Genomic DNA, 55492 nt, shown 5'->3' on the forward strand with positions numbered 1-55492 from the left:
TTCGGCCTTCCGGAGACCCTCCCGCCGCGCCGCCGTCACCGAGGCGGTGCGGCGGCGACTGTGCACTGGTACGGCCGGCTGTTCCGCGACCGTGCCTTCGTCGCTCTGGTATTCGTCGTCGGGCTGTACTCCGCCGCCCAGTTCGCCTACGTGGCGGGCTCGTCCTTCGTCCTGCAACAGCAGTACGGTCTCGACGAGCAGGAGTTCGGCCTTGTTTTTGCGGCCAGTGTGGCCGGACTCATCGGCGCCATCCAGTTCAACGTGCTACTGCTGCGCCGGTACACGCCGCTGCAGATCCTGCGCGCCGCCCTGATCGCCGGCACCGCCGCCGGGCTCATCGTGCTGTTCTTCGCCGTGACCGGCCTCGGTGGCCTGGTCACACTGCTGGTGTCACTGTTCCTTGTGCTCGCCGCGATCGGGCTCGCCTTCCCCAACGCCCCGACCCTGGCAATGACCCGGCATGGCGAGGCGGCCGGGACCGCCGCGGCGCTGCTCGGCGCTGTCCAGTTCGGCGGGGGTGCGCTGGGCGCCCCCCTGGTCGGCGCGCTCGGCGGCAGCAGCGTCGCCATGGCGCTGGTGGTCGCCGGCGGGATGACCGCGGCGACCGCCGTGATGCTGCTCGTCGCGCCGCGCGTCGGCCTCGCCGGGGCCGAACCGGGTGCGTAGGCGCTCGCCCCGCACTGACCGAGCACGGCCGGACCGCCGTCGCGTCCCTCCGACCTCACGAACGACCGGATCAGGTCCAGACTTGAAAGGCAAGACAACTCCCATGAGCAAGATTGTCCGATTTCACGCCACCGGTGGCCCCGAGGTCCTGACCTTGGACGACGTCGAAATCCGCGAACCCGGCCAGGGCGAGATCCGCATCCGCACCTGGGCTCTCGGGTTGAACCGAGCGGATGCCATGCTCCGCAGCGGCCACCTCATGGAGCTCCCCTCCGGTATCGGATGGGAGGCCTCCGGTGAGGTCGACGCCATCGGCCCAGGCGTCGAAGGTTTCACCGTCGGGGATGCCGTCAGCCTGATCCCCTGCTTCAGGGCCACCGACTACCCCATCCACGGCGAGCTGGCCATCGCGCCCGCCACCGCGGTGGTCAAGCACCCCGACACGCTGTCCTGGGAAGAGGCCGCGGCCCTGTGGGGGCAGTACCTGACCGCCTACGGCGCCCTCATCGAGACCGCAGGCCTGCAGGCCGGTGACACGCTGCTCATCCCGGCCGCCTCCAGCAGCGTCGGGCTGGCCGCGATCCAGATCGCCCGCAGCGTGGGGGCCCGGCCCGTGGCACTGACCCGCACCAGCGCGAAGCGTCAGCAGCTCCTGGACGCCGGCGCCGAGGCGGTCATCGCCACGACCGAGGAAGACGTTGTCACCCGAGTGAACGAACTCACCGACGGGCAGGGCGCGCGTGTGATGTTCGACCCCGTGGGCGGACCGGCTCTGGCGCGTCTTATCGGCGCCGCCGCGCCCGGCGGGACCGTGATCGTCTACGGCGCGTTGAGCACCGAGGCCGCGACCGTGCCCGCGTTGGAGTTGATCATCAAGAGCCTGACCATCCGCGGGTACAAAGTCTTCGAGCTCACCACTGACCTCGAACGCCGCAAGGTCGCCGTTGACTGGATTCTCGACGGTGTCGCCCGCAAGGTCCTGCGGCCGGTCATCGACGCCACCTTCCCGCTGGAGAACATCGTCGAGGCCCACCGTCGTCTCGAGTCAGGATCCCAGGTCGGCAAGATCGTCGTGACCGTCCCCCGCTGACCCGACACACCTTACCGGCGCCAAGAACCGCCTCCACGCTTGCACAACGCAAGTTGCTCGTCTTACTCGTCTTAGGGAGATGTCCACCCATGCGATACACCACCTTCGGGCGCAACAACGGCCTGCGCGTGTCCGAGTACGGCCTCGGCACCGCCAATTTCGGCACCGGCTGGCGCGCCGGTGGCGGCTGGGGCCCCGGTGCCGAGCCCGCCGAGGCCCGCAAGATCTTCGAGCGGTTCGCCGAAGCCGGCGGCACGCTCATCGACACCGCCGAGAACTACCAGGCCGGCGAATCCGAGCAGCTGCTCGGCGAGTTCCTGGGCGCCGACCGGGACCACTTCGTGCTGACGGGCAAGTACAGCATGAACGGGGTCGGACCGCAGACGGTCTCCAACACCGGCAACAGCCGCCGGTACATGGTCCAGGCCCTCGAGGCCAGCCTGCGCCGCCTGAACACCGATCACCTGGACATGTACTGGGTGCACGCCCCTGACGGCCTGACCCCGATGGAGGAGATCCTGCGCGGCCTGGACGACCTGGTCAGCGCCGGAAAGATCCGCTATTTCGGGCTGTCGAACTTCCCGGCCTGGCGGGTGTCGCGCGCTGCCGCCATCGCCGAGCTGCGCGGCTGGTCCCCGGTCGCCGGTATCCAGGTCGAGTACAGCCTGGTCGACCGCACCGCCGAGCGGGAGCTGCTGCCCATGGCGCAGGCGCTTGGCCTGGGCGCGGCGCTGTGGAGCCCGCTCGGCGGTGGTCTGCTGACCGGCAAGTACCGCCAGGGCGCCACCGGCCGGATCAGCGACCTCAAGGCCGTCGGGTTCTTCGAGGACACCGCGCAGAAGACGGCGATCGTCGACGCCGTCCTCGACGTCGCGGCCGAGCTCGGCGTGCCGGCCTCCCATGTCGCCATCGCCTGGATGCGGCAGCAGGGCGCGCGGGCGGCCACGGCGTACGTGCCGATCATCGGCCCGCGCAGCGTCGCGCAGCTCGACGACTACCTGGGCGCGCTGGACGTGACCCTGACCCCGGCGCAGTTCGCCCGGCTCGACGAGGTGAGCGCGATCAGGCTCGGCACCCCGCACGAGCTGAACGCGTGGAGCGTGGGCCCCATCCGCGGCGGCGACGCAAGCGTGATCGACGAGCCCGCGGTCCCGGTAGCGTGACCGCAGGCGGCGGACCAGTTTCGAGGACATGGAGTGGCCCGATCGAGCGCAGCCTCGGCATCGCCCCGAACATGCTGACCGCCGCCTGAAGTCCCTGGTGGACGCCGGCCCGCTGGAGTGCCGGCGCTACCAAGACCGGCCGCCGCGCTACGAGTACGTTCAGGATCACCGGGCGCGAAGGCACTTCGCGTTACCGATACCCCTCTGCGGTCGCCCGTACTGAAGGGCTCAGGCTAGTAGCCGATCGCGAGCCAGGTGCGGTGGGTACGCGGGTTCTCGAGTTCGTCGGCGAACGCGATCGCGTAGTCGGCCACTCCGAGCAGCGAGCGGCCCTCCTCGTTGGTGACCTGGGCGATGCTGCTGGTGCGGTACGACCCGGTGCGGGTGCCGGGATTGTAGGCGCCGAACTCCCCCGCCGGGATGAGGTAGAACCAGTCGACGTTCTCAGGTGCCGAGTTCAAAATGTCCAGCGCCTGCTGGTGGGCGTCGACGACCGGGGCGAATCGGGCGGGGAAGTCGGGGGTGTCCGCCTGGCGGGGACCGCCCAGCACGGTGGGGATGATCGCGGCGCCGCCGACGACCCCGAGTCGCGCCCCGCTTTCCTGCGCGGCCTGGAGCAGGGCGCTGACGGCCGCGCCGAGGCTGCCTTCGGGGCTGAGGGCGGGCAGGGCGGCCACGATGGCATCCGCCCCGGCGGTTACCGAGCTGAGGAACTCGGGGTCGTGGACGCTCCCGGTGACGGCGGCGACCTGCGCCGGCAGGTCGGCTTTCCCGGATCGGGAGACCGCGATGACCTCGTGCCCGCGGCCGGCGAGTTCGCTCACCAGGACGCCGCCGACGTAACCGGTACCGAAGACGACGATCTTCATGGTGGTTGCTCCTGCTTGTTGCGGTTCCTGAGATTACAGTCCCGGATGTTGCGGTTCCTGTTGTTGTATTTCCTGCGGTTCGTGCTCGGTGGCGGTTCCCACCGTGGTCGTTGCTGCGGTTTGCGCTACGGGTCTCGCTCGTCATCCCCGGGGTAGCCCGACTGGGTGAACTGCGCTCAGGCGCGGCCCGACTGCGCTGGGGCAAGGCATTCTGCGATCGGTGACGCTGGCGCGTGCGGAGTAGGCCGGGACGTGTGTGGACCACCGGCTGCGGGCGATGCATCGGTCGGGGCCTCCGCAGGAACCTCCCGACCTTGACGGCGGCGGGAGCGCCAAGCCGGGAGGGCGACGTACTGGCGGCCATCGCGCGGCGGGCCGGGCGTCCGGGAGCAGCAGGGCGGAGAGGAATTCCCTATGGTCGACGAGGATGTGCCCGAGCGCATGCAGGCCGTGGCCTTCGACGAGTTCGGCGGTCCGGAGGTGATCACACCGCGTATCCTCCCGGTGCCGGAGATCGCCGACGACGAGGTGCTGCTCAAGGTGTGGAGCGCCGGCGTGGGGGTGTGGGATGCCCTTGAGCGGGAGGGCGCGCTGGTGCCCGAGGGCGCCGCATTTCCCATCGTGCCCGGCGCCGAAGGGGCGGGCACCGTCGCCGCGGTCGGCGGGCAGGTGACCGACGTCGCGGTGGGCGACCTGGTCTACGTGTATGGCCGGAGACGGCCGAAAGGCGGCTTCTACGCCGAGTACGCGGCGACGAAGGCGCAGTACGTCGCGAAGCTGCCAGCGGGTGTGTCGGTGAACCATGCGGGAGCCATGCCAGCCGACGCGCTGACCGCGTTGTCGGGCCTGGACGTCCTCGGCCTGCCGGCCGGGGAGTGGGTCCTGATCTTCGGCGCGAGCGGCGGTCAGGGGCATCTGGCCGTGCAATTGGCCAAGCGGCAGGGGCTCAGCGTGATCGCTGTTGCCTCGGGGGCGGAGGGCGTGGCGCTGGTGACCCGGCTCGGTGCCGACCTGTCCGTTGACGGTCACGGCGACGTCGTGGAGGTGCTCGCCCGGATCCGGGAGGTGGCGCCGAACGGCGTCGGCGGCATCATGGCCATGGCCGGTGGGGAGACGCTGAACAGGCTCACCGAAGCGCTACGCGACGGTGGCGTGATCGCGTACCCCAACGGCGTTCAACCGGTACCGCGCGAGCGAGCCGGCGTGACGGTCCGGGCCTACAACGGCGAGACGGGTCCCGAGCGGTTGCAGCGCCTCAATGAGCTTATCGAGGCTGGACCGTTCGAGGTGCATGTTGCCGAGACGTTCCCGCTGGGGCGCGCGGCGGAGGCGCATCGACGTCTGCAGACTTCGTACCCGGGCAGGTTGCTGCTGACGGTGACGTGAGGCGTGTTTCCGGGCCCCTGGCGGGCTGCCCACGCCCAGAGGACATCCGGGCCACGCCTCGGGCTGTCCTGAAGTCGTGGGCTGCGGGCCGAGAGCATAGCCCGGCCAGGGCATGGGCCGCGCCGGGTCGAGGCGTCTGACCGCAGTGGCCAACAACCGATCCGGGTTGCAGCGACAAGCCAGCGAAGCCCCAAGCGACAGGCGCAACATGGGCTGCCCATGGCGACAGCATGACGACAGGTGATGACGGATGGGTGAGCCGGGCGGTGAGCGGCTCATGCGCGAGGAAGCCGGCTGGATGCGGGCGAGCTTTCTGGAGCTGCTCTTCGATCTTGTCTTCGTGTTCGCGCTCAATCAGGTCAGCGTGCGGCTGATCAACGACTTCAGCACCGGGCACGAGCTCCTGATCGGCGAGGCTGCCCCGACCTTGCTGCTGTTCCTGGCGCTCTGGGTCACGTGGCTGACGACGGTCGCATTGACCAGCCGACGACGTCCGGAGTCAATGCTGGTCCAGATCGTGGTGTTCATGTCGATGGCCGGCGCCGTGGTGATGGCCGTCGTGGTACCGCAGGGGTTCGAGCAGCGGGCTCTCGTCTTCGCCGGCGCTTATACGGCGGTCCGGATAAGCCGCCTGCTGCTCCTCCTGGTCGTCCGCCGTCAAACGGACCCCGGGGCGATCGCCGTGAGCGCGGTGCTGTGGATCGTGGGCGCGCTGGTGCACAACCAGGGTCTCCGCGCCGTGCTCTGGGCCCTCGCGCTGGCCATCGGCTACTTCAGGTTCACGGCCGCTTATCAGCGATTCTCTGGCGTACCGATCGCGGGCGAGCACCTGGCCGAGCGGTTGCAGCAGTTCTATCTGATCACGTTAGGTGAGGCGATCTTCGTGTCCGGCAAGGCGTTCAGCGCCACCGACCTGGGCACCCCGCATGGGGCCGGGTTCGGGCTGGCGTTCGTCGCCATCGTGCTGCTCTGGCGGGTCTATTTCTACCGGGCCGGCACGACCCTGCCGCTGGCCATCACGGGCGCTCGGAACCCGCTCCGGCAGTCCGTGGCGGTAGCCGGGACTCACCTCCTCATGATCGGCGGTGTCTTCCTGGCCGGTGTCAGTTTCGAGTTGTACATCGTGGAGCCGCTCGGCCGGCCGGAACCGAACTGGCTCATCGCCATCCTCGGCGGGCCCGCGCTGTTCCTGGCCGGCCGGTCACTTCTCGAACTGCGGGTCTTCAGCCGAATCTCCCGATCGCGGCTGGCCGGCCTGCTCGTCCTGGGCCTCCTGATCCCGGCCACCTGGCACCTGCCACCCCTGGCCGCCGCTGGCGCCGCCGCTGCGGTACTGGCCGGAGTCGCCGGCTCGGACGCTTGGCGCGCCCGGGGCCGCGCACCCGAACTACCAGCCCCACGGATCTGACCCACCCAGGAATCCCGGCCTTCGCGGAGCGAATTCCCTCGGCTCGCACCGTCAAGGATCCTCTTGATGCTTCCATCGCTTCGGTCAGGACAAGAGTTCGCGCGGCAGGATCTGACGGCCGACCGGCGTGCTGTCGAGCCAACGGAACGCGCTATTTAAGGGTCGCTGGTGCCTCGCGGCCGAGGCGGGCCCGGGCTCGGGCCATACGAATGGCGGCGGTCAAGGTCGCGACGTCGTAGGCGCCGTAGTGGCGGCGGCCGTTGATGAAGAACGTCGGGGTGCCGGACACTCCGCTGTTGTCGGCCGAGTCGATGTCGCTTTCGATGCGGCCGGCATGGGCGTGGCTTATCAGATCGTCGTGGAAGCGTTTCTGATCCAGACCGAGGTCGCCGGCGTATTTGAGAAGATCAGTGATGTGCAGCTTGTCCTGATGGTCGAGCAGCAGGTCGTGCATCTGCCAGAACTTGCCCTGAGCGGCCGCTGCTTCGGCGGCCTCGGCTGCTAGCCGGGCTTCCGGGTGCACGTCTGACAGAGGCAGGTGACGCCACACGAAACGCAGGTCGGCGTGGCCCAGCAACTGCCGGACGGCCGGCTCGGCCTTCCCGCAGTACGGGCACTGGAAGTCGCCGTACTGCACCAGCGTTACCGACGCACCGGCTGGGCCGCGGACGTGGTCCTGCTTCTCGTCGACCTCTGGGATGAGGTCGATCAGCTCCGTCATGTCGCCGAAGAGCGCCCGGGTGCGCTTGTCCTTGGGCAGCATGTTGGTGACGCGGAACGCGGTCCAGGTCAGCGCTGAGGATACGATCGCGGCGCTGAGCACCCCGACTTTGGCCTCGGCCAGTTGGTCGCCGGTGAAGGCCAGGCTGGCGATCAGCAGCGACACCGTGAAGCTGACACCGGCGATCGTGCCGCTGCCGAGCACGCCCGCCCGCCCCACGGCCGGACGGATGCGGCCGTGTGAGATCCAGGTGAGCCCGGCCGAGGTGCCGATCACGGCGAGCGGCTTGCCGACGACATACCCGAGCAGCACGCCCCAGGTGACAGGCGACGTGAACGCTTGGGCCAGGAACGGACCGTCGATGCTGATGCCAGCGTTGGCCAGGCCGAACAGCGGCACGATGACGTAGCTGGACCAAGGGTGGTAGATGCGTTGAAGGCGGTCGTTGGGCGATAGCGTATTCGCGAGACCGATCGAAGCCGTACGCGCGAGCTTGGGCGTCGGCTGCTCACGGAACGACCGGAACAGCCCGCTGACCTGCTCGAGCTCAGCTCGGCCGGGAGAGTAAGCAAACGCGGTCAACCCGATGGCCAGTCCGGCCACCACCGGGTCGACTCCGCTGACCAGCAGCGCGCCCCATATCACGATGGCGACCGGCACGTACGCCGAGCCACGTCGGACGCCGGCTGCGCGGATGGCCAGCATGACCGCGAACGCCGCTACGGCCACCACGATGGGCATCATCTTGATGTCGTCGCTGTAGACCAGGGCGATGACGATGAGTGCGATCAAGTCGTCGACCACGAACACGGTGAGCAGGAAGATCCGGACCCGGTCGGGCACGCCGCGACCGAGTAGTGCCAGCAGGCCCAACGCGAGGGCGGTGTCGGTCGACATGGCCACGCCCCAGCCATGCGCGCCCGGCCCGCCATGGTTGATCACCAGGAAGATCAGCACCGGGATAAGCATGCCGATCACGCCGGCCACGCTGGGCAGCACGAAACGTCGCCGGTCGCGCAGGTCGCCGAGGTCGAACTCGCGCCGCGCCTCAAGGCCGACGACCAGGAAGAACAGCGTCATCAAGCCGCTGTTGATCCAGGTGTGCAGGTCGCGGGAGAGCTCGAGGTGCCCGAGGCGTAGGGACAGTTGGGTGCGCCAGACGGCTTCGTAGGAGCCGCGGTCGATGTTGGCCCAGAGCAGTGCGGCGACGATGGCGGCCACGAGCACGCCGGCGCTGCCGGACTCAGTTCGCAGAAAGGCTCGCAGCGGTGCCGCCAGATTCCGCTTCGAGATCGTTCGGCCGCTTGTCTTGGTTTCGGTCACACGTCACCTTCCGACGCGCTGGCCGGGCCAGCATGGATAGCTAAATCACGTGCCGCAGATGCCCTGCAGGATGCGGGCGACTATCCGTGAGCTCATGGTCGGGACGACCGCGCACATGATCGACGCGATGGTGAACCCGGCGATAACCCACGAGGAAGATTCGCCTGCGGCCGTAGTGGTCGCCGGGCACGCCGGCCAGCAGGGTCAGCGCGGCCAGGCCGCGACCTGGATCAGCTCGCTGTCGCAGCTCAGCGCGTCAACGTCGAGCTCGGCATGTCCATCGCCTTCCTCGACGGGGAACTGCAACGCTCGCTCGAACCCGGCGCACCGTCCACCGTGGCCCGGCTGATCACACTGCGAGCCATGCGCGATGCCGGCCTCACCCCCACCGTGTTCGTCGCGCCGATCCTGCCCGAACCGACGGACAGCACCGAGCAGATCGACGTGTTGATCGGCGCCCTGGCCGACGCAGGGGCAGGCAACATTCTCCCGACACCGCTGTACCTGATGCGCGGCGTCAGAGACCTGTTCTTCGCCTGGCTCGCCGCCAGCATCCCGAACAGCTCTCCACGTACGCCGACAGCTACGCGCACGGCTCGCGCACGCCCCGTCATTACCGCGACCTCGTCCGGGCACGGATGAACCAGGCATCGCAGCGCCACGGGCTGCCGATCCCCGACGACACAATCTCCGACAAGTTCGCCCTGCTCGGCAGACGCTCCACCGTCACCGAGCCGACCGCACCGACACTGTTCGGAGCTGCCGGCACGAGTCACCGGCCATCCGGCAGGACCAGGACCTGCGCCGCATGCAAGGCGCCGCATCGCGTTCAAGCTGTCGCGGTCGACGGAAACACTGCCGCCGCCTGGGGCGGAACGACAACCGCTTGCCGCTCGGCCGTGATCGCCGAGCAGCGAGCGGCCTGATTTCAGCGCGGCCCGACGAACTCGGTCCTCACGCTCCAGGCGAACTGAATCAGCAGGGTCACCGGGGACTTCTCGGCAATGTCATGCATCACCTTCAAGTCGTCGGGGTCAGGTTCTTCGCTCAGCGTGATCGTGCGCTGCAGGTAACGCTCTGCGCCTTCCTGCTCGGGTTCGTGGTAGTCGATCTCGACGGTGATATCACCGGCGGTGTCGTACTTGTAGTCGACGTACTGCCGCAGCGTCTGCGCAGTGCACGACGCGAGCGCCATCAACAGGTACTCCGTCGGCGTCGGGCCTTCGCCGAGTGCGCCGTTGTGCGGTTCATCGGCGACGAACGTGAAGCCGCGGGTGGACATGTCCGTGCGCCGGCGCTCAGTGGCCGGAAGGACAGCTCGGGCGGATGCGACGACACGATCCTGATCGGTTTTCATCAGCCGCGCCTTCCTGTAGATCCTGGTAGTGACGGTCCAGATACTCGGATCCAGCAGCAGGCGAGCCGCAGTCTGAGCGGGGGCTGCGGCCGGGCGTATCACCCCATGACCGAGTACCCCCGCAGGCTAGCCTTCACGGACTGGATAGTCCAGTTGACCCCTCGTTGCCAGAACCGCTCGACCCTCACGAACCATCACCTCCGGGTGGTTTAAGCTGAGATGAGAGGCGGTTAGGACCCAGGCGCACCGAGCTGAACTCGCTCAACGCCAAACCCCCGGCTTGGACTATATAGTCCGTTAAAGCTAGGGTGGCGATCGTCGTCGCCTCCCGAGACTCGGGCGGACTCAAATCCGGACAATATGGGAGGAACAACGACTGATTACAGAGAGGCGTCCAAATGAAAGCGATTGTTGTGACGGACGAGGCCGCAGGAACGGCCGGGATGACGCTGGCGGAACGACCGGAGCCGGAGGCGACGGCAAACGACGTCCTCGTTGAGGTACATGCGTCGGGATTCACCCCGGGCGAGCTGACGTGGCCCGGGACCTGGACCGATCGACTCGGGCGGGACCGCACGCCGTCGATCCCCGGCCATGAGGTGGCTGGCGTGGTCAGCGCGCTCGGCTATGGCACGAGGGGTCTGTCGGTGGGACAGCGCGTGTTCGGCCTCGCGGACTGGAGTCGCGACGGCACCCTGGCCGAGTACGTGGCCATCGAGGCGCGAAACCTTGCGCCGCTGCCGGGCGATGTCGATTTCACGGTAGGGGCGAGCCTGCCGATCTCGGGCCTGACCGCGTGGCAGGGACTGTTCGTGCACGGCCGTTTCCAGGCGGGGCAGAGCGTCCTCGTACATGGTGCGGCCGGTGGAGTCGGCTCGATGGTGACCCAGCTCGCCAAAGAGGCCGGCGCCTACGTCATCGGCACTGGACGTGCCGCCGACCGCCAGACCGCGCTCGACTTCGGCGCGCAGGAGTTCGTCGACCTCGGCAAAGACGCCCTGGAAGACGTCGCCGGCGTCGATCTGGTTTTCGACGTGATCGGTGGCGACATCCAGAAGCGTTCTGCGGGTCTGGTCCGAGCCGGAGGAATGCTGGTGACCATTGCCGGCCCGCCCGAAGCACAGCCGGCGGACGGCCTGACGGTTGATTTCGTTGTCGAGGCCGATCGCGCGCAACTGGGTGAGGTCGTCCAGCGGATCAGGGATGGTCGGCTGCGGACGAACATCGGCAAGGTCGCGACCCTCGACGACGCCGTCGCCGCCTTCAACCCGACCGACCGGATCAAGGGAAAGACGGTCATCCGCGTTCGCTCGTAAGGACTCGGCACACCCAAGCACGAGAACGACCCCCACAGGAGCGAGAAGTACGTCGATGGCTGGGCCTTCACCTCCCGTCGACGACATGCGCCTGGGCGAGTACGACTACCGCCACGATCCGGGAGTGATCTGATGACCATCAACGAAGGCGCACCCCCAATGACCGACCCAACCGAGCCGACCCACTACGCCTTCGAGTACCCCGACGAAGCCGGATACCCCGACGAGAAAGGCATCCTCAGCCAGGACCAGGCCGTCCTCATCGACGAGGTAATCGACGATCCCCACGCCGCTGCGTTCGACTTCCAAGTCGTCAACGACGAGAAACTCGGCATCTACGACGCCATCGTCGGGGACCGAGAGGTGGCCGGGCTGACCTACAACGTCGCCGGAGACGACCGACTCGTGCTGCTGGCCACCTCGGTGTTCCCCGAGTTCCGCAAACAGGGCATCGCCACCGAGCTGATCCGACGCGTCCTGGACGACGTGCGCGGGCAAGGCAAGACGGTCACCGTCATGTGCCCGATCGTGCGCACCTTCATCGAGCACAACCCCGAGTACGCCGATCTCATCGACCCCGAGCACCCGGGAGTTACCGAGGGTCACACCCATTTGTCCTAACCCACCTATCAGCTCCCCCGACAGGATGTGTGGCGATGACGATCGATATCGAGGCCGAGGCGGCCACCCGGGAAGAGAACAACGCGGCGCTCATCGCTGCGCTGAACGAGGCAAGTCTCAGCGAGGTGGAATCCAGCTGGGAGCTCGATGTCATCAACGACGCGGAGCACGGTCGCTGGATCGCCGCCCTCGGCGCCGAAGCGATCGCCGAGCTCCCGTACCGGTTCGTGGGCGGCCGTGTCGTGCTGCTGACGACCTGGGTCGACCCCGCCTACCGACGCAATCGGGTGGCCACGGAGCTCGTCGCTCGCGTGCTGGACGAGGTCCGCGAGAGCGGGAAGAAGATCACCGTCATCTGCCCGGTCGTGGGTGAGTTCATTGCCCGCCACCCGGCATACCTCGATCTCATCGACAAGGTTCATCCCGGTGCCGGCGCCTACCCCCAGCACGAGCCCGCGGGGGCCCAGGACGACGAGCAGCTCACCGCATTCGAGCAGGACATGACGTAGCCGTCCGGCGTTCAGACATGGTTCGAGGCGTCCAGCGGGTCCGGGATCGTCGGCTGCGGACGGACATCGGCAACGTCGCGGCCCTCGACGATGTCGTCGCCGCCTTCAACCCGACCGAAAGGGCCAAGGGCAAGAAGATCATCCGGGTTCGCCTGTAAGGACCTGGAGACACCGGAGAACCCCTTACGTCGTGACGGGGGTAGACGAGGACTGTTACTGAGAGAGGTAGTCAGATGAAAGCGATCGTGGTGACGGACCGGGCCGCGGGAACGACGGGGATGAGGCTGGCGGAGCGGCCCGAGCCGGACGTGGCGAGGCTCGCCAGCCTTGAGGGCGCGAACTACGGCGATGTCGTCGTTGAAGTTCAGGCGTCGGGATTCACCGGGAATGAGCTGGAGTGGCCCTCGACCTGGATCGATCGCCTCGGCCGTGACCGGACGCCATCGATCCCCGGCCATGAGGTGGCCGGTGTGGTCACCGCCCTCAGCTATGGCACAACGGGGTTGTCGGTGGGACAGCGGGTGTTCGGCCTTACGGACTGGACTCGCGACGGCACACTGGCGGAGTATGTCGTCGTCGAGGCGCGCAACCTTGCGCCGCTGCCGGGTGACGTTGACTTCACGGTGGGCGCTGGCGTCGCGATGGCGGGCCTGACCGCGTGGCAGGGACTGTTCGATCACGGCCACCTGCTGGAGGGGCAGAGCGTCCTGGTGCACGGCGCGGCCGGCGCAGTCGGTTCGATGGCGACGCAGCTCGCCCGTCAGGCCGGCGCCTACGTCATCGGCACCGGACGCGCCAGCGGCCGGCAGACCGCAGTCGACTTCGGCGCGCACGAGTTCGTCGACCTCGACAACGACACCTTGGAAGATGTCGGCGGAGTCGATCTGGTCTTCGATGTCATCGGCGGCGACATCCAGAAGCGGTCCGCGGGTCTGGTTCGAGCCGGAGGAACGCTGGTGACCGTCACCGGGCCGCCGGAGGCGCGGCCCGCTGACGGCGTGGCGATCGACTTCGTTGTCGTGTCCGACCGAGCCCAGCTGGGTGAGATCGTCCGGCGGGTCCGGGACGGACGCGTGCGGACGAACATCGGCACCGTCGCGGCCCTCGATGACGCCGTCGCCGCCCTCAACCCGACCGAGCGGACCACGGGGAAGACGATCATCCGAGTTCGTCCATAAGGGCTCGGAGGCAGCAACCGGGCTTTCGTGGATCAGCGTCAGCGACGTGGTCAGGGTTGGACGACTCGTAGGGAACACCTCAGCGGACTGGTCGAGTGTCTGGTGCGCACCCATCCGAAGCCTCCAGAAACTCCGGGGCGGTTCAGAATAAGAGAAAGGCACACATCGATGCAAAGCATCGCACCAGCGACCAACCAGGCTCGCCGGGGCAGAACGCTCCGGCTGGCATTCTTATCCGCGGTGGTCTCCCTGGTGGCCTCGTTTGCCGCGTCGGCCGCGCCGATCCCCCTGTTCAACATCTACCGGGCCGAGGACGGGTTCACCAACGCCGGCATCTCGATGGCCGTTGTGACCACTTCCGTCGGCACTATCGCCGCACTGTTGGTGCTGGGGCGACTGTCCAATCATCTGGGCCGACGGCTCACCGCGATCGCCAGCCTCGGCCTGCTCCTGCTGGGCTGTCTGCTGCTGCTGGACGTGCATGACATCGGCACCCTGCTGGCCGGTCGGCTACTGATGGGCGTCGGCACCGGGTTGGCCAGCAGCAGCCTCACCTCCTACATCGTCGACGCCGCACCCACCAGGCCGGAGTGGTTGGCCTCCGTCGCCTCCAGCCAGGGACCCATGCTCGGCCTCACCCTCGGCGCCATCGCCTCCGGCGCCCTGGTCCAGTTCGGCCCCTGGCCACGCGACCTCATCTACCTGGTTTGCGCCGGTCTCCTCGTACTATCTGCCGCACTCATCGTCATCAGCCCGGAAACCGCAAAGCCGACGCCGGGCGCTTGGCGATCACTGTTACCCCGGGTCCGCGTACCGGCCCGGGTCAGGCATTTGCTCCCTGTCGCGGCAGCGGTGTTCCTGGCCACCTGGCCGACCGGGGCCTTCTACCAGGCCCTCGTGCCCGCGCTGGTCGAAGATCAGCTCCACACCCACAGCCCGCTCATCCTCGGACTGTCGTTCGCCGCCTACATGGCCCCCAGCGTTCTCGGCGCTCCCCTCGGCGGCCGGTTCACCTCCGCGGCGGCCCAACGCATCGGCATGATCATCTTCCTGACCGGATGGATCGGCATCATCACAGCGATCGCCATCGGCACGCTGGCGTTGTTCATCGCTGCAACCATCGTCGCCGGCGCCGGTCAAGGCATCGCCATCAGCGGCGCCACCCGGGGCCTGCTGCACGGCAGCACCCTGGCCGACCGGGCACCGATCTTCAGCGCGATCTACCTCCTCTGCTACAGCGGCGCCGCCTTCCTTAGCCTCATCTCCGGGGAACTCTCGAACACCTTCTCGCTACCGCAGATCGCCCTCGGATACGGCGGACTTGCCATAGTCGCCACCCTGTTCACTGTCTTCGCTGCACGCGACCCGTACACCGACACGACCAGGGACAGCCAACACGGTGAGTTGATCAAAATGATCGATAGGAACACCGGAGGTCCGGTCAAGCCAGGTCAACGCAGGCCACTCCCTGCCATGCTGAGGCAAGGTGCAGGTCGCTAAGGGACGGCTCGCCGTGACCAGCCTGATCACGATGAAAGGGCTCAATTAACGGGTCGGCTCGCCGGACGGCTCCGAGAGGAACGACTTGATGTGTTCCAGCGCCATGTCCAGCGCAACTTCCATGGGTGCGACGTTGTGCGCGGCGTTCGCCAGCAAGTAGCCGCCTTGCAAAGCTGCCATCAACCCCGTGGCCAGCTTCTCCGGGTCGGCGTCCTGGCGCAGTGCACCGCTGTCCCGCATCCGGTGCAGGCCATCACTGATCAGCTTTTCCCATGCCGCGAACGTCTCCAACAGCGTCGATCGAGCCTGCTCATCTTGATCGGACAGCTCGACAGCCATCGACCCGAGGCCGCACCCGTATTTGCCGTTGTTCAGCGAGTTGGCCTGGACCAGCGCGTTACGCCACCGGACCAGCCCTGAGAACGACCTCAGTCGTTCGAGCCCTCCGCGCTCGCGCTGAAGCACAAGGGCGCCTCGATATTTGACCAACGCGCGCACGAGCTCCTGCTTGTCGGCGAAGTGGTGGTAAAGCTGAGACTTGCTCGTCTGGCTTGCCTCGCGGACGTCGTCAAGGGTCGTCGCGTTAACGCCGCGCACGAACATCAGCCGGTTCGCCGCCTCGAGGATCCGCTCTCGTGTCGCGATGCCCCGTTGACTGATCCTCCGCTGCTTCGTCGGCGCAGCCACCTGCTCTTCGCCCATCGGTCAAGTGTATCGGCGCGCCAGATGATCCACGGAGGATGGGACCTTGGAGTCCTTCCGGCGTTATGTCGCATTCGCGTGATGGTGATTCTGCGGAGAAGGGGCAAGGGTTACAGAAGTCCGACAGGCGCACTGCCGAACCGCCAGATAAATGCGGGAGTTACCTGCGGTTTATCCCCAGGGGCGGCCGGCGGCTGATCGAAATGCGGTCGGGAGGGAACAGCAGTCGGATGAGCACGATGCACGCCGTGAGAGCTCACAAGCTTGGCTGCACGAATGGCTGTACAGCCATTTGCTGGTCCGAACGCCGGGGCGCGCTCTCGCGTCATTGCGGTCGAGATTCTTGGGTGGGCCGCCGTGCGGCCGCGCGGTGTGGCTCGAACCGGCTGGTGAGGAAGGCGGTGGTGGTCCGCAGGTACAACACCGCTATGAACAGCAACACCGTCCGGCCGGCATTTCCCCACCGCCGCGCCGGGTCGTCGTTGAGGAAGCCGGGCAACGACCCCGCGACTACACGGTCGAGCGCGAACACCACCGCCAGATCGAAGAACAGCTCCACGAACGTCGCCTGCTGCGAGCTGCCGCTCCGCCGCAGCAGACCCACCGCCCGACCCGAGGCCCGCCGCCGCCCCGCAAACCGGCTGCCCATTTGACCCATTCAACTGCCCGGCAGGCCCGAACACACCCGATACCGCCAAGGCACCGCGGCGGCCCGCGGCTCCGCTCGTGGCCGGCTGCCGCCCTTCTCCTTCATCGGCCCGCACGGTTCCTCCCCCATGGCATCACCGCATGCACGAGGTCGTTAGGCGCCCGTTCCCGACAGGCTGACTGATCGTCACCCCATCGGTACGTTTCCGGTTGCCGACAACGGGTAGCACGCCCCATGCCTGGCCTGTCACTGGTGACCCTCGGCGCCAGCCTCGTACGCGCCGATCCGGCGCAGCTGCTGCCGGCGCGCGAGCAGATGGCCTTCACCCTCGGCTTCCACATCATCCTGGTGCCGTTCGGGGTGGCCTTCACCTTCCTGATGCTGATCGCGAACGCCCGCGGGATTCGCCGGAACGACGAGACTGCGCTGCTGCTGGCCCGGCGCTGGTCACAGGTGGCGGCGGTGCTGTTCGCCGTCGGCGCGGTGTCCGGCACGGTGCTGTCGTTCGAGCTCGGGCTGCTGTGGCCGCGACTGATGGGCACCTACGGCGCGGCGTTCGGCATCCCGTTCGCGGTCGAGGGTCTGTTCTTCTTCCTGGAGGCGGTCTTCGTCGCCATCTACGTGTACGGGTGGCGGCGGATGCGCCCGTGGCCGCACTTCTGGACCGGGGTGCCGGTGGTGTTGTCCGGGATCGGCGGCACGCTGTCGGTGGTCGCGGCGAACGCCTGGATGAACCGGCCGGGCGGGTTCACCATGCGGGACGGCAAGATCGTGGAGGTCCGCCCGCTGGAGGTGATCTTCAACGGCGCGTTCTGGTACGAGGCCATCCACATGCTGCTGGCCGCGTACATGGTCGCCGGGTTCGTCGTCGCCGGCGTGTACGCGGCCGGGATGCTACGCGGCCGCCGCGATCGGTACCACCGGCTCGGCCTGGTGATACCGCTGACCGTCGCGGCGCTGGCCACCCCGGTGCAGATCTTCGTCGGCGACCTCGCCGCGCGCGAGGTCTTCCGGAACGAGCCGGCGAAGTTCGCCGCGATCGAGGCCGTCCCGACCACGGGCACCCATGTGCCGGAGGTGCTGGGCGGCTACTACGCGAACGGGGAGGTGCACGGCGGCATCAGGATTCCGTCGGGGGCCTCGCTGTTGTCCGGCTACTCACCTTCGACCCGCATCCAGGGTTTGGACGCCATCCCCGCCGAGGTGCGGCCGCCGGACCGGCTGGTCGCGATCGTCCACCTGAGCTTCGACGTCATGGTCGGTATCGGCACGGCGCTGCTGGCCCTCTCCGCCTGGTACGCCCTGGCCTGGTGGCGCCGCCGCGATCTGCCGCGCAGCAGATGGTTCCTGCGGGCGACGACGATCAGTGGCGTACTCGCGGTGGTGGCGCTGGAGGCGGGCTGGGTGGTCACCGAGGTCGGCCGGCAGCCGTGGACGGTCGTCGGTCACCTCCTCACCCGCGACGCGGTCGCCACGTCCGGCAACCTGTGGCTGTTCTTCGCCGCCATCGTCGCGCTGTATGCCGCGGTCGGCGCCGCCACCGTGTACGTCCTGCGACTGCTGCGCCGCCGCTGGCGCGATCAGGGCGGGGCTACCGAGACGGACGTGCCCTACGGCCCGCCCCGGCCCTCGGAGTCCACGCCCGCCGGAGGGCAGGCGTGAGTACGTTTGCCGCCGTCGTGTTGTTCATCGGCGTCACCGCCTACGCCGTGCTCGGCGGCGCGGACTACGGTGCCGGCTTCTGGGACCTCACCGCCGGTGGCGCGCGACGTGGGCAGGCCCCTCGGCACCTGATCGACCACACGTTGGCACCGGTGTGGGAGGCCAACCACGTGTGGCTGATCTTCTGCCTGGTGATGCTCTGGACCGGCTTCCCGTCCGCGTTCGCCGCGATCATGACCACGCTCTACATCCCGCTGGGCCTCGCCGCGCTGGGCATCGTGGTCCGCGGCAGCGGGTTCGCGTTCCGGAAGGTGGTGGTAAAGACCGACCAACAGCGGGCGACCGGGGCGGCTTTCGCCACCTCGTCGGTGCTCACGCCGTTCTTCCTCGGCACGGTGGCCGGCGGGATCGCCTCCGGGCGGGTGCCCGCCGGCGGACACGGCAATGCCGTGACCAGCTGGGTCAACCCGACGTCGCTGCTCGGCGGGGTGCTCGCGGTTGGGGTGTGCGCGTTCGTCGCCGCGGTGTTCCTCACCGCCGAGGCCCGTGCCTACGCCGACGCCGGCCTGGAGCGCTGGTTCCGCCGCCGGGCCCAGGCCAGCGCCGTGGCGACCGGCGCCGTAGCGCTGGCGGGCATCGCCATCCTGCACGCCGACGCCGGGCGCCTGTTCTCCGGGCTGATCGGCCGCGGCCTGCCGCTGGTGCTGGTCTCCGCGGCATGCGGGCTGGCCAGCATCGCCCTGCTGCACCGGGCGGCACCCCGGTTGCTGCAGGCGCTCGCCGTCAGCGCGGCCGGCACGGTGGTGGTCGGCTGGGGCGTCGCGCAGTATCCGTACCTGCTGGGCACCCACCTCCGCATCGACGAGGCCGCCGCTCCCGACGCCACCCTGGCGTCGCTCACCGTGGTCGCCGCCGCGGCGCTCCTGCTCGTCGTGCCGGCCATGGCGCTGTTGTTCGTCCTGCACCAGCGCGGCCGCCTGGACACCGCCTGACTCGGTTCACGCTGGCGCCGTGCCGGACCGCGGCCGACCGTCCAGCCCACCCGTCGGTCAACCGCGCGCCCTACGCCCCGCCCCGTGGCGGCGTGAACCTCTTGGCCACATCGACGGCCACTGAACCGCCCCGGATCTTGTAGAGACTTCCCGGCTTGGGACTGGTGTTCTCTTCGTCGCGGAGACTTACTGTGTCGATCGCTCGTTTCCACTCGCGCTGTCGGTCGCCGAAATCTTCTGACCGGTCCCGCGGAACCTTTCTCCCCGCTTGTGAGTGGAAGTGATGGAGAAGGGAGGTGACGGTGTCCGACGGTGATCTGATCTCCGAGTTGTACGCAGGCTGTTTCCGGCGGCTGGTCGTCCAGCTCTATGCGGTGACCGGGGACCTGAACGAGGCGCAGGAGGCGGTCCAGGAGGCCTTTACGAGGGCGCTGGCCGCGCCCCGGCGGTTCGCCCGGCTCGACAACCCGGAGGCATGGCTGCGCCGGGTGGCGGTGAACGTCGCTCGCAGCCGGCACCGCCGGCGCCGGGTGCTCGACGGACTGCTGCGCCGGATCGGCCCGCCGCTGGCCGTCGCCGACCGCTCACCGGAACACCTCGCCCTGCTGGCCGCGCTGCGGGACCTGCCCGAGGGGCAACGGCACGCCCTGGCCCTGCACTACCTCGTCGACCTGCCCGTGGATGAGGTCGCGGCCACCCTCGGCGTCTCGGCTGGCACGGTCAAGTCCCGCCTGTCCCGCGGCCGGCAGGCCCTCGCGGCGCTACTGGCCGACTCCGACATCACCGACAGCACGAGCACCGGGAGGATCGATGTCCGATCGTGAGTTCACCGGCTTCGACGTCGACACCGTTGCCGACGCAGTCCGGCAGCCGCCCCTCGATGACCTCCGCTCGGCGGTAAGGGCCCGCCTTCGGCGCCGCACCAGCGGGGTAGCGCTGGCCCTCGTGGTGGTCTTCGCCGGCATGGCGGTCCTGCCCCTGGCCGCCGGCACGCGCGGGGTCGACTGGGCCGACCCGACCCCGCTCCCGCAGGTACGGGACCGCGCCACCCAGCTCTTCATGACCGGTCCGGACTCCGGCGTCGGCGTCGAACAGGTCGACTTCGGCTGCACGGTGCGCTTCACGCACACCGAGGACGGCGGGCGGAGCTGGGCCGACTGGGACGCGGCCCAGTACCGGGCCACGACCTGCCGGGTCGATGGCTCCGGGAACAAGGACGCCGACCTGGAGTTCTCCGTGCTCGGAGAGCGCTCCTACCTGGTCCGCGACGGCGACCAGTCCCGCCTCTCCACCGACTACGGCCGGACCTGGCGGGACGCGGAGCAGGCAATGGTGACGGTGTCCGCATTCCCAGCGAAGGCCCGTCCCGTCTTCTGCCAGGAGGGCTGCGGGGCACTCCGCCAGCCGCTCGCCGTGGACCCGGCGACCGGGACGGTGTACCGGCTCAGCGGGGAACCGACCTCGCTCTACCCGCCGTTCAGCATCTACCCGAGTGCGGACGGGACGATCTGGGTGACCTACTGGCCGGGTGACCCCGACGTCATGGTGGTTGCCCGCAGCGTCGACCGCGGCGCCACCTGGAACAGCTGGCGGCCGGCCAAGGGGGCGAACGTGATCGCGGTGGCCGGGGTCAGCGAGCGGGAGGCCTACCTGCTGATCGAGCCCCCGCCGCTGCCCGGCGCCCAGCCGATGCAGGTCAAGGGTCCCTCCCAGCTGCTGCGCACCACGGACGGCGGAGCGACCTGGAAGGATGTCAGCACCGACCTGCCCGGGTCGCCGGTCAACAGGCCCTTCACCATCGGCTCGGACGGCTCCCTGCTGGTCGCCCAGTCGGGCAACATGAGGCCCGACCTCGTCTCCTCCCTGCTCGTAAGCCGGGACGGGGGCCGGCACTTCACCAAGGGGCGCGAGTACCGCGGAGACGACGGATCCGTGGGGGTCGCTCCCGGCTACGCCTGGCTTTACGGCCGGGACGACGTGTCGGCGCTCGGCGCGGACCACGTCCTGATCACCCGGGACGGTTCCTCCTGGACCCAATTCGCCCTCCCCGACTGAGCCTGGTGCGTCGGCGCGGCTGGCTGGCCGCGCCGACCCTTGCATCACGTCACTGCAGCCCGACAAGACAGGGTGTGCGGAGGCGGAGCCTGGCCCGAAGGACGCACCGGCTCTTCGCATCACTAGCAGTCGAGCCGTGGGGGTTCGTGTCGGAGGGGAATTGAGCACTCACGCGTAGCATCCGTTATACAAACGAGTGTTCCTGCCCGATGCTGGTCTGGCCAGAGTCGGAGGATCCTGCGGAGGAGCCGCTCCCTGCGGAGCAGTCGGCGAGGACGAGGGCGAGAGCCGCGGCGACGCCGACAATGCTGAGCTTCTTCATGGTTGTCCCTGCTTGGTTTGTGCGGTGGAGGCGACTGCCGCGGTGAAGGCCGTCATCAGCGTGGCGAGTTGCTCAGGGTCGGCGTCGGGGTCTTCGGGGTGCCACTGGACGCCGAGCACCCAGCCTTCAGTGCCCTCGATGGCCTCGATGACCCCGTCGGACGCGGTCGCGGAGGCCCGAAGGCCGGCGCCGACGGCATCGACGGCCTGGTGGTGGCCGGAGCGGATGTCAAGCTGCGCGCGTCCGTAGATGCCGGCCAGCAGCGTGCCGGGGATGATCTCGATGGCGTGGGCGGTCATCGTTGAGTTATCAGATTCGATGTTGTGTATCGTTCCGGGGCCTAGATCCTGTATCAGTGACCCGCCGGCGGCGACGTTGAGTGCTTGCATGCCGCGGCAGATGCCGAGGAGCGGTAGACGGGCGTCGAGCGCGGCGCGGGCCAACCCGAGTTCGAAGGCGTCGGCGGTGGCGTCGATGCCATACAGGTTCTTCACCTGGCACTGCTGCCCATAGGTGGCGGGATCCAGGTCAGCGCCACCGAGGATGAGCACGCCGTCTGCGTCGCCCACCAGCTCCGCCGGATCGTCGACGGGGCGGGCGGCGTCGACCAGCAGGACCTCTGCCCCGGCCGCTTCTGCCGCTGCTGCCGCATTCTTCGCCAGGGTGTGGAGGAACTGCCGGAGCCAGTCGGAGCTCTGCTCCGCATCCATCGAATAGGACGCGACCAGCCGCCCCCGACGCCTCGCGGCGCTTGCAGAAGAGAGCTCAGATTGAGGCATGATTCTCCTTCGGCACACGGCCTCACGGCCTCACGGCCTGAGAGCCGGAACCTACAACATCGTGCAAGAAGCTCGGGACATGGTCCTTGCCCCGGTCACCGGCCGCGGCACCGCTGAGGTGATCTTCCGCCGCTTGACGGAGGGCATCGCGTCAGGCGCTCTGCAGCCCGGCGACTGCCTGCCCCGGGAAGAAGAGATCGCGCGCATCTTTGGCGTGGCACCGATGCCCCTCCGCCAGGGGCTGCCGGCGCTCCGGAACCTGGAGTACGTGGAGACCCTGCGGGTACCGAAAACCTCGTCCGTCCTGGTCACAATCCTCTTGATCACTGAGATCAGAACGCCGGTGCAGCCTCAAGGCCGCTTGGCCCGGTTGCGACAGTGATCGACGTTGAGCGCTGCACGAGGATGATATCGACCGCCAGGACGAGACGACCGTCAGCCGCCCGGGGCAACGGCACCGCCGCGAGGGCGGTGCGCAACCGATCGATGTCCAGTCGTCCGCAGGCGAGGGCGTCATACAACGCCCCGTGACCGCGGCGGTGCTCACCCACCAGCGACAACTCCACCAACGACCGGACCGGCCCGTCGGCGCACAACACCGCATCCGTCAGCTCGAACAACGCGTCAGCCCGCGCCGTCAGACAGCCGTAGAACTCGCGCCGGAACCCCGTCAACTCCCCGACGGCATCAGCCGGACGACGGTCATGCACTCTGGTCACCGGAACAGCCCTTGGTTATTGATGTTCTTCCCTAGACAAGAAGATCATCGGCCAAGGGCTGTTTCCGTCGCTCCTCGGGGTCCACCCGGGGCCCTCGGAGGTTAAAGATCAAGTTAGCTGCGGCCGCGTTCCGGCGCCTATTATCGCCGCCGCACAGCTTCGAGACAGGAGTCGGCAGTGACGCAGTTGTGGATCGCGGGCCAGCACGTGGCGGGGACCGGAACCTCGGTTACGGTGATCAACCCGGCGACCGAGGAGGTCGTCGCCGCCGTCGGATCCGCGGTTCTTGAGCAGGTCGACAGCGCGGTCCGTGCTGCCCGCGACGCCGCCGACGGCTGGCGGCGTACCCCCGCGGCCGAGCGGGCCGACCTTCTGCACGGGATCGCCACCTGGCTGCGTGAACACTCCGACGCCCTTGCATGGCAGATGTCGATCGAGGGCGGCAAGCCACTGATCGAGAACTCCGACGAGGTCGGCTGGTCGGCGGCCTGCTTCGACTACTACGCGGAGCTGGGCCGGCACGAGCGGGGCCGGGTGCTGCCGCCGGTGGAGGACGGGCAGCTGGCGCTGGTCATCAAGGAGCCACTCGGCGTGGTCGCCGCGATCGTGCCGTGGAACTATCCGCTGCTGCTGCTCGCGTGGAAGCTCGCTCCGGCGCTTGCTGCGGGGAACACGGTCGTGGCGAAGCCCTCGCCCTACACGCCATTGTCGACGCTGATGCTTGCCGGGGCCTTTGCCGAGCTGCCGCCGGGCGTGGTGAATCTGGTGACGGGCGGTGCCGAGGTCGGGGAGGCCCTGGTGGTGCACCCCGGTACGGATCTGGTCGCCTTCACCGGTTCCACGGCCGCCGGGCAGCGCATCGGCGAGCTGTGCGCGCGTCAGGTCAAACGCACGCACCTGGAGTTGGGTGGCAAGGACGCCTTCATCGTCTGCGAGGACGCCGACCTCTCGGTCGCGGCACCAGGTGCCGCGTGGGCCGCGTACCTCAACGCCGGGCAGGTCTGCACCTCGGCCGAGCGGTTCTATGTCATGGACTCCGTCTACGACGAATTCGTCGAGCGGATGATCGCCGAGGCGGCCGCGGTCCGGCTCGGCGATCCGTTGACGGCCGGGACCGACATGGGCCCGATGATCGCCGAAGTGCAGCGGGCGAAGGTGGAGGGCCAGCTCGCCTCGGCCCGTGACGGTGGCGCCCGCATCCTGGTCGGCGGCGATCGGGGCGGGTTCGAGCGCGGCTGGTTCCTCTCCCCGTCCGTCGTCGTGGACGCCACCGACGACCTGCCGCTTATGCGGGAGGAGACATTCGGGCCGGTCGCACCGATCGTGCGGGTCTCCTCGCTGGACGAGGCAATCGCCCGCGCCAACGCGCTGCCCTACGGTCTGGGCGCCAACGTCTACACCAATCGCACCGACTACGCGTATCGCTGCCTGGACGAGCTGAAAGCAGGCACGGTCTGGATCAACGATCCGCTCACCGACAACGATGCCGGGCCCTTCGGCGGCATGAAGGCGTCGGGCAACTCCCGTGAGCTGGGCCCGGAGGGTCTGGAGGCGTTCCGGGAAACCAAGCACGTGCATTGGGACACCCGCGCCGAGCGCAAGCCCTGGTGGTACCCCTACGCGTAGGGAACTGGAGGTCACCGTCGCCACGGGGCGCTGCGCGGCGATCGCCGCCGCCACCTCCGGCAGGTCCGGGAAGCGGTCCGGGTCGATCCGCTCGACGTACACCTCGATGACGCCGCCACAGGTCAGCCCGACGCCGAACGCGTCGTCGTCGCTGACGCCGTACCGCGCCAGGCGTGGCTCCCCGGACCGGACCGCCTCCTGGCACAGTTCGTAGACGGCGGCCTCCACGCAACCTCCGGAGACGCTGCCGACGGCGATGCCGTCCGCGACCAGCATCGTCGCGCCGGGCGGCCGCGGCGCGCTGCGCCAGGTACCGGTCACGATGGCCATCCCCACCGGCTGCCCGGCGCGCCACCAGCGCAGCAACTCGTCCAGCACGTCACGCATGGGGGGCCAGATCCAGGTCCTCGTCGTCGGCCACGTCGGCGCAGGGCACCACCCGGACGGCGCCGGCGTGCGCCCGCAGGTACGGCCGGGCGCCGACATCACCCACGGCCAGGGCCGCCACGCCGGCCCAGTGGTCGCGTCCGAGCAGCACCGGATGGCCGGACCGGCCGTTGTCGTAGCCGGCCATGACCAGGTCCGCGGGGCCGGCGCCTGCGGCGACCCGCCGGACCGCCGCGGCCGTCACGCCGGGCATGTCGACCAGGATCACCACGGCCGCGGCGGCATCGGTGTCCGCGAGCGCGGCCAGCCCGGCCTGCAGGGACGAGCCCATGCCGGTGGTCCAGTCAGGATTGCCGACGACCGCGACCCCCTCGAGGGCGGCCCGGGCCCGGACGTCGTCGGCCGCCGCGCCGAGCACCACGACAACGGGGGCGCACCGCGCCGCGCGAAGAATGGCGATCGACCGATCGACGAGTAGTTGCCCGTCATGGCGGACGAGGGCCTTCGGCATGCCGAAGCGGCGTCCGCCGCCGGCGGCGAGAACAAGCCCGGCCACCATCATCGGCGGAGGCTAACACGCAGCGTGACGTCGCGACTTCCCCTGACCGGGGCAGGTTTTCAGCCGGGCAGGCGCAGCGCGAGGAAGAGGTCGACTCGGTCCTCGAAGCGGTTCAGGTCGCGACCGGTGAGCTGCTCCACCCGGCCGATCCGGTACCGCAGCGTGTTCACGTGCACGTGGAGCAGTTCGGCGCAGCGGGTCCAGGAGCCGGAACAGGCGAGGAACGCCTCCAGGGTGTGCACCAGGCGGGCGTCGTGTACCCGGTCGTACTCGACGAGCGGGCCGAGCAGCCGGTCCCGAAAGGCCCGCCGGGTGTCCGTCGGCACACCGGCCAGCAGCAGCAGGTGCGAGGCGAGTTCGCCGGCCGACACGACGGTGGCCGGGCCCGGCCGGTCGCTCGCCGCGCGCCACGCGTGCCGGGCCTCCTCCACGGCCCCGGGCAGCGCGACCACCCCTGCCGCCGGCCCGCTGATGCCCACGGCCAACCGGCCGGCCCCCAACGCCGGCACCAGCGCCGTCAGCCCGGCCCGCACGGTGTCGAGCACGGTCGACATCGGCTGAGCCGGCACGGAGACGACGGCCAGTACGCCGCCCGGCCGGTCGGCGGCCAGCCCGGCGACCACCGTCTGCGGCGCGTACGGCCGGAGGATCTCCTCGACCACGGCCACGGCCAGCTCCGCGGGCGCCGGCAGCCCGGTCAGGCTCGCGGTCAGGACGAGGAACGTCGAATCCGGCGACAGGCCGCACGACGACAACCGCCCGCGCAGCTCACCGAGATCGCCGCCGGAATCGAGCAGCGAGCCGACCCGGTCGGCGAGGCGCCGCTCCACCAGCGTCGCCTCGTCCGCCTGGGCCCGCGCCAGCGCGACCAGGCTGACCAGCTCGTCGGCGGCATCGGGCAGCGGCGCGGGGGCACCGGCGGTCACCGCGAGCAGCCAGGACGCCAACCGATGCTCGGAGCGGCCCGGCACGGCGAGCACGGTCAGCGGCCGTCCGTCCACAGCGACCGACATGGGCAGCCGGTCCGCCGCGACGAACGCCGCGGCCACGTCGGCTCGGCCGGTGGCGTCCAGGCCGGTGGTGCCCGCGACGACCCGGCCGGTCGGGGTCAGCACCCAGCAGTCCACGCCCAGGTCGGCGGCGACCGGCGAGAGCAGGTCACCCAGCCGCGCCCCGGCGGCCATGGCCGCAACCAGGCCGCGGTGCCGGACGAGCACGGTCGCCAGCCCGGTGGCCCGGCGCGCCCACAGCGACGGGTTCACCTCGTCGAGGATGTCCCGGAAGGAAACCTCGACCGGGACCTCGAACAACGGCACCCGGTGGGCCCGGCACGCCTCGACCAGGTCCGCCGGCACCGAGCCGTACGCCGCGTCGCCCGCGCCGATCGCGGCCACGCCGGCCGCCGCGCAGGCCGCCACGAAGGTCTCCGAGTCCGTCGGCGACCGCCGCCACATCAAGCCGGTCAGCACGACCTCGCCTCCGGACAGGTACCGGCGGGGGTCGAGCAGGTCGGTGACGTAGATGCGGGTGAGCGGCCGGTCCAGGTCGTCGGCGCCGGCCAGCACGGACAGCCGCAGCTGTGGCAGGGCCAACACCTCGCGCAGCAGCATCGATGACCTTCCCGTTCGCGCCGACGGATCGCCCGGCTTGTAGGAACGCACGAAAAGCCTACGGCTGCGGGTCTCGGATTCGGTGTTCGCGCCGATGTCGCCCGGGCGTGGCGACTGCTCTACTGCTCCTCAACGAGGGGAGGTGGTCGGCATCATCCCAGGCGACGGCGCTCTCGCCGAATTCAACCGCGCACCGGCCGCGCAGGCCGAACGCGACCTGCTCGCCTGCTGCGCGGTGCCCGAGTGGGCCCGCGAGGTGGCCGCCGGGCGGCCGTACCGGGATCTGCGGGCTCTGGTGGAGTCGGCCGACGCCGGCCTGCTCCGGCTCTCCTGGGAGCAGGTCGCGCGGGCGCTCGCCGCGCACCCGCGGATCGGCGAGCGGGTGGCCGGCACGGACCGCGAGTCCGCCTGGTCGCGGCGTGAGCAGGCCGGCATGGACGGCGCGGACGCGGCGACGAGGACCGCGCTGGTCGAGGCCAATCGGGCGTACGAGCGGCGCTTCGGCCACCTCTTCCTGATCTTCGCAAGTGGACGTACGGACGCCGAACTGCTGGCGGCGGCGCGTGGCCGGTTGACCAACGACGCGGCCACCGAGCGGCGGGTGGTGCACGGGGAACTCCGCAGGATCGCCCTGCAGCGGCTGGAGAGGCTGGTCGGATGAGGTACGCCGCGATCTCGACCCACGTGCTGGACACGGTGCGCGGTGAGCCGGCGCGCGGCCTGCCCGTGCGGTTGGAGCGCGCCAGGGCCGACGGCTGGACCGCCGTGGCGGACGGACACACCGACGCCGACGGGCGGCTGCGCGACTGGGTGCCGGAGGCGGACTGGGGCAGCGGCGGGTACCGGCTGGTGTTCGCCGTCGGCGCCCACCTCGGGCCGGACGCCTTCTTCGCCGAGGTCACGGTGGCCTTCCAGGTCCACGATCCGGCCCGGCACCACCACGTGCCGCTGCTGCTCAGCCCGTACGGCTACACCACCTACCGAGGGAGTTGACGATGGGGATCGTGCTCGGCGCCAACCAGTACGGCAAGGCGGAGACGCGGGTGGTGCGGGTGGTCCGCGACGGGCCGCGGCACGAACTGCGCGACCTGAACGTCACCACCTGTCTCGCCGGTGACCTTGTCGCCACCCACCTGACCGGCGACAACGCCAACGTGCTGCCGACCGACTCGCAGAAGAACACGGTGTACGCCTTCGCCAAGCGGCACGGCGTCGACCAGATCGAGGACTTCGGGCTGCTCCTCGCGCGGCACTTCGTGACGTCGCAACCGGCGATCACCAGCGCCCGGGTCGACATCGAGGAGTACGCCTGGCAACGGCTCGGTCCGCACTCGTTCCAGCGGGCGGGCGGGGAGGTGCGTACCGCGTCGGTGACCGTCGACGGCGACGGGACGCAGGTGGTGTCCGGACTGACCGGCCTGGTGCTGCTCAACTCGACCAACTCGGAGTTCGCCGGCTTCGTGCAGGACGAGTACACCACGTTGCCACCCACCAAGGACCGGATCCTCGCCACCGCGGTGAACGCGCACTGGCGGCACGCCGGCGACCGGACGGCAGACGGCACCGGCTGGGCCGACTCCTACGACCGGGTGCGCGCCGCCCTGGTCGCCGGCTTCGTCGAGACGTACAGCCTCGCACTGCAGCAGACCCTCTACGCGATGGGTGAGCGGGTGCTGCGGGAGTGCCCCGGGATCGTCGAGGTGCGGCTGTCCCTGCCCAACAAGCACCACCTGCTGATCGACCTGGCGCCGTTCGGGCTGGACAACCCCGGCGAGGTCTTCGTCGCGACGGACCGCCCGTACGGGCTGATCGAGGCCACGGTACGCCGCGACGACACGCCGGCGGCGGACGGCGCCTGGTGATGGACTTCCTGCAACCGGGCAGCTGGTCGGAGGCGCTGGCGGCGAAGGCGGCCCACCCCGACGCGGTGCCGATCGCCGGGGGCACCGACGTCATGGTCGAGCTGAACTTCGACCGCCGTCGCCCGCCCGCGCTGCTCGACCTGACCCGGGTGAGCGCGCTGACCGAGTGGGGGTACGACGGTGACCTGCTGCGCGTCGGGGCGGGCGTGACCTACCGGCGGATCATCGACGAACTCGGCGGCCTGCTCCCCGGCCTCGCGATGGCGGCGCGCACGGTCGGCTCCCCGCAGATCCGCAACCGGGGCACCGTCGGCGGCAACCTCGGCTCGGCGTCGCCCGCCGGCGACGCGCACCCGCCACTGATGGCCACCGGCGCGCGGGTCGAGGTGGCGTCGGTGCGGGGCACCCGGACCGTGCCGGTGCACGAGTTCTTCACCGGGCCCAAGCGGTCGGTGCTGGCACCCGACGAGCTGATCTCGGCCTTTCTGGTCGTACCCGCCGCCGGGCCGCAGCAGTTCGCCAAGATCGGCACCCGCAACGCCATGGTGATCGCGGTCTGCTCCTTCGCGCTGGCGCTGCACCCCGACACGTGCCGGGTCGGCACCGGGATCGGGTCCGCCGCGCCCACGCCGCTGCGCGCCCACCAGGCCGAGGAGTTGCTCGCCGCCGAGCTGCCGTGGCGCTCGCGGGGCCCGCTCCCCGTTGCACTCGCCCGGCGCTTCGGCGACCTGGTGGCCGCCGCCGCGGCGCCGATCGACGACGTACGCGGCACCGCCGCCTACCGCCGGCACGCGCTGGCCGTGCTCGCCCGGCGCACGCTCGGCTGGGCCTGGGCACAGTTGTCGTCGGTGCCGCATCAGCAATCGGGGGGCCGGTCGTGAGAATCAGCTGCACGGTGAACGGCGAGCGCCGCGAGGCCGACGGCGTGTGGCCCGGCGAGAGCCTGCTCTACCTGTTGCGGGAGCGGCTCGCCCTGCCCGGCGCCAAGAACGCCTGCGAGCAGGGCGAGTGCGGCTCCTGCACCGTCTACCTCGACGGCCTGCCGGTCTGCGCCTGCCTGGTCGCCGCCGGCCAGGCGCAGGGCCGGACGGTGGTCACCGTCGAGGGACTGTCCGCCGGGGTCGGCGAGAGGCTACCCGGCGAGGCTGGCGAGGCGTTGACCGCGGAGGCCGGCGCGCTCGACCCGGTGCAGCGAGCCTTCATCGAGGCCGGGGCCGTCCAGTGTGGATTTTGCACCCCCGGCCTGGTGGTCGCGGTCCACGACCTGCTGGCCCGCAACCCGCGGCCGGCCGATCCGGACATCCGCGAGGCCCTCGCCGGCAACCTGTGCCGGTGCACCGGCTACGAGAAGATCATGGACGCGGTACGGCTGGCCGCCAGGCCCGCCGTACCGCGCCCGCGGGAGGCGCGGGATGATCATCATTGAGGGGGGTGCGGTCGCCACCGTCGACGCCGACGCCACCGAGCACGCCGAGGGTCACGTGGTGATCGGCGACGACGGACGGATCGTGGCGGTCGGCGCGGGCCGCGCCGACGTCCTCGACGGCGGCAAGGGCCAGCCAGCCAGGCCCCGGTCGGTGCGCCGGGTCGACGCCACCGGTTGCCTGGTCACCCCGGGCCTGGTCAACACCCACCACCACCTGTACCAGTGGGCCACCCGTGGGTTGGCCCAGCAGAAGGACCTCTTCGGCTGGCTGACCGCGCTCTACCCGGTCTGGGCCGGTCTGGACGCCGGCGTGGTCGCCGCCACCACCGGCGCCGGCCTGGGCTGGCTCGCCCTGTCCGGCTGCACGACGAGCACCGACCACCACTACGTCCACCCGGCCGGCGGCGGCGACCTGATGGCCGCGCAGATCGAGGCGGCCCACGAGATCGGCCTGCGCTTCCACCCGTGCCGCGGCTCGATGGACCTCGGCGCCTCCGCCGGTGGGCTACCGCCCGACCACATCGTGGAGAAGACCGACGCCGCGCTCGCCGCGACCGCCGAGGCCGTCGAGCGCTTCCACGATCCTGCGCCCGACGCCATGGTCCGGGTCGCCGTCGCCCCCTGCTCGCCGTTCTCCGTCACCGAGACGCTGATGAGCGAGGCCGCCACGCTGGCCCGCAGCCTGGGCGTTCGGCTGCACACCCACCTCGCGGAGACGGTGGAGGAGCAGGCGTACTGCCTCGAGACCCACGGCTGCACCCCGGGCGAGTACGCCGAACGTCTCGGCTGGCTCGGCGACGACGTGTGGCTGGCGCACGGCGTACACCTCGACGACGCCACGATCGCCCGCTTCGCCGCCACCGGCACCGCTGTCGCCCACTGCCCCAGCTCCAACGCGCGCCTCGGCACCGGGATCGCCCGGGTCCGGGACCTGCTCGACGCGGGCGTACCGGTGGGCCTGGGGGTGGACGGAGCCGCGTCGCAGGAGACCAACCAGCTCGGCGCCGAACTGCGCCAGGCGGCGTACGCCGCGCGGCTGCGGGACGGGCCGGCGGCGCTAACCGCCCGCGAGGCGCTCGCCCTGGGCACCATGGGCGGGGCCCGCTGCCTCGGCCGCGCCGGTGAGATCGGCTCGCTGGAGGTGGGCAAGCTGGGCGACCTCGCCGTCTGGCGGCTCGACGGGCTGGGTCACGCCGGCATCGACGACCCGCTGGCCGCGCTCGTCCTCGGCCCACCCGCTCCGGTGGAGCTGCTGCTGGTCGGCGGGCGGCCGATCGTTGAACGCGGCGAGCTGCGCACGGCCGACGAGCGGGACCTCGCGCGGCGTACCCGGCAGGCACACCAGGCGCTGATGAGGAAGGTACGGCCATGACGACGGTGCAGCCCGGGGTGAGCGTGCCGGTCGACGGCGGGGTGGGGCACAGTCCACACCGGCCGGACGGCACGCTGAAGGTCAGTGGCGAGTTCGCCTTCTCCTCCGACCTGTGGGCCGACGACATGCTGTGGGGCACCACGCTGCGCAGCCCGCACCCACGGGCCCGGATCACCGGCATGGACCTGAGCGCCGCGCTCGCGCTGCCCGGCGTGCACGCCGTGCTCACCGCCGCCGACGTGCCGGGCGCGCAGGGTTACGGCCTGGATGTGGCCGACCAGCCGGTACTCGCCGCCGACGAGGTGCGCTACCAGGGCGAGCCGGTGGCGATTGTGGCCGCCGACCACCCGGAGACCGCCCGCCGGGCGGCCGCCCGCATCGTCGTCGACTACACGGTGCTGACCCCGGTCACCGACCCCGAGGTGGCGCTGGCCGCCGGCCAGCTCGTCCGCCACCTGCCGATCCGGCGCGGTGACCCGGACGCCGTCGGCCCGGTCGTGGTCCGCGGCGACTACGAGGTCGGCATGCAGGACCAGGCGTTCCTCGGGCCGGAGTCGGGGCTGGCCGTGCCGGCGGAGAACGGCGGGGTCGACCTGTTCGTCGCCACCCAGTGGCTGCACGTCGACCAGAAGCAGGTGGCCGCCTGCCTCGGGCTGCCCATCGACAAGGTACGGATCACCCTGGCCGGGGTGGGCGGGGCGTTCGGCGCCCGCGAGGACCTGTCGATGCAGGTGCATGCCAGCATGCTGGCCCTGCACACCAGGCGCCCGGTGAAGATGGTCTACTCCCGCGAGGAGTCCTTCTTCGGGCACGTGCACCGCCACCCGGCACGACTCCGGTACGAACACAGCGCCACCCCCGACGGACGGCTGGTCTCGGTGCGGGCGCGCATCCTGCTCGACGGCGGGGCGTACACGTCCACCACCCCGGCGGTGGTGGCCAACGCCGCCACCCTCAGCGTCGGCCCGTACGAGGTACCGAACGTGGTGGTGGACGCCTACGGCCTCTACACCAACAACCCGCCGTGCGGGGCGATGCGCGGGTTCGGGGCGGTGCAGGCGTGCTTCGCCTACGAGTCGCAGATGGACAAGCTCGCCGCCGCCCTCGGGCTCGACCCGGTGGAACTGCGGGTACGCAACGCCATGACGACCGGCTCGGTGATGCCCACCGGACAGGTCGTCGACGGACCGGCGCCCGTGGCGCACCTGCTGGAGCTTGTCCGCGACCGGCCGGCCCCGCCGCCGGCCACCGGCGACCTGCGGGAGTTGCCGGGCGGGGTCGCCAACACCACCCACGGCGAGGGCGTGGCCCGCGGGGTCGGGTACGCCATCGGCATCAAGAACGTGTGCTTCTCCGAGGGGTACGACGACTACGCCACCGCCCGTGTCCGGCTGGAGGCGATCGGCGGGCAGCCTGCGGTGCTGGTGCACACCGCCGCCGCCGAGGTCGGCCAGGGCGTGGTGACCGTGCAGGCGCAGATCGCCCGTACCGAGCTGGGCGTGCAGCGGGTCACCGTGGCCCCCGCCGACACCGCGGTCGGCAGCGCCGGATCGTCGTCGGCGTCGCGGCAGACGTACATGACCGGTGGAGCCGTCCGCGCCGCATGCCGTGCGGTACGGGACCGGCTGCTCGCCCGCCTGCCCACCCCCGACCTCCGCCTGGCCGGCGGCAAGGTCGTCACGGCGTCCGGGACGGTGGTCGCCGACCTGGCCGGGGTGATCGGCGACGAGCCGGTCGAGGAGACGGTCGTGTGGCGGCACCAGCCGACGTACCCGCTGGACCCCCGGACCGGCCAGGGTGACGCGCACGTCCAGTACGCCTTCGCCGCGCACCGGGCCACAGTCGACGTCGACATCGAACTGGGCCTGGTGCGGGTGGTGGAGATCGCCACCGCACAGGACGTCGGCAAGGCGGTCAACCCGCAGGCGGTGCTGGGCCAGATCCACGGCGGCACGGCGCAGGGCCTGGGTCTCGCACTGATGGAGGAGATCCAGGTGGTAGACGGGATCGTCCGCAACCCGTCGTTCACCGACTACCTGATCCCGACGATCCTCGACATCCCGCCGATGACGGTCGACGTGCTGGAGCTGGCCGACCCCCGGGCCCCGTACGGTCTGCGCGGGGTCGGTGAGCCGCCGACCATCTCGTCCACCCCTGCCGTGGTCGCCGCGATCCGGGCGGCGACCGGCCTGGCCCTGACCCGGGTGCCGGTACGCCCAGAACACCTCTGCGCCCCGGAACTGGTCGACTGATGGGCAAGCTACCCGAGGGCGTCTATGCCGAACTCGACGAGCGGCTCGGGCCGGTGGACGCCAGGCTGCGGGCCCGCTACCCGGGCGGGCGGGGCCGCCGCCAGCCGGTGCACACGGTGTACGTGCCGGCCGACCGGGTCCGGCCGGGTCTGATCGACGAGTGGGGCGCCGCGGCACTGCGGGCACTGACCGAGCACCCGCCGCTGCCGTTCGCCGCCGAACTGGCCGACCGGGTGATCGGCAAGCTGCGGCGGGAGCCGATCGAGGATCTGCGGATCGACTTCGAGGACGGGTACGGCGTCCGCGACGACGACAGCGAGGACACTTCCGCGCGGTCGTCCGTCGCGGCGCTGCGCGAAGGCAGGATGCCGCCGTTCCTCGGGTTGCGGATCAAGAGCCTGGAGGCGGCGACTCGGCACCGGGCGGTACGCACCCTGGACACGTTCCTGGAGGCGTACCTGGGCGCGTTCGCCACCGTGCCGGACACCTTCGTGGTCACCCTGCCGAAGGTCAGCGCACCCGAGCAGGTCGACGCGATGGTGCTGCTGTGCGCGCGGCTGGAGCGGGCGTCCGGGCTGCCGGCCGGTGCGCTCCGCTTCGAGGTGCAGGTGGAGACCCCGGCCGCGGTGCTCGGCGCCGACGGCACCGCGACCGTGGCGCGGCTGATCACCGCCGGCGGGACGCGGCTGTCCGCCCTGCACTACGGCACGTACGACTACAGCGCTGCCTGTGGGGTGGCGGCGGCCCAACAGAGCCTGGCGCATCCGGTGGCCGACCATGCGAAGGCGGTGATGCAGGTGGCGGCGGCCGGTACCGGCGTCCGGCTCTCCGACGGTTCGACCAACGTGCTGCCGGTGGGCGGCACCGAGGCGGTCCAGGCGGCCTGGCGGCTGCACGCCGGGCTGGTCCGCCGCTCCCTGGCGGCCGGCTTCTACCAGGGCTGGGACCTGCACCCGGCCCAGTTGCCGACCCGGTTCGCGGCGACGTACGCATTCTTCCGGGAGGGTGCCGCCGCTGCGGGTGACCGCCTGGCCCGATACCTGCAACGCCGCGCGGGCGGCGTGCTCGACGAGCCGGCGACCGCCCGGGCACTGGCCGGCTTCCTGCTACGCGGGCTGGACTGCGGCGCCCTCGACCCGGCCGAAGTCGCTTTCGCCCGCGAACACCTGGAAGCACTGTGAACGGCTACGACCTGGTGGTGCGGTCGCGGCGGGTGGTGCTCCCGGAGGGGCTGCGGCCGGCCGCGGTGTGCGTCCGCGACGGGCGGATCGTGGCGATCGACGAGTACGACGCGGTCGGCGGCCACGACCTCGGTGAGCTGGCACTGGTGCCCGGCCTGGTCGACACGCACGTGCACGTCAACGAGCCCGGCCGCACCGAGTGGGAGGGGTTCGCCACCGCCACCCGGGCGGCGTTGGCCGGTGGGGTGACCGCGATCGTCGACATGCCGCTCAACTCGCTGCCGCCGACGGTCAGAGCGGACGCGCTGGCGGTCAAGCGGTCGGCGGCCACCGGGCAGATCCACGTCGACGTGGGCTTCTGGGGCGGCGCGGTGCCCGGCAACTTCGGTGACCTGCCGCGGCTGCACGCCGCCGGGGTGTTCGGGTTCAAGGCGTTCCTGATCGACTCGGGCGTCCCCGAGTTCCCGCCGTTGGACCCGGCCGGGCTGGCGGCGGCGCTGGACGCGGTGGACGCCCTGTTCGTCGTCCACGCGGAGGACCCGACCGAGGTGACCGCGCCGCCGGCCTCGCGGCGCTATGTCGACTTCCTCCGTTCGCGACCACCGGCTGCCGAACGGCGGGCGGTCGGCGCGGTGCTCGACGTGGCGCGGCGGACCGGCGGGCGGGTGCACATTTTGCACCTGTCCGCCGCCGATGCGCTGCCGCTGCTGGCGCAGGCGAGGGCGGCCGGCGTACGGGTGAGCGGGGAGACGTGCCCGCATTACCTGACGCTGGCTGCCGACGAGGTACCGGACGGGGCGACCGAGTTCAAGTGCTGTCCGCCGATCCGCGGGTCCGGCAACCGGGAGCGGCTGTGGGCGGCGCTCGCGGCGGGCCTCGTCGACTGTGTGGTCTCCGACCACTCCCCCTGCCCCCCGGCGCTGAAGTGTGGCGACACCGGCGACTTCGCGGCGGCGTGGGGTGGCATCGCGTCGGTGCAGCTCGGCCTGCCGGCGGTGTGGACGGCGGCCCGGCGGCGCGGCCATTCGCTCGCCGACGTGGTGCGGTGGATGGCGACGAACCCGGCCGCGCTGGTCGGGTTGCGACGCAAGGGACGCATCGCCGTCGGCTGCGACGCCGACCTGGTCGCGTTCGACCCCGATGCTCCGTTCACCGTCGACCCGGCGGCGCTGCACCACCGGCACCTGGTCACGCCGTACGCCGGTCAGGTGCTCACCGGCGTCGTCCGGGCCACCTGGCTGCGTGGCATGCCCGTCACGCCCGACGGACCACCCCGGGGGCGGCTGCTGGACAGGAGGGACGAGTGAACGACTTCACCGCGCTGCCGGACCTCGCCTCCCGCCTGCTCGGCGGCGGCGTGGTCGACGCCAACGACGAATTCTTCGCCGCGCGCGACAACCTGGTCACCACCGAACCGCCGGTCTTCGCCGCCGGCACCTTCGGCCCCAAGGGCCAGGTGTACGACGGCTGGGAGACCCGCCGGCGGCGGGAGCCGGGCCACGACTGGGCGATCGTCCGGCTGGGCGCCCCGGGTGTCGTGCGCGGGATCGTGGTGGACACCGCGTACTTCACCGGAAACTACCCGCCGTACGCCTCCGTGGAGGGGTGTCACGTGGCGGGCTACCCGAGCCCCGCCGACCTGGCCCACGCCGACTGGTCGACGCTGCTGCCCCGCGCGAGGCTCGCCGGGGACGCCCGCAACGCCTTCCCGATCGGCCACGAACACCGAGTCACCCACGTACGGCTGTCCATCTACCCCGACGGCGGCGTGGCGCGGCTACGGGTGCACGGGGTGGTCGTACCCGATCCGCGCCTGTGGCCCGACGGCCGGCTGGACCTCGCGGCGCTGGAGCACGGCGGGCGGGTGGTTGGTTGCAGCAACGGGTTCTACGGCGCGCCGCACCAGCTCATCGCGCCGGGCCTGGCCTGGATGATGGGCGACGGTTGGGAGACGGCCCGGCGGCGTGACGGCGGCAACGACTGGGTCGTCGTGCAGCTCGCCGCGCCCGGCCGGGTCCGCCTCGCCGAGTTGGACACCACCCACTTCAAGGGCAACGCACCGGACGCGGCGACGCTGCGCGGGGTCGACGCGCGCACAGCCGACCCAGACGATCCTTCGGCGTGGTTCGACCTGCTGCCGCGTACCCGGCTGCAACCGGACACCCGGCACCGGTTCCCGCTCGACGACGTCGCGGTGGCGACGCACGTGCGGCTGGACGTCTTCCCCGACGGCGGGATGGCACGGTTGCGCCTGCACGGGGTGGCCGACGCGGACGAACTCGCGAGCAGGAAGCCCTGACCAACGAGGGTTGTCGTGATGAGTGGGTCAGTGGCGGGGATCGACTGGGCGTCGCAGGTGCATGCTGTCTGCGTCGTGGACTGCGCCGGCGTGGTGACCGAACGATTCGAGGTGGTGCACGAAGCGAAGGCCCTGGCCGCGATGACAGACCGTCTGCGAGGCGCCGGGGTGGCCGCCGTCGCCATCGAGCGGGGTGACGGGCCGCTGGTCGAGGCACTGCTCGGTGCCGGGCTGTCCGTGTTCGTGGTGCCCAGCCGGCAGGTCAAGGCGTTGCGGGCCCGCTACGGCTCGGCCGGTAACAAGGACAACCGCTTCGACGCGGCAAGAGTCGCAGCGTCCGCTGACGGCCACCGGGTCCGGGTTAGGGCTGAGATCCGTACGAATCTGTCCGGCTACGGCCGCCACCGTTGATGTCAGCCCACTGATGTCAAGCCGCCCCCTGCTGCCGCTGTCCGCCCGCCGCTGGCATGGACCCCCGTCGGGGGGAGCCTTGTCGGCGTTGCCGGCTGGTGTCAACGGATGTCGCCTCGTTCTCTCACGCACCGGGTCCGTGCCACCCCTTCCAGCCGTTATCGTCGCGCCGCGAAACGGTTTACTGAGTCCCTGCTGACTCGGCTTGGCGGTTGCTTTCGGTGTGATGGTCCGTGGTCAGCTGGTGAGTTTGGTGAGGGTGATCGTGGTCTTGTCGTCGTGTTTCTTGCTGCGAGGCCAACGGCGACCGTCAGGGTCTGACTCCTCGGCGAGGTGGATGCGGCGCAGCCAGGTGGCTGCTCCGTGGCGGGACAGCTCGTCGGCCAGGCCGATCCAGTCGGTGAGCTGGTAGTCGATGACGCCGGCGGCGGCACCATCGGTCATCAGGGTGAGGGCGGCAACCTCGTTGACGGGCAGGGTTCGGCAGATGGCGTGGCCGGCCGCGGTGAGTTCGGCCTCGGCGACCCAGAATCCGTCGGGCTGGTTGAAACTGTGTCGCTCGGTGCGCTGGACGGCAGCGATCAGGTCGGCGAAATGGGCGTCGAAGCCGCGGCCCTGGCGCAGGTGGTCGCGGTAGGCGTCACGTTCGGCGGGTGCGGTCACGGCAAGCCGTTCGTCAGCGATCAGTGCGTTGGTCCCGGCGCTGTGGTGGATGAGCGCGGGGCTGTCGCCGAGCACGAGCAGGTCGACGTGGTCGGTGTTCCACCGGGCGAGAGTGGCGGTGCTGTAGGGGCTGTCGCCGGGTTTGAGGCCGTAGGTGTCTCGGACGTCGGCGATCGCGGCGTCGAGGATCACGTTGAGGGCGGTGCCGTGTCCGGGCAGCCGGGCGGTCAGCGCCGCGCCGAGGGCTCGGGCGTACCAGCCGCCGTCGCGCGGTTCGGGTCCGTGGTAGGTGTGCAACCAAGAGGTCGCGCCGTCGAGGACGGCGGCAGCGCCGTCGACCACGACGTATTGGTCCTGATTGGTGGGGCGGTCGCCGCGCTGGGTGGCCGCCGAGCAGATCCAGTGCATGCGCTTGCCGCCGATCTTGATCGGGTCGGTCAGTAGTCGCCGCCGGACGGGGCCGCAGCAGTGGTGGGGTGGTCGCCACGTTCGCGGGCGGCGAAGTCGTCGAGGATGGTCTCGGTAGCCGTCGCGCCGAACCGGGTCGCTCCGGCTTCCTGCAGGGTGAGCAGGGTGTCGAGGCTGCGGACACCGCCAGCGGCCTTGACCTCGATGTGCGGGGAGACCGCGGCGCGCATCAGCTGGATGTCGGTCAGCGTGGCGCCGCCGGGAGCAAAGCCGGTGCTGGTCTTGACGAAGTGCGCCCCGGCCTGTTCGGCGATGCGGCAGCCGGTGACCTTCTGCTCGTCGGTCAGGTACGCGTTCTCCAGGATCACCTTGACCACCCGGCCCTGCGCGGCGGCGACCACGGCGGCGATGTCGTCGTACACGTACGCGGTCTCGCCGCTGCGCAGGCGGCCGATGTGCAGCACCACGTCGACCTCGTCGGCACCCGCGTCGACCAGTTCCCGAGTCTCGGCGGCCTTGATCGTGGTGCGGGTGTCGCCGTGCGGGAAACCGGCCACGGTACCGACGAGGACACCGGTGCCGGACAGTGCGGCCCTGGCGAGTCCGACGTCGGAGGGCCGTACGCAGACCGAGGCGACCCGGCGGCATGCCGCGATCTCGCAGCCACGCCGGATGTCATCGGTGGTGAGCTCGGGGCGCAACAGCGAATGGTCGATCATCTTGGCGATGTTCATCGGGATTCTCCGGTCCGGGGTGGCTGCACGTCAAAGGTGACGTGCAGGTCGTAGCGGTCGCCGACGTAGCGACTGACGGTGTACTCCAGCGGCGCCGAATGCTGGTCGACGATGAGCCGGGTCTCGACCAGCAGCGGCTCGTCCGCCGGCACGTGCAGCAACTCGCCGTCGGAGCCGGCCCGCTGGGCGGTCAGCGTCGAGGAGCCGAGCGTGGGGTGCAGCCCCCTCTCGCGCAGGGCGCGGTGCAGCGAGCCGGTTTCCAAGTCGAGATTGAGGAGGGTGCTCAGGTGAGGCGGGAAGCAGGCGTACTCGATGGCCAGGGGCACGTCATCGGCGAGCCGCACCCGCACGATCGAGGTCACCCGCGGCGCTGCCGCGGTCAGCTGTAAAGCCCCCGCTTCAGCTGGGGAAGCTGCCCGGACCTCGGCTTCCACCAACCGCGATGCCGGGACACGCCCCCAACTGCGCACCTGATCCTGAAAGCTCATCAAGGTCCCGGCGGCCCGCGGTTCGGGCCGCTGCCGCACGAACGTACCCCGGCCCTGGATCCGCTCGATGAGCCCGTCGGATTCGAGAGCGTTGAGCGCCGCCCGGATAGTCATCCGAGCGACCCCGAACTCCTCGGCGAGCACCGACTCCGCCGGGACCACGTCACCGGGCTGCGCCTGGGCGAGACGCGTCCGCAGTTCCCGTTCGATCCGCACGTACAGCGGCACCTTGGCCACAGTTCCTCCAGGTCGTCTAGACAACCTAGAAGTTGCCATAGTCCAGGGTTTCCGTCAAGCCGCGCGACGGGACCTGGCAGCAGCTGCTCACCGCGTTGCAGGCCCTTGCCGATGCGGCTGGGCGGATCACCTGGGACGTCTCCGTGGACTCGACCAGCGCCCGCGCCCACCAGCATGCAGCCGGAGCGCGAAAAAGGGGGATCTGCAGGTCGAAACACCCGGCGGCGTGGTCGTCGAGCCTGCTGATCACGCGCTCGGCCGGTCCCGCGGTGGGTTGACCACAAAGCTGCACCTGGGCTGCGAGCAAGGCCAGAAACCCCTCGCCATCGTGCTGACCGCCGGGCAGCGAGGCGACAGCCCGCAGTTCATCCCGGTCCTGGCCGCCATCCGCGTCCCCCGGCTGACCACCGGCCGTCCGAGGACCCGACCCGACCGGGTCCTGGCCGACAAGGCGTACACGTCGAAAGCGAACCGGGCCTACCTGCGCCGGCGGGGCATCGCCGCGACGATCCCGAGCAAGGCCGACCAAGACGCCAACAGACGGGCCAAAGGATCCAAGGGCGGCAGGCCACCAGCCTTCGACCCCCACCTCTACCCCAACGTCACGCCGTGGAGTGCGGCATCAACCGCCTCAAGCGCAACCGCGCCGTCGCCACCCGCTTCGACAAGCTGGCCGTGCGCTACGAGGCCACCATCCACCTCGCCGCCATCAACGAGTGGCTGTAACCGACTTCGGGTCAGCAGAGTTGTTGGTTGTCATGCTGTCGGTCGGTGCGCTGGATCGCGTACCAGCGCGCGTCCTTGGTGGAGTACGTGTGCAAAAAACCGGCCTTCTCCAGCACCCGATGGGAGGCGACGTTGCCGTGCAACGGATCAGCCGTGATGGTCCGTACCGACGGTTGCGCGAACCCATATGCCACCAGGGCGCGTAGCGCCTCGGTGGCGAGGCCATGACCCCGCGCCGACGGCACGAGGCCATAGCCGACCATAACGGTCCCGGTGTCGTCCGGTGGCCCGAAAAATCCGATCGTCCCCACGGCCAGGCCGGAGACCCTCTCGATGATGAGCCGGCAGCCGAACGCCAGGTTCGAGTGCGGGAGGACCATGGCCGCCGCGTCCCGGTCGTCCTCCCGAGGAAACTCCGCGTGCCAGGCGCGACCGTCCCGGTCGCCGGCTGCGACGGCCCGCGCCGCCGCGACGTCGAGGGTTTCCAGTCGCAGTCGCTCCGTCTCGATCATGCGGAGACCCTAGTGACTGGAACACATGGCCGCTGACCCTGACAGTGGTGCGCCGGCAAGGCTTCAAACGTGGGGCCTTGGGATTAGAAGAAGATCACGGACAGCTGGTCGGGCGGGCGTGCGTCCTGGTCAGCCGTCCGTGGTTGTCGGCCTGAGTCGGCCTTGGCTGGCGGTCTTGGCTGTACCGATGGCTGTACGACATGCTGGCGCTGACCCTCTGATCCCTCAGGTGGGCGTACGCCGTCGAGGACTGGGGGCGCTACATCCGAATGCGGAGGGGACGCCGGTGATCGTCGACCACCTTGGCAGGGCCCTCGTGACAGCAATGGTCACGTTGGTTGAGTCCGTCGAGTCGGGCCGGGATGCAGAGCGCCTTGCCCTGAATACGCTGGAAGAGATCGCATACCTACTCGGCCAGATGAACTCCGACGAACGTCAGGAGTTCCGTGACCTGTTGGAGCGCCTTGCCGCAGCGGAGCCCGAACGCGCTGACTTCATCCACAGTTTGCCCGGTGCGCTGGGTTTGGGTGGGGAGTCGTAGAGCGGATCTCCTCGTCGGGCAGTCGTAGACCGTCCAGCCTCCCCGGACGGGGACAAGGTGGAGCGCCTCATTAGGGCGTGTCCTGCCGATCTTGTATTGGTTGATCGTTGACGATGTGCCGGTGGTGCGTCGTGGCGAGTTGACCGATGACGCGTGGGCGGTGATCGCGCCACTGCTGCCGGAGTCGGGTGGTGCGCGGGGGCGGTGGCGGGATCACCGCCAGGTCATCAACGGGATCTTGTGGAAGCTCCGCACGGGTGCGCCATGGCGTGACCTGCCGGAACGCTTCGGGCCGTGGAAGACCTGCCACGAACGCCTGCGGAGGTGGACCGCGGACGGCACGTGGGATCGGATCCTGGCCGCGGCGCAGGTCCACGATGACGGCACACTCGCGCAGTGGACGATCAGCATCGACTCGTCGATCGTACGGGCGCACCAGGACGCCGCTGGAGCCCGTAAAAAAGGGGCTCCCCAACAAGTGCGGCGACGCTTGGTGCGCAAGCTGGTGAGGCCATCGGCCGATCCAGAGGCGGGCTGAGCACCAAGATCCACCTCGCCGTCGACGGACGTGGCCGTCCGTTGTCGATCCTGCTCACCCCAGGCCAGGCCGGCGACAACCCCCAACTCTTGGCGCTGCTGGACGCGATCTGCGTCAACGAGCCCGGCCCCGGACGCCCCCGCAAGCGTCCCGACGTGCTGATCGCGGACAAGGGCTACGCCCACGGCTCCACCCGCCGAGCACTGCGCCAACGGGGAATCCGGCACGTCATCCCCGAACGCTCGGACCAGGTCGCCGGTCGAGCCGCCAAGGGCAGCGCCGGCGGACGACCACCAGCCTTCGACAAGGCGATTTACCGCGAGCGCAGCGTCGTGGAACGGTGCTTCAACCGCCTCAAGCAGTGGCGTGACCTGGCCACCCGCTACGCCAAACGCGCATCCCTCTACCGGGCCAGCCTCGTCCTCATCGCCGCCGTTATCTGGCTTCGATGATTGACAGGGATGCACCTTAGTCCCCGGTCAGGCCGTCGATCTGCTCCCGGAGGATGTCGGCGTGGCCGCAGTGCCGTGCCAACTCACGGATCATGTGCACGTAGATGTAGCGCAGTGACACCGTGCCCAGGCGGGTATGAGGCACAGTGTCGTCGAGGGCGAAGCCGGCTGCGATCTGCCTCGATCGCTCGCAGGCCGTGGCGTACTCCGCGATGACGTTTGCGACCGTCTCGTCCGAGCCGACCTGCCAACTGGCGTCGTCACCGAACGAGTTGCCAATGATCTGTTCACGCGGCTGCTGTGCCAGACAGTGCTGGAACCAGTTCCGTTCGACAGCGGCGGCGTGTTTGACGAGGCCAATCAGCGTGGTGAGCGAGGGCACCAGGCTCCGGCGGGCGTCATCCTCCGACAGCCCCCGGACCTTGCCGATGATTACATCGCGGTACGCGTCGATGAAGGCTTCCAGAACCTCTCGCTCCGGAGCCGTGCTCGCGAGTTCCTCGCTGTCGAGCGGTCGGGCAGTCGTCACATCGACACTCTAGACGTCTGAGGTTCCGTCTCGCCCCACCAAGATCGGCAGGACACACCCTAGCCGAACCACCTTGGCCCCGTCCGGGGAGGCTGGTAGCCCTTGCGGTGCCCGACGAGGTGATCCGGGGCTGATCTATGAGGAGGGCCGGGGTCCGGGGCGGAGCCTCGAGGTCTTCCGATCCTGTGACTCCCAACGGTGGCCGGCCGGCCCGGCCGATGCCGGCCGGAGGTCGCCAGCAGGCCGGGGCCGGGCCGGCGCGGCCCGCTTGCGGGCCGCTCTTGATCCATAAAAGAACAATTCGGCAGTGCGCGGGCCTCGGGCAGCGTGTCCCCTCGGCAGTGCCCTCCGTCGACTGATACGCGACAGTCGTCCGGCAACTGATATGCGACAGGTCAGCGCGCTGATCGCGGCAGAAGAGCGCACCTGATCTTGGATCCGGCCGCGCCGCCGTATCGATGTCAGCGGTTGCGTGGGGTTACCAGGCCGGATTCGTAGGCGAGGACCACGAGTTGGGCGCGGTCCCGGGCGTGGAGCTTGGCCATGGCCCGGTTGATGTGGGTTTTGGCGGTCATTGGGCTGATCACCATGCGTTCGGCGATCTGGTCGTTGGACAGGCCCTGCGCGACCAGGGCGACGGTCTCGCGTTCGCGGTTGGTCAGCCCTTTCAGCCCTATGTCGGCGCGTGTGTGGAGTGGCTCGGTGACGTACCGGTTGATCAGCTTGCGGGTGATCGACGGTGCGAGTAGGGCGTCGCCGCGCGCGGCGACGCGTACGGCGTGCAGGAAGTCTTCTGGCACGATGTCTTTGACGAGGAATCCGGCGGCGCCGGCGCGCAGCGCGTTGAAGACGTACTCGTCCAAGCCGTAGTTGGTCAGGATGACGACGTGCACCCGGGCCAGGGCCGGGTCTGCGGCGATGCGCCGGGTCGCCTCGATGCCGTCCATGACGGGCATCTGGATGTCGATGAGCGCGATGTCTGGCTGGTGTTCCTTGATGAGCGTCAGGCCCTGTTGCCCGTCGGCGGCCTCGGCCACCACTTCGATGTCGTCTTCGACGTCGAGGAGCGCGCGGAAGCCGCTGCGAAGCAGCGGCTGGTCGTCGACGAGCAGGACACGGATCATGATGTTTGATCCACAGGAAGTTCGGCTTGGACGGTGAAGCCGCCCTCGCTGCGTGGTTCCGCGCGGAGGTGACCTCCGAGGGCGGTGACTCGTTCGCGCATTCCGAGCAGCCCGACGCCGGGCACCGGGGCGGTGTCCGGCGTGGCCCTGCCGTCGTCATCGACTCGGATCGCGAGGGCGTCGGGACGGTAGTAGATCCGAACCGACGCCGTAGCGGCGGCGGCGTGACGGGCGATGTTGGTCAGCGACTCCTGAACGATCCGGTAGGCGGTCCGGTCCACCGCGGCCGGCACATCGTTTCGGTGTCCTTCGATCGTCAGCGTCGCGTCCAGGCCGGTCGCCCGGGCCCGTTGCACCAGTTCCGGGACGTGGTCGAGCCCATGCGGCGGCTTCTTGTCGTCGTCGCGCAGCGCCTCCAGGGTCGCTCGCAGTTCCCTGGCCGCCTCACGACCGGCCTCCCGGATCGCCAGCAGGGTCTCCGGCACCTGTTCACCCCGCTTGCGGGCCAGGTGGACGGCGACTTCGGCCTGCACCTTGATGACGGAGATCTGGTGGGTGAGCGAATCGTGCAGCTCCCGTGCGATGTGCAGCCGCTCCTCGTTGGCGCGGCGCCGCGCGGTCTCCTCGCGGGTGCGCTCGGCTTCGTCCGCCCGGCGCTCGGCCTGTCGCAGCGCTTCACCGGCGGCGCCGGCGGCGATCAGCCAGGCCAGCTCGAGGGCGCCTCGGGCCTGCGCGAACGCCTCGCCCGTGTCGTGCAGGCCCGACGCCATTGCCGCGAGGGGTAGAGCGGCCAGCATGATCACGCTCGCCGCCACCGTGGTAGTGCGGTGTCCCGCCCGCACGGCGGCGTACACCGCGAACAGGTACGCGACGGCAGGTACGTCGAAACCGGCCGCCTGGTAACCCACCGCGCACAGCCCGGTGACGGCCAGGACGGGAACCGGAGCGCGGCGGCGCGCGGCCAGCGCCAGGCCGCCGGCCGTCAGTAGCGCGTAGCCGAGCAGGTCGAGGTTGGTGGCGGAGTGCTGCCCGGATAGCCCGGTGACCAGCAGGATCGCCGCCACGCCGGCGGCGATCGCCCAGTCTCTGACACCGATCCGTCCCCTGCTCATGCGCGCACCCTAACTGGATGTCTGCCCGGGCGACTCCTGCGCGCGGATGATCGGCCGGGTACCGCACACGCGGTACGTTCCCGGCTTCTGCGGCATCCGCGGCAGCCGGATGCGTCGCTTGCGGCAGCGTGAAGTGCCCGCGTCAGCAGGACGACAGGTGACGGGTCCGGCGGACAGGATCAGACAACAACCAGTCCCAAGAGGAGAAGGAGCACCCCCATGTCCGTCCGTCACCTGCTCGCCGTCGCAGCAACCGCCCTGCTCGGAGTCTTCGTGCTTGCCACACCGGCGGCCGCGCACGGCTTGGCCCAGCCCGCCACTGTTTACGGCTGGACCCCCGAGCGAATCTGGGGCAGCGCGGCCGCGCTACTGGCGCTGGTTGGCGTGGTCATCGGAGGGCTGGCTCTGGCACGACCCGCCGGCCGTATCGGCAACAGAGGAAGGGGGGCCATCGTGGCCCTGGTGGCGGGGCTGATCGCCGTGGTCAACGGCGGGCTGGTGGTGGTCACCGCCGACGGTGGTCTCGGCACCGGCAACGGGATCGCCGGTGGCTACTTGGCCCTTGTGATTGGGCTGATCGCCACGGTCCTCGGCTGGCTGGCTCTGGCCCGCTCCCGCCGCACCGTCTGACCGGCTGAGAATACGAGCGCACGTTCGGGTCTACCTGAAGACCGCCGCACCAAGTTCCAGCGCGCCGTACGCGTCCGGCCCACCCTCATGCTCGGGTAGCTGCCCTCAGCCGCAGACTTACCGGAGAGCCCATTAAGTAGGCACTCAGTCGCGCAACGTTACATCGCACTTGGTGGCAGCTTCCTTCACGGCACCCCAACTCGGGAAGGAGAACGATGCGACACACCATCTCGATCTGGCGAACACTCGCTGCCGCAGCTATCAAGCCAGCTCGGTGGTACGAGCGCGGATCGCGGCAAATGAGGACGCCACGGTAGAGGCGAACGTCCGCGGCCGTACGCTCGTCGCCGGAGCGGCGCGGCCGAAGGCACGGGCCCGTACCTCATGCGCCAGGCCGGGCGCCGGCCCCGCACGGCTCCAGGTCCGGTCCCCCGGCGAGACCGAGATCGCTGAGCGGAGACCGCGTTCGGGGGGGGGGCGAGCGGCGGGACAGCAGGCATGTGCTTAGCGCGGCGGCGAGTCCGGCCAGCCCGGCCGCCGTGTCCGAATGCGGCTGGTGGCGTCCGAGGCCCAGGAGCGGTTCACCGCAGCACGGGTGCTGCGCCTGGCCGCGGTTGGGGTCGGGTCACCACTGGGTGATGAGTGGCTTGTCCGGTTCGTGCTGCCGCCAGGCTTCGGTGAGGCGGGCGAGGCGGGTGGGGGCGGCGATGCCGCGCACGGTTGCGATCTTGCCGTTGGTGACGTCGAACGTTACGGCGCCGACGACCTGGTCGCCGAGCACGAAGAGGATGGCCGGGGCGCCGTTGACGGGCGCGTAGTGGATGGCGGGCGTACCGCCGGCAAGTCGCCGTTTCGCGGGTGTGGGTTTGAAGCCGGCCCGTGCGACGGCGGCGATGCGCTGCGGAGTGTGGTACTGGAGCAGCGTCTCGGTCGGGCCGGCGCCGTTGGAGTCGGCGATCGCGGTCGCGTCGTCGGTGAGCAGCGCCACCAGCCGTTCGGTGCGGCCCGAGGAGGCAGCGGCGAGGAATTCCTCGACGATCCTGCGGGCGGATGCCGGGTCGACTTCGCCGCCGCCGTGGCGGCGTGCGGCGGTGATGCGGCGCCGAGCCCGGTGGAGGTGCTGCTGGCTTGCGGACTCGGTGACGTCGAGGATCTCGGCGATCTCGGCGTGGCTGTAGGAGAACGCTTCGCGCAAGACGTAGACGGCCCGCTCGAGGGGTGACAGGCGTTCCATGAGAGTCAGCACGGCCAGGGAGACCGATTCGCGTTGCTCGAAAGTGTCGGCCGGGCCGAGCATCGGATCGCCGTCGAGGAGCGGTTCGGGCAGCCAGGCGCCGACGGTGCGTTCGCGGCGGGCTTGTGCCGAGCGGAGCCGGTCGAGGCACAGGTTGGTGACGACCCTGGTCAGCCATGCTTCCGGCACCTTGATCCGCTGCCGGTCGGCGGCCTGCCAGTGCAGGAACGCATCCTGCACGGCGTCTTCGGCGTCGGCGGCGGAGCCCAGCAGCCGGTACGCCAGCGAGGCCAGCCGGAACCGGCTGGCCTCGAACCGACTGGTGTCGAAGCGATCAGTGGCGGTGCTGTCCACGCGGACCACCCTAGGCGGCTACGCGGCCGCCTTCTCGGCGGACGCGACCGTCTTCTCGGCGGTCGCGACCGTCTTCTCGGCTGTCGCGTCCGGCGCGGCGGCCAGGCGGTGCTTGCGCTTGGGCAGGCCGAAGGTCGGGTGCGAGTTGGTCCACAGCGACATCTTGAGGATGCCCGCCTTGATCCGCGCGGCCGTCCGGCCGCCCATGTACTTCGGCTTTGCCTGCCCTTCGTCATCGACCAGCTGCAGGATCCCGTCCCGCCGCCCGAGGCTGATGTGGTTGCCCGGGTACTCCAGCTTGGTGCTCGCGATCTTGCGGCCGGTCAGGCGTCCCACGATCGCGGCCGTGGCCTGCATGCCGGTGTAGCCGGCCGAAGCGCAGGACATCGGCAGCGGCCGGCCGTTGTCGCCGATGGCGTAGACGCTGTCGCCAGCCGCGTAGACGTTCGGGTGCGAGACCGACCGCATGGTGCGGTCGACGACGATCTGACCGTTCCCGGTGACCTCCAGCCCGCTGGCGGCGGCGATGGGGTAGACCGCGAACCCGGCCGTCCACACGGTTGCGTCGGACGCCAGGGCGGTTCCGTCGGCGCGCAGCACCCGCGTCGCTTCGACGGCTTCGACGCTGGTGTGCTCCAGGACGGTGATGCCCAGCCGGTCGCAGGCCTGGCGCAGGTGGCTGCGGGCTCCGGCGGAGAGCCGGGCGCCCAGCTCGCCGCGGGCGACCAGCGCCACCGACAGGCCGGGCCGGGATTCGGCGATCTCGGTGGCGGTCTCGATGCCGGTCAACCCGTCGCCGACGACCAGCACCCTCCCGCCTTCGCCCCGCCTGCCCAGGCTGTCCAGGCGCTCGCGCAGGCGCAGCGCCGAGGGCCGGGCGGCGATGTCGAAGGCGTGCTCGGCCACGCCGGGGACGCCGCAGTCGGTGCCGCAGCTGCCGAGCGCGTACAAAAGCGTGTCGTAGCCGAGCTCGCCGCCGCCGCCGTCGGCGTCGGCCACGGCGACGACCTGGCGCTCGGGGTCGACGGCGGTGACGCGGGCCACGCGCAGCCGTATCCCCGTGCCCGCGAAGACGTCGGCGAGCTTCGGAGCCTCGATGTCCTGGCCGGCCGCGAGCTGGTGCAGCCGCAGCCGCTGGACGAAGTCCGGCACGGCGTTGACCACGGTGATCTCGGTGTCCGCCGGGGACAGCCGGCGGGCCAGGGTCCCGGCCACGTAGGCCCCGGCATAGCCGGCGCCGAGGACGACGATGCGGTGCTTCATGTGTTGCTCCTGTCGGTTCGCTTGCTTCCGATGAGTTGAGCGGAACGGCGCCCCGATTGCTGACAGGAACTGCATATGGCATGGGTCACCGAGCGGCAGGAGCGCCGCCCAACGATGCTCGCGACGCCGAGGCGGCGCAGATGCAGGCCGAGCTGGACGAGGTGACCTGATGCCGCTCACTGTCGATATCGACGTCACGCTCGCCAAGCGGAAGATGTCCGTGGGCGAACTCGCCGAACGCGTCGACATCACACCCGCCAACCTGGCCGTGCTGAAGAATGGCCGCGCCAAGGCCGTCCGCTTCACCACCCTCGCCGCACTCTGCGAAGCCCTCGACTACCAGCCCGGCGACCTGCTGCGCTGGGAGACCGCGGACTCCGCGGGCGCGTGACGGCCACGGGCCACCGAGACCTGCGACGCGGGCGCCGGGCGCTGCGGTGAGCCGATTCTGCACACAAGATCAGACGCACTGCTTTCGGCACGTCCGGATGCGGACACCCGCGAGCCGGTTACCGATACCTCCAGTGACGAGCGCTTCGCGGCAGATCCGGATGTGTCATCAAGGCTTGCACTGCACGGGGAGAGCTGTGCTGCTCGGGGCTCGTCCGAGATCTATTGTGCCTGCATGTCGATCAACGACCAAGACTTGGCCATCGCGGCGGCGCAGGCAGGAGCCGCCGTCGTGCGTTCCTACTACGGGGCATCGCTGACACGCTTCGAAAAGTCCGCAGGTGACTTCGCCACTACGGCCGACCTCGAAGCGGAAAGGGCCATCCTCGACGTCTTGCACGCCGCACGGCCGGACGACGTCTTGGTGGGTGAGGAGAGCGGACGCACGGGAACCGACGGCAACGGCCGCGTGTGGCTGGTTGACCCGTTGTGCGGGACGCTGAACTATGCCGTACACAACATGCTCGTCTCGGTCAACGTAGCGTTGCGGGCCGGAAGGGGCTTGACCCCTGATCCTGGACACGGGGGTTATGCGGCCGGGGCCAGCGTAGCTGGCGCTGGGCGGGTGTTCTTCTCGTAGGTGATCGGTGATTGCTGTCCGAGCCGGGAGTGGCGTCGAATGGTGTTGTAGCGGTGCAGCCAGCGGAATGCGGCGAGTCGGGCTTCGCGTTTGTCGGTGAAGGCGCGGCGGCCCTGGAGGGTCTCGCGTTTGAAGGTGGCGTTGAACGACTCCGCGGCCGCGTTGTCGGCGGAGCTACCGACCGCGCTCATTGACTGCCGGACCCCTGCCGTGGTGCAGGCGGCGGCGAAGGCCCGGGAGGTGTATTGAGCTCCGTGGTCGGTGTGCATGATCGCCCCGTCGAGGCTGCCCCGGGTGCGCTGCGCCGCGTGGAGGGCGTCGATGACCAGGTCGGTGCGCATGTGGTCGGCGATCGCCCAGCCCGCGAGGCGCCGGGAGTGCAGGTCGAGGACGGTGGCCAGGTAGAGGAATCCGCGGTCACCGACCGGCAGGTAGGTGATGTCGCCGACGTAGCGTTGGTTCGGCGCGGGGGCGGTGAAGTGCCGGCCGATCAGATCCGGGGCCTTCGCCGCGGCCGGGTCCGGCACCGTCGTACGAGTTCGCCTGCGCAACCGCAGACCCTGCACGCCGAAGCGGCGCATCACCCGCGCGACCCGCTTACGGTTGACCAACTGCCCGGCATCGCGCAGCTCGGCGGTGATCCGTGGTGCTCCGTACGTGCCGTCGTGCTCGGCGTGCACCGCCCGGATCCGGCTGGCCAGCGCGACGTCCGCGGCCTGCCGGGCGGCCCGCGCTTCGGCGGCCGATCGCCAGTAGTAGAAGCTCGAGCGGGACACCCCGAGGATCTGACACAACCGCTTCACGCCATAGCGCTGCTGATGGTCGGCGACGAACTGGAAGCGGTTCACCAGCGCGTCTCCCCGGCGAAATACCGGGCCGCCTTCCGCAGAATGTCCCGTTCCTCCTCCAACTCCCGCACCCGCCGCCGCAACGCCGCGTTCTCATCCTCCACCGACCCGGACGCCGGCGGCGCCGCCGGCCCGGCCGCTGCGCCCCGACGCTGATCATCAGCGCGGACCCAACTGCGCAACGTCTCCCGATTGACGCCCAGATCGTCAGCGATCTGCGCGATCGTCGCCCCCGGCCGAGACCGGTACAACGCGACCGCGTCGGCCTTGAACTCGGCGGGGTAGTGCTTGTTCACCATCTGTCAGGGACTCCTGATCTCCCCGGACCATCACGATCCAAGGCTCAAGTGTCCAGGACCAGGGGGCAACTCCCGAACGCAGGTCGCCGTGGCAGCCACGGCCGACCCATTTGCTGATGAGGTGTTCTGGACTGACGGCGTTCGTACGGCCATGCGTCGCGACGGCGTGGACGAGCAACTTGCCCCATCGGCCTCGTCGCGGCTGGTGGACGTCAATCTCGACCCGCCGTTTCCCAACAAGCACGTTTTCCGTGCGGCCCGGTTGCTCGCTGACGACGGATTCATCGAGCAGTTCCGGCCACGCGTGGTCTCCACCACCTTGGCGGTGGCGTGGGTCGCCGCCGGTCGGCGCGCCGCATACGTAACTGATGGCCACCTGCGCGACAGCGTGCACTTCGCCGCAGGCATTGCCCTCTGCCAGGCGGCCGGCTGTGTGGTGACCGGGATTGACGGCCAGCCGCTTCACGCCGGTACGGGAGGTCTTGTCGTAGCCGCCGACGAGGAAACGCACGCCACCCTGCTGGCCCTCATCGGAAACCAGTGAACCCGAAGTAAATGATGATCGGGTGTCCGCTTCTCGGCACGACCGGACGGCACCTACCTCAAGCAATCGTGACGCTCCGCAGCGCACGGTCCGCGGCATGAGTGTGCGCCTGGTCAAGCCGTCCTTGCGGTCGGCGCCGCGCATGTACTACGTCGACCGCTGCGCCACCGAGTGCTGCTGGCCACACAGGGCCTGTCGGCGCTCGCCCCGGCCGACGCTGGCCCGATCGACGCTTTAGTCATGTACGCCGGCCGCACGTCTACCGCAGCCCTGGACGGCGTTGCCGTCATGCCGCTGACCCGGCCAGGTCATAGCCGGCACCCCGGCTGCTCAGGCGGGGACGGGCTCCAGTCATCCATGGCACAACGCCCACCCTGGCGGAGGGTAGGTGCCGCGTGGGACGCTCGCCTCATGCGCATCGCCGAGCACATTGCCGCGCTGGATGAGGAAGGTGTCCGACTGGCAGAGGCGGCGGGCCGGGCGGGTCTGGACGCACACGTGCCCACCTGCCCTGGCTGGCAGGTCCGTGATCTGCTGCGCCATGTCAGCGGTGTACATCGATGGGCCATGGCCCACGTGATCAGGAGACGCCGTCACCCTTACTCCAACCGGGAAGAGGCGGACTTCTTCGCCGCAGTCGATGACGACGAGCTGCTGGACTGGTTTCGGGAGGGCCACCGCGCACTCGTGGACACGCTGGCAACGGCTGATGAGAGCGTTGAGTGCTGGACGTTTCTGCCCGCGCCCTCGCCGTTGGCGTTCTGGGCACGCCGCCAGGCTCACGAGACCGCGATACACCGCGCCGATGCCGAGTCGGCTATCTCCATGGTCCCGTACTGGAACCCATCCTTCGCCGCTGATGGTATCGATGAACTACTCAACGGCTTCTTCGGCCGGCCCGGTGGGCGTCTGGTGGCCGATCCACCCCTCAGCATGGCCCTGGTGCCTACTGATATCGACGCGGGATGGACCTTCTACATCGAGCCGGCCGGGCGCCGCCTGGTCGCCGGTGAGCTGCTAGCCCAGCTGACCATCGTGGGACCCGCATCCGAGCTCTACCTCTTGCTGTGGAACCGCAGTGGGACTGAAGGCCTTGAACTACGCGGGGACGGGGCCGTCTTGGACCTCTGGCGGACACGGGCCACGATCACCTGGAACTGACGCGGTCATCCCAGGATCCAGGTGCCGCCCACCGTGGCTCCCGTCCGGTCATCGGCAGGTGCGGACGCCCCGTCGAGCGGCCAACGCACGGTCAGCGGCAGATGCGTGCGTTCGTCGTCCGGGAAGTCGCGCGGCGCGGGCGTCAGCTCAGGGAAGGTGGGGATCCGGGTGCTCGGCCACGAAACGCTCGCCCGTTTCGTCGTCGACCAGCGAGTTGTCGACCAGCCATTCAACCGCCCGCCGCCTTGCGCGCACGTCGCGGAACGCGTGCCACGCCGGCAGCAGGTGCGGATACTCCTCGTGCAACTCGTTCTTGAACCGGCGGAAGGCACCCTTGCCCTGGATAGCCCGCGCCAATCTGCGCCCGGCCGCCGCGTCACTGATCCCCTCGGCGAAGTCGACCATGTCCTGATACCAGACGTAAGACGGCAGCGGGTCGATGCCGACCAGGTCAAGGGCCTCAAGGTCGACGGGCGTTTGTCCGTCGATGCCGCCGTCCGTCGTCCAGACCATGATCTCGCCGGTCTGCGGGTCGATCAGCCATCGGTGCTCGTAGTCGGTCTGGTCCTCGAGCGCGGTGGCGATCTCCTCCAGCTCTAGCCTGCTCAGGTCAAGCATCCGTCCACCATAAACCCGCTTCCATCCGCGCTTCGACCAGCGAGAGCGCGACCAGCGGCAGAAGCGGACGTTCGTTCAGCGACCTCAACGGCACGCCGTGAGGGGCACGAGGACCAGGACGGCAACGCCAAGTGCGGTGGCGCCGACAGCCCACCACCAGAAGAATCCCGAAAAGACCGAGGCGATCAGGAGCCCCATGCCGAGGCCGGCCAGCAGGCCGAGTCCGAACAAGGCCCGTGGGGGCAGGGCGAGGGACGGCAGGCGCCGTACCACGAGCACTTCCAGCCAGGTGCCGCCCAACGCCAGCAGTGCCGCGCCGACCCCGTCTACGGCGGATAGTCCGTGACCTTCGCTGATTGGCACGAGGACTCGGCCCTCGTCACCGGCGGGGACGAAGAGGATGAGCACGCCGACGACGATGAGCAGAGCGGTGACTGCTACCTGGGTTCGTGGCGCACCCCCGACATCGTGAGACATCGCTCCAGTCTCGGTCATCCGCCATGGTCTCGGCAGGAGCCGAATCGCCGAACATCGAGAAGGCCTGCGGTAATCGCCCCGTCGTGAGCCCGCCTTCCTCGCCCGACCCGGCGCGATCCCTGGCACCGACCAGCGGCAGATGCGTACACGTGACCTTGGTCGACGCCGGGCCGGGGTGTCCACCAAACAGGGCGAACCCGAGCTGGCGCGAGAGGCGGTCACCTCTCGCGGCGATCCGCCCGCCCTCCTGGGCCGGAGGTGCCGTACTTTTCTGCGGAGGCCGGGACACGCACGCCCGCGACAAGATGGCGTACGACCTCGGGATCACCGATGATCACGCCGCCGTCGGCTACGAGCCCGGCCAGGTCGTCGCTGCCGAAGGCGGCGAGGAGGGCATCCGTCGTGGTGATCAGGACGGCGTGCGGCTCGTCGGGCGGCTCGTGGGCGACCTCGGCGCCGGCCGACGTGAGGCGGACGCCGAACACTCCGGCGGGACCGTGGTCGCGTAGTTCGATCCGGAGCTTCGCCTCGGGCCGCTCCGTCGGCACGAAGTAGGTGCGGATGGTCAGCATGGCGCTGTCCGCGCTTACGAAGAGCTGTTCCGCGGTCGGCGGGGCGGCCAGCGCCCAGGTGCCAAGCGCGACGACGATCGGCTCGAGGCCGCGGCCCCACGCGGTCAGTTCGTAGACCCGCACATTGCCTGGCGGAGGCAGCTGCCGGCGGCGTACGACGCCCGCGTCGGCCAGCTCGCGCAGCCGGTCGGACAGCGCGTTCGGGCTGGCGGTCGGGAGCGCCTGCTGAAAATCGGTGAACCGTTTCGGCCCGAGCAGCAGCTCGCGCACCACGAGCAGCGCCCACCGCTCTCCCACGATGTCGAGGCCGCGCGCGACACCGCATGCCTGCCGATAACCCCGCTGAGTCGGCACCGAAAACCTCCCTACGCCTGTCCGGACCCGCGCCGCCCGTTCGTCACACTGGTGAGTTCAAGAATCTCACAC

The 55492-nt window shown here is 70.1% G+C and carries 55 protein-coding genes and 5 pseudogenes (1 of these 60 only partly in view); 37 read left to right on the top strand and 23 right to left on the bottom strand.

All coding sequences use genetic code 11. The annotated features are described in order from the left end of the window. The 3 genes from Q2K19_RS30880 to Q2K19_RS30890 form a co-directional block, all read left to right on the top strand. A protein-coding gene (locus Q2K19_RS30880) for a multidrug effflux MFS transporter (RefSeq protein WP_302772851.1) crosses the window boundary here: on the top strand, positions 1–666 show its 3' portion. The gene continues 540 nt to the left of window position 1, outside the view; the window shows 666 of its 1206 coding nt (coding positions 541–1206); its start codon lies beyond the left edge, outside the window; its stop codon occupies positions 664–666. A gap of 103 nt (positions 667–769) precedes the next feature. Further along, entirely contained in the window at positions 770–1756 is a 987-nt protein-coding gene (locus tag Q2K19_RS30885) for a zinc-dependent alcohol dehydrogenase family protein (protein WP_302765783.1), read from the top strand. Between the two features lie 89 nt (positions 1757–1845). After that, the gene (locus Q2K19_RS30890) at positions 1846–2919 is read left to right on the top strand and encodes an aldo/keto reductase (RefSeq protein ID WP_302765784.1); all 1074 of its coding nucleotides are present in this window, start codon (positions 1846–1848) and stop codon (positions 2917–2919) included. Positions 2920–3152: 233 nt separating this feature from the next. Here the strand turns inward: Q2K19_RS30890 and Q2K19_RS30895 are convergent, their stop codons facing one another. Beyond that, positions 3153–3788: an NAD(P)-dependent oxidoreductase gene (locus Q2K19_RS30895; RefSeq protein ID WP_302765785.1), complete on the bottom strand. Its 636-nt coding sequence runs from the start codon at positions 3786–3788 to the stop codon at positions 3153–3155. A 414-nt stretch (positions 3789–4202) separates the two neighbouring features. Here Q2K19_RS30895 and Q2K19_RS30900 point away from each other — a divergent pair, with 414 nt between their 5' ends. After that, positions 4203–5174 (top strand): quinone oxidoreductase family protein, encoded by a 972-nt coding sequence (locus Q2K19_RS30900; RefSeq protein WP_302765787.1) that lies wholly within the window; start codon positions 4203–4205, stop codon positions 5172–5174. Positions 5175–5424: 250 nt separating this feature from the next. After that, positions 5425–6582: a low temperature requirement protein A gene (locus tag Q2K19_RS30905; protein ID WP_302765789.1), complete on the top strand. Its 1158-nt coding sequence runs from the start codon at positions 5425–5427 to the stop codon at positions 6580–6582. Positions 6583–6733: 151 nt separating this feature from the next. On the opposite strand, the gene nhaA is transcribed toward Q2K19_RS30905, so the two are convergent. Next, a complete protein-coding gene (gene nhaA / locus Q2K19_RS30910; RefSeq protein WP_302765791.1) occupies positions 6734–8626 on the bottom strand; it encodes a Na+/H+ antiporter NhaA in 1893 nt (630 codons plus the stop codon). Between the two features lie 273 nt (positions 8627–8899). Between nhaA and Q2K19_RS30915 the strand changes: the two genes are divergently transcribed. Continuing rightward, a complete protein-coding gene (locus Q2K19_RS30915; protein ID WP_302765792.1) occupies positions 8900–9268 on the top strand; it encodes a radical SAM family protein in 369 nt (122 codons plus the stop codon). 286 nt (positions 9269–9554) lie between these two features. Here Q2K19_RS30915 and Q2K19_RS30920 read toward each other — a convergent pair whose 3' ends face one another. Beyond that, positions 9555–9983 (bottom strand): OsmC family protein, encoded by a 429-nt coding sequence (locus Q2K19_RS30920; RefSeq protein ID WP_302765793.1) that lies wholly within the window; start codon positions 9981–9983, stop codon positions 9555–9557. Between the two features lie 398 nt (positions 9984–10381). Between Q2K19_RS30920 and Q2K19_RS30925 the strand changes: the two genes are divergently transcribed. The 6 genes from Q2K19_RS30925 to Q2K19_RS30950 all read left to right on the top strand — a co-directional run bounded on the left by Q2K19_RS30925 (position 10382) and on the right by Q2K19_RS30950 (position 15107). Next, a complete protein-coding gene (locus tag Q2K19_RS30925; protein WP_302765795.1) occupies positions 10382–11299 on the top strand; it encodes an NADP-dependent oxidoreductase in 918 nt (305 codons plus the stop codon). Between the two features lie 132 nt (positions 11300–11431). Then, on the top strand, positions 11432–11920 hold the full coding sequence (locus tag Q2K19_RS30930; RefSeq protein WP_302765798.1) for a GNAT family N-acetyltransferase: 489 nt from the start codon (positions 11432–11434) through the stop codon (positions 11918–11920). 35 nt (positions 11921–11955) lie between these two features. Beyond that, positions 11956–12429: a GNAT family N-acetyltransferase gene (locus tag Q2K19_RS30935; protein ID WP_302765800.1), complete on the top strand. Its 474-nt coding sequence runs from the start codon at positions 11956–11958 to the stop codon at positions 12427–12429. Positions 12430–12446: 17 nt separating this feature from the next. Beyond that, positions 12447–12587 carry a hypothetical protein gene (locus Q2K19_RS30940; protein WP_302765802.1) on the top strand — a complete coding sequence of 47 codons (141 nt, stop codon included), beginning with the start codon at positions 12447–12449 and terminating at the stop codon, positions 12585–12587. Positions 12588–12662: 75 nt separating this feature from the next. Beyond that, positions 12663–13607, top strand: coding sequence for an NADP-dependent oxidoreductase (locus Q2K19_RS30945; RefSeq protein ID WP_302765804.1), 945 nt, complete (start codon positions 12663–12665; stop codon positions 13605–13607). Between the two features lie 240 nt (positions 13608–13847). Then, positions 13848–15107: an MFS transporter gene (locus Q2K19_RS30950; protein ID WP_302765805.1), complete on the top strand. Its 1260-nt coding sequence runs from the start codon at positions 13848–13850 to the stop codon at positions 15105–15107. A gap of 45 nt (positions 15108–15152) precedes the next feature. On the opposite strand, the gene Q2K19_RS30955 is transcribed toward Q2K19_RS30950, so the two are convergent. Together Q2K19_RS30955 and Q2K19_RS30960 are read right to left on the bottom strand one after the other, a co-directional pair. After that, positions 15153–15809 (bottom strand): TetR/AcrR family transcriptional regulator, encoded by a 657-nt coding sequence (locus tag Q2K19_RS30955; protein WP_302765807.1) that lies wholly within the window; start codon positions 15807–15809, stop codon positions 15153–15155. Between the two features lie 325 nt (positions 15810–16134). Next, a complete protein-coding gene (locus Q2K19_RS30960; protein ID WP_302765808.1) occupies positions 16135–16413 on the bottom strand; it encodes a low temperature requirement protein A in 279 nt (92 codons plus the stop codon). 279 nt (positions 16414–16692) lie between these two features. On the opposite strand from Q2K19_RS30960, the gene Q2K19_RS30965 reads away from it, so the two are divergent. The 4 genes from Q2K19_RS30965 (at position 16693) to Q2K19_RS30980 (ending at position 21167) form a co-directional block, all read left to right on the top strand. Further along, entirely contained in the window at positions 16693–18120 is a 1428-nt protein-coding gene (locus tag Q2K19_RS30965) for a cytochrome ubiquinol oxidase subunit I (protein ID WP_302765809.1), read from the top strand. Further along, positions 18117–19112, top strand: a complete 996-nt coding sequence (locus tag Q2K19_RS30970; protein WP_302765810.1) for a cytochrome d ubiquinol oxidase subunit II — start codon at positions 18117–18119, stop codon at positions 19110–19112. Before Q2K19_RS30965 ends, Q2K19_RS30970 begins: the two co-directional genes overlap by 4 nt. 302 nt (positions 19113–19414) lie before the next feature. Further along, the gene (locus tag Q2K19_RS30975; protein WP_302765811.1) at positions 19415–19936 is read left to right on the top strand and encodes an RNA polymerase sigma factor; all 522 of its coding nucleotides are present in this window, start codon (positions 19415–19417) and stop codon (positions 19934–19936) included. Beyond that, positions 19923–21167 (top strand): WD40/YVTN/BNR-like repeat-containing protein, encoded by a 1245-nt coding sequence (locus tag Q2K19_RS30980; RefSeq protein WP_302765813.1) that lies wholly within the window; start codon positions 19923–19925, stop codon positions 21165–21167. The genes Q2K19_RS30975 and Q2K19_RS30980 overlap by 14 nt, the downstream gene beginning before the upstream one ends. A gap of 318 nt (positions 21168–21485) precedes the next feature. Here the strand turns inward: Q2K19_RS30980 and Q2K19_RS30985 are convergent, their stop codons facing one another. Then, positions 21486–22199 carry a gamma-glutamyl-gamma-aminobutyrate hydrolase family protein gene (locus tag Q2K19_RS30985; protein WP_302765815.1) on the bottom strand — a complete coding sequence of 238 codons (714 nt, stop codon included), beginning with the start codon at positions 22197–22199 and terminating at the stop codon, positions 21486–21488. A 148-nt stretch (positions 22200–22347) separates the two neighbouring features. Between Q2K19_RS30985 and Q2K19_RS33445 the strand changes: the two genes are divergently transcribed. Continuing rightward, on the top strand, positions 22348–22650 hold the full coding sequence (locus Q2K19_RS33445; protein ID WP_368046118.1) for a GntR family transcriptional regulator: 303 nt from the start codon (positions 22348–22350) through the stop codon (positions 22648–22650). 25 nt (positions 22651–22675) lie between these two features. Here the strand turns inward: Q2K19_RS33445 and Q2K19_RS30990 are convergent. Beyond that, a pseudogene (locus Q2K19_RS30990) lies at positions 22676–22987 on the bottom strand (transposase); the annotation flags it as partial. Positions 22988–23164: 177 nt separating this feature from the next. Here Q2K19_RS30990 and Q2K19_RS30995 point away from each other — a divergent pair. After that, positions 23165–24613: an aldehyde dehydrogenase family protein gene (locus Q2K19_RS30995; protein WP_302765816.1), complete on the top strand. Its 1449-nt coding sequence runs from the start codon at positions 23165–23167 to the stop codon at positions 24611–24613. 216 nt (positions 24614–24829) lie between these two features. Here Q2K19_RS30995 and Q2K19_RS33450 read toward each other — a convergent pair. The 3 genes and pseudogenes from Q2K19_RS33450 to Q2K19_RS31010 form a co-directional block, all read right to left on the bottom strand. After that, a pseudogene (locus Q2K19_RS33450) lies at positions 24830–25099 on the bottom strand (XdhC family protein); the annotation flags it as partial. Beyond that, positions 24993–25562, bottom strand: coding sequence for a nucleotidyltransferase family protein (locus tag Q2K19_RS31005; protein ID WP_302765818.1), 570 nt, complete (start codon positions 25560–25562; stop codon positions 24993–24995). The gene Q2K19_RS31005 and the pseudogene Q2K19_RS33450, both read right to left, overlap by 107 nt. 56 nt (positions 25563–25618) lie before the next feature. Beyond that, on the bottom strand, positions 25619–27169 hold the full coding sequence (locus Q2K19_RS31010) for a PucR family transcriptional regulator (protein WP_302765819.1): 1551 nt from the start codon (positions 27167–27169) through the stop codon (positions 25619–25621). A 142-nt stretch (positions 27170–27311) separates the two neighbouring features. On the opposite strand from Q2K19_RS31010, the gene uraD reads away from it, so the two are divergent. The 11 genes from uraD to Q2K19_RS31065 are packed head-to-tail and all read left to right on the top strand — an operon-like array spanning position 27312 to position 37972. Then, entirely contained in the window at positions 27312–27830 is a 519-nt protein-coding gene (gene uraD, locus Q2K19_RS31015; protein ID WP_302765820.1) for a 2-oxo-4-hydroxy-4-carboxy-5-ureidoimidazoline decarboxylase, read from the top strand. Continuing rightward, positions 27827–28162, top strand: a complete 336-nt coding sequence (gene uraH / locus Q2K19_RS31020; RefSeq protein WP_302765821.1) for a hydroxyisourate hydrolase — start codon at positions 27827–27829, stop codon at positions 28160–28162. The genes uraD and uraH overlap by 4 nt, the downstream gene beginning before the upstream one ends. Before the next feature lie 2 nt (positions 28163–28164). Continuing rightward, complete coding sequence (pucL, locus tag Q2K19_RS31025) at positions 28165–29031, top strand: factor-independent urate hydroxylase (protein ID WP_302765822.1); 867 nt, start codon at positions 28165–28167, stop codon at positions 29029–29031. Beyond that, positions 29031–29912 (top strand): FAD binding domain-containing protein, encoded by an 882-nt coding sequence (locus tag Q2K19_RS31030; RefSeq protein WP_302765824.1) that lies wholly within the window; start codon positions 29031–29033, stop codon positions 29910–29912. The genes pucL and Q2K19_RS31030 overlap by 1 nt, the downstream gene beginning before the upstream one ends. Continuing rightward, positions 29909–30457, top strand: coding sequence for a (2Fe-2S)-binding protein (locus Q2K19_RS31035; protein ID WP_302765825.1), 549 nt, complete (start codon positions 29909–29911; stop codon positions 30455–30457). The genes Q2K19_RS31030 and Q2K19_RS31035 overlap by 4 nt, the downstream gene beginning before the upstream one ends. Continuing rightward, entirely contained in the window at positions 30444–31829 is a 1386-nt protein-coding gene (locus Q2K19_RS31040; RefSeq protein WP_302765827.1) for an 8-oxoguanine deaminase, read from the top strand. The genes Q2K19_RS31035 and Q2K19_RS31040 overlap by 14 nt, the downstream gene beginning before the upstream one ends. Further along, positions 31826–34081 carry a xanthine dehydrogenase subunit D gene (gene pucD / locus Q2K19_RS31045; protein WP_302765828.1) on the top strand — a complete coding sequence of 752 codons (2256 nt, stop codon included), beginning with the start codon at positions 31826–31828 and terminating at the stop codon, positions 34079–34081. Before Q2K19_RS31040 ends, pucD begins: the two co-directional genes overlap by 4 nt. Then, positions 34081–35262 carry a DUF6986 family protein gene (locus Q2K19_RS31050; protein ID WP_302765829.1) on the top strand — a complete coding sequence of 394 codons (1182 nt, stop codon included), beginning with the start codon at positions 34081–34083 and terminating at the stop codon, positions 35260–35262. Before pucD ends, Q2K19_RS31050 begins: the two co-directional genes overlap by 1 nt. Next, positions 35259–36569 (top strand): allantoinase AllB, encoded by a 1311-nt coding sequence (gene allB / locus Q2K19_RS31055; RefSeq protein ID WP_302765831.1) that lies wholly within the window; start codon positions 35259–35261, stop codon positions 36567–36569. The genes Q2K19_RS31050 and allB overlap by 4 nt, the downstream gene beginning before the upstream one ends. Next, entirely contained in the window at positions 36566–37561 is a 996-nt protein-coding gene (gene alc, locus Q2K19_RS31060) for an allantoicase (RefSeq protein WP_302765832.1), read from the top strand. The genes allB and alc overlap by 4 nt, the downstream gene beginning before the upstream one ends. Positions 37562–37579: 18 nt before the next feature. Then, on the top strand, positions 37580–37972 hold the full coding sequence (locus Q2K19_RS31065) for an IS110 family transposase (RefSeq protein ID WP_302765833.1): 393 nt from the start codon (positions 37580–37582) through the stop codon (positions 37970–37972). A gap of 237 nt (positions 37973–38209) precedes the next feature. Here the strand turns inward: Q2K19_RS31065 and Q2K19_RS31070 are convergent, their stop codons facing one another. Genes Q2K19_RS31070 through Q2K19_RS31080 form a run of 3 tightly spaced genes read right to left on the bottom strand, consistent with a single transcriptional unit; the run spans position 38210 to position 40502 of the window. Beyond that, positions 38210–39043, bottom strand: a complete 834-nt coding sequence (locus Q2K19_RS31070) for a protein phosphatase 2C domain-containing protein (protein ID WP_302765835.1) — start codon at positions 39041–39043, stop codon at positions 38210–38212. 29 nt (positions 39044–39072) lie between these two features. Continuing rightward, positions 39073–39777 carry a deoxyribose-phosphate aldolase gene (gene deoC / locus Q2K19_RS31075; RefSeq protein ID WP_302765836.1) on the bottom strand — a complete coding sequence of 235 codons (705 nt, stop codon included), beginning with the start codon at positions 39775–39777 and terminating at the stop codon, positions 39073–39075. After that, positions 39774–40502 (bottom strand): GntR family transcriptional regulator, encoded by a 729-nt coding sequence (locus tag Q2K19_RS31080; protein ID WP_302765838.1) that lies wholly within the window; start codon positions 40500–40502, stop codon positions 39774–39776. The genes deoC and Q2K19_RS31080 overlap by 4 nt, the downstream gene beginning before the upstream one ends. Before the next feature lie 62 nt (positions 40503–40564). Between Q2K19_RS31080 and Q2K19_RS33585 the strand changes: the two are divergent. Continuing rightward, a pseudogene (locus Q2K19_RS33585) lies at positions 40565–41228 on the top strand (IS5 family transposase); the annotation flags it as partial. 11 nt (positions 41229–41239) lie between these two features. Here the strand turns inward: Q2K19_RS33585 and Q2K19_RS31090 are convergent. Next, on the bottom strand, positions 41240–41740 hold the full coding sequence (locus Q2K19_RS31090; protein WP_302765839.1) for a GNAT family N-acetyltransferase: 501 nt from the start codon (positions 41738–41740) through the stop codon (positions 41240–41242). Positions 41741–42026: 286 nt separating this feature from the next. On the opposite strand from Q2K19_RS31090, the gene Q2K19_RS31095 reads away from it, so the two are divergent. Together Q2K19_RS31095 and Q2K19_RS31100 are read left to right on the top strand one after the other, a co-directional pair. After that, on the top strand, positions 42027–42281 hold the full coding sequence (locus Q2K19_RS31095) for a hypothetical protein (protein ID WP_302765840.1): 255 nt from the start codon (positions 42027–42029) through the stop codon (positions 42279–42281). 124 nt (positions 42282–42405) lie between these two features. Further along, positions 42406–43271, top strand: a protein-coding gene (locus Q2K19_RS31100) for an IS5 family transposase (RefSeq protein WP_302772853.1) whose coding sequence is annotated in 2 segments (ribosomal slippage) — positions 42406–42745 and positions 42745–43271 — 867 coding nt in all. Because the reading frame shifts where the segments join, the coding sequence is not laid out codon by codon here. 16 nt (positions 43272–43287) lie between these two features. Here Q2K19_RS31100 and Q2K19_RS31105 read toward each other — a convergent pair. The 3 genes from Q2K19_RS31105 to Q2K19_RS31115 all read right to left on the bottom strand — a co-directional run bounded on the left by Q2K19_RS31105 (position 43288) and on the right by Q2K19_RS31115 (position 46036). Then, the gene (locus Q2K19_RS31105) at positions 43288–43800 is read right to left on the bottom strand and encodes a DinB family protein (RefSeq protein ID WP_302765841.1); all 513 of its coding nucleotides are present in this window, start codon (positions 43798–43800) and stop codon (positions 43288–43290) included. Positions 43801–44261: 461 nt separating this feature from the next. Next, entirely contained in the window at positions 44262–44924 is a 663-nt protein-coding gene (locus tag Q2K19_RS31110; protein ID WP_302765844.1) for a response regulator, read from the bottom strand. Then, positions 44921–46036, bottom strand: coding sequence for a sensor histidine kinase (locus Q2K19_RS31115; RefSeq protein WP_302765845.1), 1116 nt, complete (start codon positions 46034–46036; stop codon positions 44921–44923). The genes Q2K19_RS31110 and Q2K19_RS31115 overlap by 4 nt, the downstream gene beginning before the upstream one ends. A 219-nt stretch (positions 46037–46255) precedes the next feature. On the opposite strand from Q2K19_RS31115, the gene Q2K19_RS31120 reads away from it, so the two are divergent. Beyond that, a complete protein-coding gene (locus Q2K19_RS31120; protein ID WP_302765846.1) occupies positions 46256–46666 on the top strand; it encodes a DUF6223 family protein in 411 nt (136 codons plus the stop codon). Positions 46667–47291: 625 nt separating this feature from the next. Here the strand turns inward: Q2K19_RS31120 and Q2K19_RS31125 are convergent. Together Q2K19_RS31125 and Q2K19_RS31130 are read right to left on the bottom strand one after the other, a co-directional pair. Further along, positions 47292–48254: a sigma-70 family RNA polymerase sigma factor gene (locus Q2K19_RS31125; RefSeq protein ID WP_302765847.1), complete on the bottom strand. Its 963-nt coding sequence runs from the start codon at positions 48252–48254 to the stop codon at positions 47292–47294. Between the two features lie 18 nt (positions 48255–48272). Continuing rightward, positions 48273–49517: an NAD(P)/FAD-dependent oxidoreductase gene (locus Q2K19_RS31130; RefSeq protein ID WP_302765848.1), complete on the bottom strand. Its 1245-nt coding sequence runs from the start codon at positions 49515–49517 to the stop codon at positions 48273–48275. A 169-nt stretch (positions 49518–49686) separates the two neighbouring features. Here Q2K19_RS31130 and Q2K19_RS31135 point away from each other — a divergent pair, with 169 nt between their 5' ends. Continuing rightward, positions 49687–49908, top strand: a complete 222-nt coding sequence (locus Q2K19_RS31135) for a helix-turn-helix domain-containing protein (RefSeq protein WP_302765849.1) — start codon at positions 49687–49689, stop codon at positions 49906–49908. Between the two features lie 234 nt (positions 49909–50142). After that, positions 50143–50463 (top strand): annotated as a pseudogene (locus tag Q2K19_RS31140) (inositol monophosphatase family protein); the annotation flags it as partial. Between the two features lie 32 nt (positions 50464–50495). Here the strand turns inward: Q2K19_RS31140 and Q2K19_RS31145 are convergent. Then, positions 50496–51694, bottom strand: a protein-coding gene (locus Q2K19_RS31145; RefSeq protein ID WP_302764626.1) for an IS3 family transposase whose coding sequence is annotated in 2 segments (ribosomal slippage) — positions 50496–51406 and positions 51406–51694 — 1200 coding nt in all. Because the reading frame shifts where the segments join, the coding sequence is not laid out codon by codon here. A gap of 76 nt (positions 51695–51770) precedes the next feature. On the opposite strand from Q2K19_RS31145, the pseudogene Q2K19_RS31150 reads away from it, so the two are divergent. Then, positions 51771–52238: pseudogene (locus Q2K19_RS31150) on the top strand (inositol monophosphatase family protein); the annotation flags it as partial. A 411-nt stretch (positions 52239–52649) separates the two neighbouring features. Continuing rightward, positions 52650–53399, top strand: a complete 750-nt coding sequence (locus tag Q2K19_RS31155) for a maleylpyruvate isomerase family mycothiol-dependent enzyme (RefSeq protein WP_302765850.1) — start codon at positions 52650–52652, stop codon at positions 53397–53399. Between the two features lie 147 nt (positions 53400–53546). Here Q2K19_RS31155 and Q2K19_RS31160 read toward each other — a convergent pair whose 3' ends face one another. The 3 genes from Q2K19_RS31160 to Q2K19_RS31170 all read right to left on the bottom strand — a co-directional run bounded on the left by Q2K19_RS31160 (position 53547) and on the right by Q2K19_RS31170 (position 55420). Then, positions 53547–54017, bottom strand: coding sequence for a UPF0158 family protein (locus tag Q2K19_RS31160; protein WP_302765852.1), 471 nt, complete (start codon positions 54015–54017; stop codon positions 53547–53549). Positions 54018–54101: 84 nt separating this feature from the next. Next, positions 54102–54425 (bottom strand): hypothetical protein, encoded by a 324-nt coding sequence (locus Q2K19_RS31165; RefSeq protein ID WP_302765853.1) that lies wholly within the window; start codon positions 54423–54425, stop codon positions 54102–54104. Between the two features lie 287 nt (positions 54426–54712). Continuing rightward, positions 54713–55420 carry a winged helix-turn-helix transcriptional regulator gene (locus tag Q2K19_RS31170; RefSeq protein ID WP_302765856.1) on the bottom strand — a complete coding sequence of 236 codons (708 nt, stop codon included), beginning with the start codon at positions 55418–55420 and terminating at the stop codon, positions 54713–54715. Positions 55421–55492: the final 72 nt, after the last annotated feature.

Origin of the sequence: Micromonospora sp. NBRC 110009, from assembly GCF_030518795.1 — a bacterium.
Lineage (GTDB): Bacteria > Actinomycetota > Actinomycetes > Mycobacteriales > Micromonosporaceae > Micromonospora.

Bases quoted from the DNA above. Each gene is read 5' to 3' on its own strand.
- Q2K19_RS30885 (WP_302765783.1), top strand. From the start codon at position 770: ATGAGCAAGATTGTCCGATTTCACGCCACCGGTGGCCCCGAGGTCCTG.
- Q2K19_RS30890 (WP_302765784.1), top strand. From the start codon at position 1,846: ATGCGATACACCACCTTCGGGCGCAACAACGGCCTGCGCGTGTCCGAG.
- Q2K19_RS30895 (WP_302765785.1), bottom strand. From the start codon at position 3,788: ATGAAGATCGTCGTCTTCGGTACCGGTTACGTCGGCGGCGTCCTGGTG.
- Q2K19_RS30900 (WP_302765787.1), top strand. From the start codon at position 4,203: ATGGTCGACGAGGATGTGCCCGAGCGCATGCAGGCCGTGGCCTTCGAC.
- Q2K19_RS30905 (WP_302765789.1), top strand. From the start codon at position 5,425: ATGGGTGAGCCGGGCGGTGAGCGGCTCATGCGCGAGGAAGCCGGCTGG.
- Q2K19_RS30915 (WP_302765792.1), top strand. From the start codon at position 8,900: ATGTCCATCGCCTTCCTCGACGGGGAACTGCAACGCTCGCTCGAACCC.
- Q2K19_RS30920 (WP_302765793.1), bottom strand. From the start codon at position 9,983: ATGAAAACCGATCAGGATCGTGTCGTCGCATCCGCCCGAGCTGTCCTT.
- Q2K19_RS30925 (WP_302765795.1), top strand. From the start codon at position 10,382: ATGAAAGCGATTGTTGTGACGGACGAGGCCGCAGGAACGGCCGGGATG.
- Q2K19_RS30930 (WP_302765798.1), top strand. From the start codon at position 11,432: ATGACCATCAACGAAGGCGCACCCCCAATGACCGACCCAACCGAGCCG.
- Q2K19_RS30935 (WP_302765800.1), top strand. From the start codon at position 11,956: ATGACGATCGATATCGAGGCCGAGGCGGCCACCCGGGAAGAGAACAAC.
- Q2K19_RS30940 (WP_302765802.1), top strand. From the start codon at position 12,447: ATGGTTCGAGGCGTCCAGCGGGTCCGGGATCGTCGGCTGCGGACGGAC.
- Q2K19_RS30945 (WP_302765804.1), top strand. From the start codon at position 12,663: ATGAAAGCGATCGTGGTGACGGACCGGGCCGCGGGAACGACGGGGATG.
- Q2K19_RS30955 (WP_302765807.1), bottom strand. From the start codon at position 15,809: ATGGGCGAAGAGCAGGTGGCTGCGCCGACGAAGCAGCGGAGGATCAGT.
- Q2K19_RS30965 (WP_302765809.1), top strand. From the start codon at position 16,693: ATGCCTGGCCTGTCACTGGTGACCCTCGGCGCCAGCCTCGTACGCGCC.
- Q2K19_RS30980 (WP_302765813.1), top strand. From the start codon at position 19,923: ATGTCCGATCGTGAGTTCACCGGCTTCGACGTCGACACCGTTGCCGAC.
- Q2K19_RS30985 (WP_302765815.1), bottom strand. From the start codon at position 22,199: ATGGATGCGGAGCAGAGCTCCGACTGGCTCCGGCAGTTCCTCCACACC.
- Q2K19_RS33445 (WP_368046118.1), top strand. From the start codon at position 22,348: ATGGTCCTTGCCCCGGTCACCGGCCGCGGCACCGCTGAGGTGATCTTC.
- Q2K19_RS31005 (WP_302765818.1), bottom strand. From the start codon at position 25,562: ATGATGGTGGCCGGGCTTGTTCTCGCCGCCGGCGGCGGACGCCGCTTC.
- Q2K19_RS31010 (WP_302765819.1), bottom strand. From the start codon at position 27,169: ATGCTGCTGCGCGAGGTGTTGGCCCTGCCACAGCTGCGGCTGTCCGTG.
- uraH (WP_302765821.1), top strand. From the start codon at position 27,827: ATGAGGTACGCCGCGATCTCGACCCACGTGCTGGACACGGTGCGCGGT.
- pucL (WP_302765822.1), top strand. From the start codon at position 28,165: ATGGGGATCGTGCTCGGCGCCAACCAGTACGGCAAGGCGGAGACGCGG.
- Q2K19_RS31030 (WP_302765824.1), top strand. From the start codon at position 29,031: ATGGACTTCCTGCAACCGGGCAGCTGGTCGGAGGCGCTGGCGGCGAAG.
- Q2K19_RS31040 (WP_302765827.1), top strand. From the start codon at position 30,444: ATGATCATCATTGAGGGGGGTGCGGTCGCCACCGTCGACGCCGACGCC.
- pucD (WP_302765828.1), top strand. From the start codon at position 31,826: ATGACGACGGTGCAGCCCGGGGTGAGCGTGCCGGTCGACGGCGGGGTG.
- Q2K19_RS31050 (WP_302765829.1), top strand. From the start codon at position 34,081: ATGGGCAAGCTACCCGAGGGCGTCTATGCCGAACTCGACGAGCGGCTC.
- Q2K19_RS31065 (WP_302765833.1), top strand. From the start codon at position 37,580: ATGAGTGGGTCAGTGGCGGGGATCGACTGGGCGTCGCAGGTGCATGCT.
- Q2K19_RS31070 (WP_302765835.1), bottom strand. From the start codon at position 39,043: ATGCACTGGATCTGCTCGGCGGCCACCCAGCGCGGCGACCGCCCCACC.
- deoC (WP_302765836.1), bottom strand. From the start codon at position 39,777: ATGAACATCGCCAAGATGATCGACCATTCGCTGTTGCGCCCCGAGCTC.
- Q2K19_RS31090 (WP_302765839.1), bottom strand. From the start codon at position 41,740: ATGATCGAGACGGAGCGACTGCGACTGGAAACCCTCGACGTCGCGGCG.
- Q2K19_RS31110 (WP_302765844.1), bottom strand. From the start codon at position 44,924: ATGATCCGTGTCCTGCTCGTCGACGACCAGCCGCTGCTTCGCAGCGGC.
- Q2K19_RS31115 (WP_302765845.1), bottom strand. From the start codon at position 46,036: ATGAGCAGGGGACGGATCGGTGTCAGAGACTGGGCGATCGCCGCCGGC.
- Q2K19_RS31120 (WP_302765846.1), top strand. From the start codon at position 46,256: ATGTCCGTCCGTCACCTGCTCGCCGTCGCAGCAACCGCCCTGCTCGGA.
- Q2K19_RS31130 (WP_302765848.1), bottom strand. From the start codon at position 49,517: ATGAAGCACCGCATCGTCGTCCTCGGCGCCGGCTATGCCGGGGCCTAC.
- Q2K19_RS31135 (WP_302765849.1), top strand. From the start codon at position 49,687: ATGCCGCTCACTGTCGATATCGACGTCACGCTCGCCAAGCGGAAGATG.
- Q2K19_RS31155 (WP_302765850.1), top strand. From the start codon at position 52,650: ATGCGCATCGCCGAGCACATTGCCGCGCTGGATGAGGAAGGTGTCCGA.
- Q2K19_RS31160 (WP_302765852.1), bottom strand. From the start codon at position 54,017: ATGCTTGACCTGAGCAGGCTAGAGCTGGAGGAGATCGCCACCGCGCTC.